Source organism: Modestobacter sp. VKM Ac-2978, from assembly GCF_026968025.1.
Lineage (GTDB): Bacteria > Actinomycetota > Actinomycetes > Mycobacteriales > Geodermatophilaceae > Modestobacter.
This window is the reverse complement of sequence record NZ_JAPVBP010000012.1, coordinates 1-56876: the sequence shown is the minus strand read 5'-3', so window position 1 is coordinate 56876 and position 56876 is coordinate 1. Positions and strand designations below refer to the sequence as shown.

The window sequence follows — 56876 nt, the reverse complement described above, 5'->3', positions numbered from 1 at the left end:
TCTCGTCGTAGGAGGGGACGCCCACCGCTGCGTCGCTGAACAGCTGACCCTGTGAACCGTTGTCCTGGTCGCTCACGGGCACTCCTCGCTGGCGTTCATCTGCCGCGGTCGCGGCGCTGCTGGGTTCGTGCCGTCGATCGCGGGCCCGCTCACTCCAGCGCCTCCTCGACTCCGGCACCCAGCACCTGGGCCGTCCCCGTGCTGTGGCTGGGAACGGTCACGGGCGCGACTCAGGGACTTCCACGCACGTGATTCGCTGACCGTAGGCCGGGGCCGGGACAGGGTCAACCGAGGGACGCGGCGTGTCGCTGGACTCACCCGTGCGGGTGGCCCCGGGGAGCCGGCGGCTCAGCTGCCGCCGGAGCCCGACCCGGCGCCGAAGTCCTCGGGACTGATGTTGTCCAGGAACTCGCGGAACTTCTCCACCTCGTCCTCCTGCTCGTCGGGGATCTCGATCCCGACCTCGTCGAGCAGGGCCTCGGCGCCGTAGATGGGCGCACCGGTGCGGACGGCGAGGGCGACGGCGTCGGACGGGCGGGCACTCACCGTGCGCTCGTCGCCGAACTGCAGCTCGGCGAGGTAGATGCCGTCACGCATCTCGGTGATGTGGACCGCCTCCAGGGTGGCGCCGAGGGCCGTGACCACCTCACGCAGCAGGTCGTGGGTCATCGGCCGGGCCGGCCGGACGCCCTGCTGTTCGAAGGCGATCGCCGCGGCCTCGGTCGCGCCGATCCAGATCGGCAGGTACCGCTCCCCCTGGGTCTCCTTGAGCAGCAGGATGGGCTGGTTGCCGGGCAGCTCCACCCGGACGCCGACGACTCTGAGCTCCTGCACGTCTGGCTCCCCTCCGCTGACTTCCCCGTGGTCACCCACCGCTCCCGGACCGTCCACCGCAGGGCGGCCGACCGGAGCACCGGGGTGCCCGCACCCCCGCAACGGTACGCCAGGGGTCAGCCGCCGAGGACCTCGCGCAGGCGCGACTCCAGCAGCCCGCCGTGCAGTTGTGCCGACAGCGCGGCCAGCTCCTGGAGCTGCTCACCGGCCCGGGCGCGCGCCTCCTCGGAGCGCGCCAGCAGCACCGGGGCCACCAGCTGCTCGAGCAGGGCGGCCTCCCGCTCCGCCGCCGTCCGGTACACCCGCAGGTGCCGCGGTTCGATGCCGTGCCGGGCCAGGCCGGCGACGGCCCGGCCCACGGGCAGGTCGGTGACGCGGTGCCGGCCCTGGGAGTCGGCGTTGAGCAGTCCGAACTGGACGCAGTCGGCCAGCTGGGCCTCCGTCAGGCCGGCGGCCGCCGCGAACTCCGGGCCCGGCAGGGGGGCGGTCCCGACCGGCTGGCCGGCCACGCCGCCGGCGGTCCCGCTGCCGGGCACCGGCTCGCCCCGGTCCAGGGCGTCCAGGTGCTCCTTGATGACCCGCAACGGCAGGTACTGGTCCCGCTGGGCGGCCAGCACGTACCGCAGTCGGGCGACGTCGGCGACGGAGAACTTCCGGTAGCCCGACGGCGTCCGCTGCGGGTGGACCAGCTCCTCGGACTCGAGGTAGCGGATCTTGCTGATCGTCACGTCCGGGAAGTCGCCGCGCAGGGCGGACAGCACCTCGCCGATGGTGAACCGGGGCCTGGTGTCGGCAGTGTCCCTGGCGTCCGCGGCGTCTCTGCTGTCAGCGGCGTCCCGGGCGTCGGCGGTGTCCCGGTCAGCGCTGGGGCTGGGCTGGGGCACCGCAGTCATGACCGGCGTCCGCTCTCGGCCCGCTCCGTGCACGACGTGGCGGTCATGCGCCGGCCGGCTCGCCCGTCCGCGGCCCGGTCAGGTAGACCAGGCGGAACTTGCCGATCTGGACCTCGTCGCCGCCGGCGAGGGAGGCCACGTCGACCGGCTCGCGGTTGACGTAGGTGCCGTTGAGGCTGCCCACGTCGTGGACGGTGAACCCGCCACCCTCGCGGTGGAACTCCACGTGCCGGCGGCTGACCGTCACGTCGTCGAGGAAGATGTCGCTGTCCGGGTGCCGACCGGCGGTGGTGACCTCCTGGTCGAGCAGGAAGCGGCTGCCCGCGTTGGGGCCCCGCTTCACCACCAGCAGCGCGGACCCGGCCGGCAGCGACTCGACGGCGCCGGCGTGCGCGTCCGCGGTCGACTCGGACACCTCGGCCTGCTCGCCGGAATCCTCACCGCCGACCTTGGGGATGATGCTGGTCGACTCGCCGACCCGCTCGGGGCTCAGCGCCGCCCCGCACTGCGCGCAGAAGCGGCTGCCCTCTGGGTTCTGGTGGCCACATCGAGTGCAGAGCACGTCTGTCTCCTCCGGTGCAGGCGGCACCGCCGCGGGCCTGGTGGTACGGGCCGCGGTCGGCCGGCGGACGACGGCCCGGTCGGCCCGTCGTAGGTCGGCCGACCGCAGGATCACGGTCGGGCCGGGGGTCATGGAACCAGCGGCCGACCCGAGGGTCAACCGCACGTACAGGGTGAGGGTCGGACGCCGTGGAGCACACGGCCGACCGTCGCAGTGATGATAGTGATCGCCGACCACCCCGACCGGACGGCGGGGGGCCAGCGGAGTGACGGGCCGATCCATCCGGCCCGGTCAGGGCGGGCTCAGGAGCCCTGGACGACCGCCTGGTACGCCGCTGCGTCCAGCAGCGACGCGGTCGGGTCGCCGTCCTGCCCGGTCACCTGGACCTCGACCAGCCAGCCGGCACCGTAGGGATCGCTGTTGACCGTCTCCGGCGCGTCGGTCAGGGCCTCGTTCACCGCCGAGACGACGCCGGCCACCGGCGAGTAGACGTCGGAGACGGACTTGGTGGACTCGACCTCACCGATCGGGTTGCCGGGGGCCACCTCCGCACCCACCTCGGGCAGCTGGACGAACACGATGTCCCCCAGCGCGTCCTGGGCGTGGTCGGTGATCCCGACCCGGACCACCGTCGCGGCACCCTCGGTGCCCTGGACCAGCGCCCACTCGTGCTGGTCGGTGTAACGGCGGTCATCGGGTGTGGTCATGCGGCATCTCCAGAGATCGGGGTCGGTTCGGTGGCTGCAGTGGTGGCCGCGGCCTCGGTGCAGGGGCCCGGACCGAGCGCCAGCGAGGTCTGGGGGGCACCGAGGTCCTTCCTCAGTCCCCCTCGGCCGGCTCAGCGTATTGAGGCGTGTCCAGTGGCCGCAACGCGTCCACCACGACGTCCTGGGAGGGGGTGATGGCCACGTCGCCCCGGCGCTGGTTGACCATCGCGGAGACCCCGCCCGGGATGCTGAGGGCGGTGGCCATGTCCTCGGGCGAGCCGATGACCCGGATCGTGTAGGGCGCCTCCACCGGCTCTCCGTCGATCTCCAGGGCACCGGGCTCGCCGGTGATGGCGCTGCTCACGCCGATCCGGACGCCGTCGATCTGCATCGTCTCCGCACCGGCGCCGCGCAGCTCCTGGACGGCGTTGAGCACGACGCCGGCGGTGACGCGGTCGGCGGGGTCGCGGATGACCACCTCGAGCCCGGGACCGCGGGCGGCGACGGTGCCGTTGAGGATGCCGAGCGCCTCGGCCCGCTCCTCGGCCTCCGCCAGCGCGGCGGCCGCGGCGCTGTCGGAGCTGCCCAGCTGGGCCAGCGCCGTCCGCTGGTCGTTGATCTCCTGGCGGAGCCGGTCCTCCCGGGAGGAGAGGTCGTCGAGGATGCGGACGAGGTCCTCCTCGCGCAGGCCGGCCAGCTGCGCGTCGGTGTCGGTGCTGCGCACCTGCACCGCGAAGGCGAAGCCCAGCAGCAGGGTGAGCACGCCGATGAGGACGGCCGCCAGCGGATCGCGACGCCGTCGTCCGGCCACCGGCGTGGCCCCGGCGCCGTCCGCCCCGTCCGACGGGCCGGCCGCCTCCTGCTCCCCCACGCCGTCGGCACCGGGGGTGCCCGCCTGGGGGGTGCCCGCCGCGGAGGAGCCCGTCCCGGGGTCGTCGGCCCCGGGAGGCCCGGCATCGGACCGGCGCTCGGCGGTCGGCTCCTCGCTCATGCGCGGAACAGGTGCCGACGGATGGCCGCGGCGTTGCCGAAGATGCGGATGCCGAGCACCACCACCACGGCGGTGGACAGTTGCGCGCCCACCCCGAGCTGGTCACCGAGGAAGACGATCAGCGCTGCGACGACGACGTTGGAGACGAAGGAGACGACGAAGACCTTGGCGTCGAAGATCCGGTCGAAGCGCGCCCGCACCCCGCCGAACACCGCGTCCAGCGCTGCGACCACCGCGATCGGCAGGTAGGGCTGCAGCCAGAGCGGGACGCTGGGGTCGAGCAACAGCCCCAGCACCACGCCGACTGCGAGTCCGAGGATCGGGATCACGCGTCAGCCTCCGTCGGTGGGCGGGTCGGGGGTGGCGGGCGCCGCTGCCTCACCCTGTTCCTCGGGTGCGGTGAGCGGCTCGGCGAACAGCAGCTCCGCGCTGCTGCCGGCCGGCAGCTCGAGGTCGTCGGCCCGGGCGAAGTCGAAGACCACACCGAAGTCCTTCGTCAGCGTGGCCAGGTCGTTGGCCTCGGGGGTGGCCAGGAAGGCGCGGGCCAGGTCGTCAGGGTCGCCGACCGCGGAGATCTCGTAGGGGTTCATCACCGGTCGGAAGTCGACCAGGATGGCGTCGCCGGCCTGACGGATGGCGGTGGTCGGGCCGACCCGCTGACCGTTGATGCTGATCGCCTCGGCACCGGAGGCCCACAGCGCGTTCACCGCCAGCTGGAGGTCGCCGTCCTGGACCCGGCCGGCCAGGGCGATCTGGTCGGACCCGCCGACCGGGTCGCTGTCCGCCGCCGGCGGGGCGTTGCCGACCGTCACGAGCAGCCCGGGCCCGGCGACCGCCACCGCGGCGGCCCCCTGTTGGGCCACCGCGAGCTGGCTCAGCGCGCGCTGCCCGACCACGCTGGTGTCCAGCGCCTGCTGCCGGGTCCGGGCGACCTCGGCGGTGAGCTCCTGCAGCTGGGCGGCCAGTTCGTCGCCGACCGCGGACTCCTGGACGATGTCGTCGCGCAACGCCTGCCGGGCCGCCTCACGCCCCTGCGCGCCGGCCGCCGCCTCCTGGTAGGTCACCGCGGCCAGCAGCCCTGCCAGCAGCAGCGCGGCGGCGACGAGCAGCTGCCCCCGGTTCCGCTGCAGCCACGACGGGCGGGAGGCCGGGCCGGGCTGCGCCGTCGATCCGGCCGCCTCCTCCGCGGCCCGGGCCGCCCGGGCCGCAGCGACCTGGGCGTAGGCCGGGTCCAGGGTGTCGGCCAGCACCTGGTCCAGCAGGGAGGCACCCAGCGAACGTGGCCGCCCGGGTGCGGGCGCGTTCACGCCTCCACTCCGGCCGGGTGGCGCCCGGACAGCAGCTGGACGGCCTGGACCACGTAGAAGACCCCCGCGAGCAGGTAGAGCGCCGCCCCCCACACGGTGAGCGCGTAGGCGACCGGCTGGACCACCGCGGCCACCGACCCCTCGCCGTCGGCCAGCAGCAGGAGGGGGAAGGCGTAGAGCAGCAGGAAGGTCGCGGCCTTGCCGAGGTAGTGCACCTGCAGCGGCGGCCAGCCCGCGTGCCGGAGCACCAGCAGGGTCGTGGCGAGCACGACCTCGCGCACCAGCAGCACGACGACCACCCACAGGGGCACGACGTCCCGGATGACGAAGGCGATCAGCGTCGCGACGATGTAGAGGCGGTCGGCGGCCGGGTCCAGGAGCGCGCCGAGCCGGCTGGCCTGTCCCAGCGCGCGGGCCAGCTTCCCGTCGAGCCAGTCGGTGGCGCCGGAGACCACGAGCACGACGATGGCCCAGCCGTCGGCGTGCGGGCCCAGCAGCAGCCACAGGAACAGGGGCACGCCCAGCAGCCGGACGACCGACAGCAGGTTGGGCAGCGTCCACACCCGGTCGCCCAGCTCGTCCCGGTTCCGCGGCACGACGCGCCGACGGTTGGCCGGACCGTCCGGAGGGACGTCGGCCGCCCGGTCGCCCGCCGTCGTCATCGCAGTTCCACCTCGCCGTCCACCGCGGGTCAGGCTAGTGCCCGACGTCCATGGTGCCCCCGCCGACCGGCCGGTCGCCCGGGGCACCCTCGGCACCCGGCCGGTCGGCACCCGCCCCTTGACGACCGGCGTCCCGGTGCCGTCAGGTTCTCCGATGACCACCGGACCCCTCGCCGGGCTGCACGTCGTCGAGCTCACCGGTCTCGGCCCCGCCCCGTTCGCGGCGATGCTCCTCGCCGACCTCGGCGCCGACGTGCTGCGGATCGACCGTCCCGGCGCCAGGCCGCCCACGCCGTCCGCCGAGCACGACCTGCTGGCCCGCGGGCGGCGGTCGGTGGCCGTCGACCTCAAGGACCCCGACGGCGCGGAGCTGGTCCGGCGCCTCGCCGAGCGCGCGGACGTGCTGCTCGAGGGCTTCCGGCCCGGGGTCACCGAACGGCTGGGCATCGGGCCGCAGGAGTGCTTGGCCCGCAACCCCCGCCTGGTGTACGGCCGGATGACCGGCTGGGGTCAGGACGGCCCACTGGCGGCGACGGCCGGGCACGACCTCGGCTACATCGCGGTCACCGGCGTCCTGCACGCCATCGGGCGGGCGGGCGGGCCGCCGCAGGTCCCGCTGAACCTGGTCGGCGACTTCGGCGGCGGGGCGATGTACCTGGTGGTGGGGGTGCTCGCCGCGCTGCTGGAGGCCCGCGGCAGTGGCCGGGGCCAGGTGGTGGACGCCGCCATCGTCGACGGCAGCGCGCACCTGGCGACCATGATCGCCGGCATGCTGGCCGGTGGGGTCTGGCAGGACACCCGCGGCGTCAACCTGCTGGACTCCGGCATCCCCTGGTACGACGTCTACGAGACCGCCGACGGCCGGCACCTCGCGGTCGGCGCCCTGGAGCCGCAGTTCTACGCCGAGCTCGTCGACCGGCTCGGCCTGGCCGGCCGCGTGCCGGAGCGGGCCGGGGCGGACCCGGAGGAGCTGCGCGGCCTGTTCGCCGACGCGATCGGCCGGCGGACCCGCGACGAATGGGCCGAGGTGTTCGCCGGCAGTGACGCGTGCGTGGCCCCGGTGCTCTCCTTCGCCGAGGCCCGCGACCACCCCCAGCTGGCGGCGCGGCAGACCTACGTCGAGCGGGACGGCGTCGTCCAGCCGGCGCCCGCGCCGCGGTTCTCCCGCACCCCGGCCACCCTCGACCGGCCGCCGTCCCGCGCCGGGGAGCACACCCGGGCGGCGCTGTCGGACTGGGGCATCACCGACGTCGACGCACTGCTGGCCGCCGGCACGGTGGTCCAGGCCCCGACGCCCCTCGACTGACCGTCCGTGGCCGGTCAGTCGTTGTGCAGCAGGTCACACATGACCTAGCGTTCCCTCTTAACGGACATGTCGTTCGCTTTCCGAATGGAACGAGGCAGCCTGTGGTCACGACGCCCCGCAGCCCCGCGGCCGAGCCGCTGGACGCCGAGGCAGCCCTCGGCACCTTCGAGGCGGCGGTGTCGTCCGCCTGCGCACCGGTGCGCGTCCGGCCGGTCGAGGGCGTCGCCTTCCACGGCCGGCTGCGCAGCGCCACTGCCGACGGGCTGCTCGTCACCGCGCTGCGCACCAGCCCCAACACGGTCTCCCGGACCGGGCGCCTGCTCAGCTCCACCGACCCGGAGTTCCTCAAGCTCATCTGGCAGCGCTCCGGCGTCAGCCGGCTGAGCCAGGACGGGCGTCGGGGGGAGGCCCGGCCCGGGGACCTGGTGGCCTACGAGACGACCCGGCCGTACCACCTGGACAGCGCGGGTACGAACTGGGAGGCGGTCGTCGTCGCGGTGCCGCGGGACCGGCTGCACCCGCACCTCCGACCGTTCAGCGAGCGGACCGCGGTCCCCGTCCCGGCGACGAGCAGCCCCGCTCGCGCGCTCTCCTCGATGCTGGAGGAACTGTCGAGGTGCGAGGACGCCGGTTCGGGCGACTCCCCCGCGGCCTGCCACCTCGGTGATGCCCTCGTGTCGATGGTGCTCGCCGTCTACGCCGGACTCCCCCAGGTGCCCGGGGGCGGCGGGCCGACCCTGGCCGACCGGGTGCGCACGTACGCGCTGGCCCACCTCGGGGACCCCGACCTCGGCGTCGAGTCGATCGCGGTGGCCCTCGGCGTCTCGGTGCGCCAGGTGCACAAAATGTGCGCCCAGGAGGGGTTCACCACCGCCGCGTGGATCCGGCGCCGCCGACTGGAGCGCATCCGGCGTGACCTGCTCGACCCGAGGCTCGCCGGCCGGAGCACGCCGTCGATCGCCGCCCGCTGGGGGATCCTCGACGTCACCCATCTCGCGCGACAGTTCCGCACGGCCTTCGGCGAGTCCCCGGCACAGCTCCGTCGGCAGAGCACCGCCGCCTGACCGGGTGCCGACCAGTCCCGTGCACGAGATGGCGACAGGCCGTGCACGGGATGGCTCAGCCCCTCCCCCGCGCTGCCGTGGACTCACCGGCGTCGGCGCAGCCCGTCGCCGGCCGGCCGGGCCCCGCTCGGCCGGCCGACCGCCCCGCCGGTGGCCCCGGGCACCGCGCGTCCCCCGCCCGCCCACGTCCACCCGGAGGCCCGATGTCCCCCACCCCGCTCGCCGCTGACCTCGTCGTGACCGGAGGACGCGTCTGGACGTCGGACCCGGCGCGCCCGTGGGCCGAGGCGCTGGCGGTCCGGGACGGGCTGCTGCTGGACGTCGGGACGGTCGACGAGGTCGCCCGGCACCGCGGCCCGGACACGGAGGTGCACGACCTGGCCGGCGCGCTGGTGCTCCCGGGGCTGGTCGACGGGCACGTGCACCTGAACCTGGCCGGCGCCCAGGCGGCGTTCGAGCTGCCCCTGCTGCCGAGCGACTCGCTGGACGACGTGCTGGCGAAGGTGCGGGCGTGGGCCGGCCGGCTGGAGCCGGACGCCTGGGTCGTCGGCGGCATCCTCGGCAGCACCCTCCTCGGTCAGCTGGCCGAGGAGCGCCACCGGTTGGCCCTCGACGAGGCCAGCGGCGGGCGGCCGGTGCTGCTGCGCGACGACACCATGCACAACCGCTGGGTCAGCTCGCGGGCGTTGGAGCTCATGGACGTGGGCCCGGACAGCCCGGACGTGGAGGGCGGCCGCTACGTCCGGGACGACGCCGGCCGGCTCACCGGCGTGCTGCACGAGCTGGCCTCCGCCCGGGCCGAGTCGGCCTTCGCGGCGTCGGTCGCCGATCCGCAGGCGCGCATGCGGGAAGCGGTGGCCACCGCGATCCGGGTGCTGAACTCCTACGGCATCACCAGCGTGCAGGAGGCCGCGACGATGGGCGGACCCCTGGCCGCGCTGCGCGAGCTCGAGGCGGAGGGTGAGCTGACGCTGCGGGTGGTCGCCTCCCTCCCGGTGCGCCCGTTCCTCGAGGACGGCGCGGTCGGCGGGGAGCTCATCGCCGAGGCCCGGGCCCAGCGCAGCGAGCTGGTGCGCCCGGACTTCGTGAAGGTCGTGCTGGACGGCGTCCCGATGACCCGCACGACGGCGCTGCTGGAGCCCTACCTGTGCCGGCACGGCGAGCCCGCCACGACCGGTGACCTGTACTACGACCTGCCCGACCTGGTCGCCGAGGTGGAGCGGTGCCACGACCTGGGCTTGGGCGCGAAGTTCCACGCGACCGGGGACGCCTCGGTGCGGCTCGTGCTCGATGCCGTGGAGCAGGTGCGCGCCCGCCGCGGGCCCGGGCCGCGCTTCCAGATCGCCCACGCCGAGTACGTGCACCCCGACGACCTGCCCCGGTTCGCCGCGCTCGACGTGGTCGCCGACGCCTCCCCCTACATCTGGTTCCCCGGCGTGATCCAGGACAGCATCGCCGCCCACGTGCCCACGGAGGTGGTCGCGGCGTCCTGGCCGTTCCGCGACTTCCTCGACTCGGGTGCGGTGGTCGCCGCCGGGTCGGACTGGCCGTGCGCCGCACCCACCCCCGACCCGTGGACCGGGCTGGAGGCCATGGTCACCCGCCGCAACCCCGACCCCGCGGTGCCCGGGACGCTCAACCCCGGGCAGGCGCTGACCGTGCAGGAGGCGGTCACCGCCTTCACCACGCACCCGGCCGAGGCGATGGGACTCGGCGACGTGACCGGACGGCTCACCCCCGGCCGGTCCGCGGACTTCATCGTCCTGGACCGTGACGTCTTCGCGGTGGACCCGACGCAGGTGCACGCCACCCAGGTGCTGCGCACCTGGTTCGCCGGCCGACTGGTGCACACCGCCGACGAGCCGACCACCCGCCCGTGACCCACTCGGCCGTGCCGAGACCGACCCGACCAGCACGACGACGAGGAGAACCGTGAGCGGCAGAGGCGAGTTCGCCTGGGACGCGCAGTCCTGGACCCCACTGAGTGAGATGGCCGAGGGCTTCGACGAGTTCCGCCCGCCGGTGTCCGGCGCCCTGGTCGGCCGGACCATCACGCTGACCGGCGCCCTGGCCGACGGCGGCGAGGCCTTCTCCCTCGAGCAGCGGTTCACCGAGGACCGCCGGCTCGACTGGGTGCTGCGCGTCGGCGACCGCCCGGAGCGCAGCGGCACCGCCACCTACCAGGCCTTCGAGCTCGCCGACGAGCTCTTCTACGTGCACCAGCTGTGGCAGGGCCTCCCCCGACCCGAGGCGGCGTCCTTCGCCCTGGACCTGGCCAACGGCACAGCGACCGGGGCCCTGGCCCAGCTCGGCCTGGAGCCGGACCCGCACCGCGCCCGGCAGCAGTGGTTCCAGGCGACGATCGACGGACGGCCGGCGGACCCGCACCCCCACCAGCCGACCACGGAGCTGGTCGGCCAGCGGATCCGTTACCGCTACAGCAGCGACGACGTCTACGACCACGTCTACCTCACCGACCGCCTCTTCACCTGGGTCTGCATGGGCGGTGCCGAGCAGGGCGAGGCGGACACCGAGCGGTGCGTGCACTGGAAGATCCGCGAGGGGGTGTACCTCTTCTCCTGGCTGGAGAAGCTGCTGGGCGTCGAGGGCATGGTGCTGGTCGACCTGACCCAGCTGCGCTCGGTGGGCATCCAGTTCGCGCTCGACCAGTTCAGCGGTGAGCTGGTCGACCTCACGATGGGCGCCTACGCACAGCCCCTGTCCGAGGCACCGCCGGTCAGCACGCCATGACCCCTCCCCGGGTCGCGTTGGTCACCGGCGGCGGCGCCGGCATCGGTGCGGCGACCGCCCGCACGCTGGCGCGCACCGGGACCCGGGTCGTCGTCTGCGGTCGCCGGCCGGAACCGCTGGAGCGGACGGCGCAGGAGACCGGCGGGCTCGCCGTGACCGGCGACGTGGCCGACCCGGCGGACGCCGCCCGGGTCGTGCAGCGCACCGTCGACCACTTCGGTCGCCTCGACGGCCTGGTGCTCAATGCCGGGGTGATGTACCCCGGCGCGCTGCTGGACGTCTCCCCCGAGGCGTTCGAGGCGACGCTGCGGGTCAACGTCGGCGGCCTATACCACGTGCTCCGGGCCGCGTTGCCGCACCTGCTGGCCTCCCGCGGCGCCGTGGTCACCGTCGCCTCGGTGGCCGGCCTGCGGGCCAGCGCGGAGATGTCGGTCTACGCCGCCTCGAAGGCGGCCGCCACCGCGCTCACCCAGTCCCTCGCCGTCGACTACGGCCCCCAGGGACTGCGGGCCAACGTGGTGTGCCCCGGGTGGACGGCGACCGAGATGGCCGACGCGGAGATGGCGGAGTTCGGCGGTCCGCGCGGCCTCTCCCCCAGCGCCGCCTACGGGCTGGTGACCTCGCTGGTCCCGGCGCGCCGGCCGGCCGGCGCCGACGAGGTCGCCGCGTGCATCGCCTGGCTGCTGTCGGACCAGGCCCGCTACGTCAACGCGGCGGTGATCCCGGTCGACGGCGGGCAGGTGGCCGTGGACGTGGGCACGGTGCCCTTCGACCCCCGGGTGTCGGTCGACGACCGCCCGGTCGACGACCGCTGAGGACAGGAGGACCGGACCATGGACCTGCAGCTGCGCGACCGGGTCGCGCTGATCACCGGTGGTGCTTCCGGCATCGGGCGGGCGTGTGCCGACGCGCTGGCCGAGGAGGGCGCGCAGATCGCCCTCCTCGACCGTGACCCGGCCGGCGAGGAGGTCGCCGCTCTGCTGCGCGACCGGGGCCACGACGCCCTGTTCGTCCGGGCCGACGTGACGGTCGAGGCCGACGTGCGCACGGCCGTCGCCGCCGTCCTCGACCGGTTCGGCCGGCTGGACACCGTCCTCGGGTGTGCGGGCATCTCCGGCCCGGCCGGGACACCGGCTGCGGAGGTGAGCGTCGCCGACTGGGACCAGGTCATGGCGGTGAACGTCCGCGGCAACTTCCTGCTGGCCAAGCACACCGTCCCCGCGCTGCGCTCCAGCCCGGTCGCCACCATCGTGCTGATCGCCTCGGACGCGGCACTCGTGGCGTTCGAGGGGATGAGCGCCTACAACACCTCCAAGGGCGCGGTGCTGATGCTCACCCGCTCGCTGTCGGTCGACCACCCCGAGGTGCGCGTCAACTGCCTGTGCCCGGGGGTCGTCGACACCCCGATGTCGCGGGCCGACCTGGGCCGCCCCGACGGGTTCGCCGGCAGCGACCTGCCGGTCATGCAGCCGGCGGACCTGGCCCGGCACGCCGCGTTCCTCGCCTCACCGGTGAGCTCCCCGATCAACGGCACCTCGGTCGTCTCCGACTTCGGCTACCTGGCCCGGCCCGCCGTCCCGCCGTACGAGTTCGCCGTCGACCCCACCCCGTAGCCCGGGCCCGGCCGAGGGCAGTCGCCCCCGGCCGGGTGCGCTTCAGCCGGTGGGAGCCGCGTCGTGGAGCCGGTGGGCCTCCTTGGCCCGCATCTTCTCGCGGACGACGTGGGTGGCTGCGGCGATGGCGATCGCCGCCACCAGCGCCAGGCCGCTGGCGACGTTCTGCCAGAAGGTGGTGACGCCCAGCAGGGTGAGGCCGTTGCGGAGCAGCCCCATGAACAGCACCCCGACCAGGACGTCGACCATGCTGCCCTCGCCGCCGGTGAGCGCGACGCCGCCGAGCAGCACCGCGGTGATCACCGCCAACTCGAAGCCGCCGCCGAGCTGGCCGGCCGGGGCGCTGTTGAGCCGGGCGACGGTGATCGCGCCGGCCAGCCCGGCCGCGGCGCCGCTGGTGACGAACAGCAGGAACGGGATCCGCCGAGTGTCCACCCCGGACAGGTAGGCGGCCTCCCGGTTCACCCCGATCGCGTAGACGTGCCGCCCGGCCGGCGTGCGGGTGAGGAACACCCCGGCGGTCAGGAGCACGGCGACGGCCAGCAGCGCCGGCAGCGGGATCCCGGCGATGTTGCCGATGCCCAGGAAGCCGAAGGCCTCGCCGAAGTTGCTCAGCGGCAGCGGGCTGACCAGCTGGGCGACGCCCCGGACGGCGGTGAGCATGCCCAGGGTCACGATGAAGGAGGACAGCCCGAACACCGTCGCCAGCACCGCGTTGACCACGCCGACTGCGGCGCCGGCGAGCAGCGCCGCCCCGACGGCGACCAGCGGGGACCCACCGGACTGCGCCACCTTGCCGGCCACCACCCCGCCCAGGGCCAGGGTCGACCCGACCGAGAGGTCGATGTAGCCGGCGATCACCAGCATCGCGACCGGGGCGGCGACGATCGCGATGACCGCCGCGTCCAGGAAGACGCCCCGCAGGTTGCCCCAGCCCAGTTGCGCCCCGGTGGCCAGCTGCACACCGGCCACCATCACCACGAGCAGCACCAGCAGCGGGTTCTGGACCAGCCAGCCCGCGGCGGCGGCCACCGGGGACGGTGCCGCGGCGGCGTGACCGGTGGACGGCGGGCGACGGTCGGCGCCGTCGACGGTGGGGGGTGGGGCGGTCGTCATCAGGAGGGCTCCAGCTCGCTGTGGATGAGGTCGAGCAGCTGCTCTTCGTCGGTGTCGCGCATGTCGAGGTCGTCGACCACCCGGCCCTGGCGCATCACCAGGCAGCGGTGTGCCAGCGCGACGACCTCGTCGGGGTCGTTGCTGGCGAACAGCACCGCCAGTCCCCGCTCGGCGGCGACCTGCCGCAGGACGTCGTAGATCTCGGCCCGGGCGCCGACGTCGACGCCCTGGGTCGGGTCGTCCAGCAGGAGGACCCGGGTACCGGCCCGGTCGTTGACCCAGCGGGCGATGAGCACCTTCTGCTGGTTGCCGCCGGACAGCCGGGAGACCGGCACCGCCGGGTCGGCCGGGCGCAGGCCGAACGCGGCGGCGGTGCTCCGGAAGACCTCCTGCTCCGCCCGGGGCCGACGCCACCCCGCACGTGCGGTGAGCGACATGACCCGCAGCACGGTGTTCTCCCCCGACGACAGGGAGCCGAAGAGCCCCTGCCGGAGCCGGTCACCGGGGACGAGTGCGAGGCCGGCGCGGAGGGCGTCGTCGGGACGGCGGACGCGCACCGGGCGCCCGTCCACGGCGACCGTCCCGGAGGCGGCCGGCCGGCGACCGAAGAGGGTCTCCAGCAGCCGCGAGCGGCCGGACCCCACCAACCCGTAGAGGCCGACGATCTCCCCGGGCTGCACCGCCAGGGAGATGTCGTGCAGGCCCGGTGCCCGCAGCCGGTCGACGGCCAGTGCCGGGGTCGCGTCGCCGTCCACCGGCCGGGGCGCCACCGCCGCGCCGTGCGCGCGGCCGCTCACCGCGGCCACCAGGTCGGCCTTGCCGACGCCGGTCATCGGCGCGGACCAGACGACCCGCCCGTCCCGCATCACCGTCGTGCGGTCGGCCAGCTCGACGACCTCGTTGAGCAGGTGCGTCACGTAGAGGACGGCGATCCCCTCGGCCTTGAGCAGTCGCACGAGCTCGGCCAGCCGTCGCGACTCCACCGGGGACAGCGCGGCGCTCGGCTCGTCCAGGACCAGCAGCCGCGCGTCCCGGCTCAGCGCCTTCGCGATCTCGACCAGCTGACGCTGGCCGATGGTGAGTTCCCGGACCGGGGTGTCCGGCGAGACGTCGAGCCCCACCCGCTCGAGCAGTCGCACCGCGCGTGACCGCTGGTCGGCGCGGCGCAGGAAGACCCCGGCCGCCGTCGTCTCCTGACCGAGGAAGAGGTTCTCGGTGACGTCGAGCCGGTCGATGAGGCTCAGGTGCTGGTAGATGACCGCGATCCCCGCGGCGATGGAGGACCTGGGGTCCAGGGCGTCGTACGTCGTCCCACCGATGGTGATCGACCCGGCGCTGGGTGCGGTGCCCCCGCCCAGGCACTTGATCACCGTGGACTTGCCGGCGCCGTTGTGCCCGAGCAGGGCGTGCACCTCGCCGGCGGCGATGTCCAGGTCGACGTCGTCGAGCGCCAGGGTCGGGCCGTACCTCTTGGTGAGGCCACGGACGGAGACGGTCATGTCAGCCGCCGAAGGCGGTGACGTACTCCTGCAGGTCGGGGCTGTCCGGGGTGACCAGGTACACCGGGACGTCGGTCTCCGGCTCCTCCCCGCGGCCCAGGGCGAGCGGGATGTCGATGGTCGCCTTCACGATGTCCTCGGACTTGACGGTCACCACGCCGCGCACGAAGTCGCCTTCCTGCATCGCCTGGAACAGGGAGAGGTTGCCGTCGAGCCCGCCGACGTAGGTCTCCGGGTCGTCCGCGGCCCGGCCGGAGGACAGCAGCGCCTGGTAGGCGCCCTGGGCGGCGTCACCGACGGCCGCCAGCACCATGTCGACGTCGGGGTTCGCGGCCAGCACCGAGTTGGTGACCGTCAGCGCCTCCTGCGGGGTCACCGCCTGCTGCTGGGCGACGATCTCGGCATCGGGAGCGGCGTTGCGCAGTCCCTCGAGGATCCCGTTGGTCCGCTCCTGCCCGATCTGGGTCAGCTGGTCCTCCAGCACCAGCACCGTGGGGGGCTCGCCGAGGTTCTCCTGCGCCCACCGGCCGGCGTCCTCCCCGAGCATCCGCCCGGACTCGGTGAAGCTGAACTGCAGCGTGCTGCTCTGGTTCTCCAGGTCGCCGCCGTAGGTGACCCAGTACTTGCCGGCGTCCAGGTACTGCTGGGCGATCGAGTCGATGCTGGCCGGGTCCATCGGGAAGGACACCACCGCGTCCACGTCGCTGTTGAGGTAGGTGGTCAAGTTCGACACCTGGGTCGACAGGTCGCTGTTGTCGTTGGTGAACTCGACGGTGACGCCCTGCTCCTCGGCGTAGTCCTGCATCTGCTGGCTGAGCACCGAGTAGATGGGCAGCGAGGTGAAGGGGAAGTCGAAGAGGATCTTGTCGACCTCGGTGTCGCCGCCCGCAGGGGTGGCCGCGGCGGTGCCGCTCTCACTCGTGGTGCTGCAACCGGTCAGCGCCAGGGTCACCGCGAGCGGCGCGACGACGGCGGCGGTGGCTCGATGACGGCGTGCGGACATGAGGGCCTCGTTCTCTGCAGAGGGGACGGCGTCAGGACCGGACGGAGCCCGGCCACCCCGGGACTGGTCCCGCGGGGGTGGTGACCGGAGCGAGCTCCGCTGACGGCATCACCCGGCGGCGGTGAGCTGTTCGGTAGACCCTCGGTCCGATCCGCGGTGGCCGACGACCACCGCGTGCACCCGATCTCGCCGTTTCGCGCACCCGCCCGGGCAGCCCGGCCTGGACCCCTCGGTCAGCAGGCCGATCTCAGTCGGAGCTGGTCGCGCGGCGCCGCACCCGCCGGTCGAACCGGTCGCGGCTGCTGCCCAGCGGCTGGCCGAGGTACCTGCCCAGCACGATGCCGGCGGCGAGGGCCAGGCCGATGGCCGCGGCCCCCACTAGCTCGTCCACCCCGCCCGGCACGTCCGCCTCCACGACGATCGCGAAGAGGCCGCGGTAGATCGTGAGCCCGGGCAGCAGCGGCACGATGCCGCAGACCGCGACGAGCAGGGGCGGGAACCGGAGCCGATCGGTCAGCGCCGCACCGCAGAAGCCGACGACCACAGCCGCCGTCCCGCTCGCCACCGCGGGGCCGGCCCCGAACGCCGCGGTCGCCGACGACGTCGTCCAGGCCAGCGCGCCGGCCACCGTGGCGACCCCGACGGCGTGCGGGCGGGCATGGGACGCGAGGGCCCAGGACCCCGCCATCCCGGCGGCTGCGGCCAGCGCCACGGCGAACGGCACGGTGTACATCGACGGGTCGGTCACGCGCAGCGGGACACCCGCCCGCTGCGCCAGGTCCAGCACGGCGGCGATGCCGACGACGATGCCGGTCGTCAAGGTGAGCACCTCGAAGGCGCGCGCCGCGGCGGTGACCGGGAAGCCGTTGATCGCGTCCTCGGCCGCACCCACGAAGGAGAGGCCGGCCAGGAGCACCACGATCCCTGCGGCGACCACCAGCGAGGTGCGGACCTCGACCTCGGAGACGATGAGGAGGACGGCCGCTCCGGTGGCCACCGCGGCGCCGAGTGCCTGCTGGAAGAACATCGGCAGCCCACGCCGGTCGAGGGCTCGCATCGTCTGCTCGATGGCGGCCGTGGTGAGCGCCGCGACCAGCGCCACCAGCCAGTCCCCGCCGAGCAGGAAGGCGACGCAACCGGCCACACCCGACCAGCCGAGCGCGTGGATCGAGCGGCGGTAGGGGTGCGGCGCCGACAGCACGTCGTCCAGCTGACGGTGCGCCTCCTCCAGGCCCAGGCCGGCTGTCTTGATCTCCGCCGCCAGGTCGGTGATGCCCTGGAGCCGGGTGTAGTCCAGCCCCCGCGGGCGCACGATCCGCATCAGCATGAGCGGTGGGACGTCGTCCGGGTCGTAGCTGATCGTCAGCGAGGTGAACGTGATGTCGACCTGGCAGTCGGTCAGCCCGTAGCCCGCGGCCACGCGCAGCACGGTGGCGGTCACGTCGGCCGCCGAGGCCCCGACCGCCAGCATCGACTCCCCGATGCGCAAGGCGAGGCCGAGCGCCGAGCGCGCGGTGTCCGCGTCGACCCGGCTGGGCTGGGCGCGCAGCGCCAGCGGTGCCGTCGGCGGCCCGGACCCGGAGATCGCCTTGCGCGCCCGGTCCGGCAGGCGGGGGAACCGCCGGCTGCGGTTCCGGGTCGTGGGGTTCATCCCCTGCAGGCTACGGAGCGTCGACGTGAAGTCACGGCTGCCGACCACGAGCGGGTCGTGGCCTTCCCCACTCTCGCGCGGACGGCGCCCCGGGCCCGCTGTCCGGCACTACGGCGGCGAGTCGGCCGGCGCGTCCCGCCACCGGACGGCGTGCCGCCGACGGCACGCCGATGGCGTGACGACCGTCACGAAGACAGCCCCATTGCGGGTACATAACGTTCCGGTCACGCCGACTTCGTGGGCGTGGCGCCGGTCCGCCCAACCCTGCCTGCCGGCCGCCATCCAGGACCTTCAGGGCAGGGGTGGGGAACCCACCGCACACGGCGCGCCGATCCATCGGATGGCGCGCCTCGGGGTGAAGCCGGCATCGCCGGCCGGGCACCGATCGCCCGAACCCGACAGCTAACCCCTCAGGCGGTGATCGGAGATCACCATGCCCAAGAACAGCTCGTCTCGCTTCGTCCGCACGCGGGACGTCCTCGTCGGCCTCCCCGTCGTGGCCGGCGTCTCCGTCGTCACGCTGGGCGTCCTCAGCTCCCCGGCGCAGGCCCACACCACCAGCCCGGCGCCCTCGGTCACCGCGACCCAGGAAGACCGGCACACCGCCGAGCAGGGCGACCCGTTCGCCGCGCTCGCGGGGGCCCACGGGCAGTCCTGGCGGGACCTCTACCAGCGCAACATCGGCGCCTTCGGCGAGGACCGCGCGGCGCTCACCCCGGGGCAGGTGCGGTTCCTCCTCGGCGCCGAGGACGCAGCACCGGCACCTGCTGCTGCTCCGGCGCCGGTCCCGGCGCCCGCCCCGGCACCCGCACCCGCCCCGGCACCGGCTCCCGCCCCGGCACCCGCACCCGCCCCGGCACCTGCCCCCGCACCGGCTCCCGCCCCGGCTCCCGCCCCGGCACCGGCTCCCGCACCGGCTCCCGCCCCGGCACCCGCCCCGGCACCGACTCCCGCCCCGACACCGGCTCCGGCTCCGGTGGTGGCCGTCGCCTCGCAGTCCACGGCGGCCGCCCACATCACCAACACCGCCGGGCCCGTGCAGCCGCGGGCCGCGGCCGCCGCGGACGCCGTCGTGCGCGACGTCCCCGGCGCCGCCGGCATCACCATCGGTGGGACGCGCGGCAGCGCGACCGACCCGAACGGCCACCCCTCCGGGCTGGCCCTGGACTACATGGTCATGTCCGACACCGCGCTCGGGAACGCGATCGTCGAGTACCACATCGCCAACTGGGACGCCCTCGGCGTGGACTACATCATCTGGCAGCAGCGCATCCTCATGTCGCCGACCGGCTCGTGGAGCCCCATGGCCGATCGCGGCAGCGCCACGGCCAACCACATGGACCACCCGCACGTGAACTACCAGGCGGGCTGACCCGCCCGGCCTCGCTCCACCAGGGCGGACACCGTGCCCCCCTGCCCGTACCGCGGGCAGGGGGGCACGGTGCGTCTCCGCCGCCGAGGGCCGCCGACGGTGTCCGACCGTCCGCGTGGGATGGTCGGGGCAGAGCCCACCGCCACGGATGGCCCGCCACGGTGCGGGCACAGTCGACGGCGACCGCGCGAGGCCCGTGATCCGATCCAGGTCCCACGACGTCGTCGCACGGCGGACGTCGCACGATCAGCACCCGGCGCCGGTCGGGTGTCGCTCCCCCGGTGGGCTCGGCGTGGCTCGACGTCGCGCCGGTGCCCGGATGACGACGAGGGATCATGTCCACGACCGACTTCTCAACACCACCCGGGTCCAGGCGTCGCCGCGTGCGGCGGACCGCCGCCCTGGCCGCCCGACCGGTGACGCGGAGGTCGGGCGGGTGGCCGCGGCGCCAGCGCAGCGCGCGGGCCGTGGCCCAGGCGTGGCTCGGCCGCATCGTGGAGCGACGGATCCGCAAGAAGGGCATCGACCTCACCGAGCTGACCTTCTTCCCGGAGAGCGCTCGACTGCCCCTGCTGCGGCGCGGGGTGGACCCGGTGCCGGAGCTCGCCGAGCTGCGCGCCCGCTGTCCGGTGGAGCGGCTCGACCTGCCCATGGGTCTCGCGGCGCACCTGGTCACCGGTTACGAGCAGGCCCGCGCCGTCCTCGCCGACCGCGACTCCTACAGCAACGACATCCGGCACCTGTTCGGCGACGCCGGACCGGGGTCGACAGCAGACGTCGGCGGCCTCGGTTTCACCGACCCGCCGCTGCACACCCGGCTGCGCAAGCTCGTGGCCCCGGAGTTCACCCGGCGCCGGCTGGACCGGCTGGAGCCCACGGTCGAGGCGATCGTCACCCGCCGGCTGGACGAGCTCGCCGCCGCCGGATCGCCGGCAGACCTGGCCGAGCACGTCTCCTGGCGGGTCCCGATGGACGTGATCTGCGGGCTGCTGGGGCTGGACGACGCCGACCACGAGGCCTTCGTCCGGCTGGGCACCCAGCGCTTCGACGCCACGGGGGGTGTGGCCGCGGCGCTCGGTGCGGTGTCGGAGCAGAAGCGGATCCTCCTCGACGTGGTGGCGCGGCAGCGGACGGCGCCCGGGGACGGCTTGATCGGGCGGATCCTCCTGGCCGAGGGCGACGGCATCTCCGACGACGACCTCGCGGGCCTCGTCGACGGGATCGTCACCGGCGGGTACGAGACCACCGCCAGCTCCATCTCCCTGGGCACCATGGTGCTGCTGCGCGACCCCGCCCATGCCGCCATCGTCCGAGGGGGCTCACCGGCCGAGATCGACGGCCTGGTGGAGGAGCTGCTGCGCTACCTGTCGGTGGTCCAGGTGGCCTTCCCGCGGTTCGCCAAGCAGGACCTGGAGCTGGCCGGCTGCCCGATCCAGCAGGGCGACCTCGTCGCCGTCTCCCTCAGCGGGGCCGACCGCGACCCGGCCTGGGCCGGCCCGCAGCCCGACCAGTTCCAGCCGACCCGGTCCCCCGCCGGCGGTCACCTGGCGTTCGGCCACGGGGTGCACCGCTGCGTCGGCGCTGAACTCGCGCGCCTGGAACTCCGCATCGCGCTCCCGGCGCTGTTCCGCCGCTTCCCGGACCTCGCGCTCGCCGTTCCCGAGGAGCAGCTCCCCTGGCGCGGGCTGTCCTTCGTCCACGGCGTCGAGGAGCTCCCGGTCTCCTTCTGACCGCAGCCGCCCGGCCGGGCACGTCGTCCCGGCCCGGCGGTCGGGTCAGCGCTGCTGCCGTCGCGCGACGAAGACCAGACCGGCCAGCACCACCGCGATGGGCGCCCAGGCCGGCAGCCCGAACGGACCCAGCAGCAGCGCCGCCACGAACAACAGCAGCTGGAAGGCCACGAAGAAGCCCGCCAGCATGACGACCCAGAAGACCACGGGCCGCTCGATCTGCAATCGGCGCAGGTGCTCCATGTCCACATCCCCTCATCGGTGTACGTCCCGCAGGGGACACCAGCCACATCGGCACGCGAGGCAGCAACTCCAGTCGACCACACCCAGCCCCCAGCCCGACGGCCCGGGAAGCACAAGAGCACGGGCAGTGGCGCGGGCTCAGGCCGGCTCGACGACGACCTTGCCCTCGATGGGCCGGCGGCGGCTTCGGCGTGCAGCGCGGGCAGTTCGGTCAGCGGGATGCGGCGGGTGACCTCGACCTGCAGGTCTCCGGTGGTGCTGACGACCTTGCCACCGTCGCGGACCAGGCTCACGAGCGTTGAGACGTCACCCGACGTCGCTGGTCCCGGCGCGATCAGCCCGGGCCGGACTGGCCCACCTTGATGACCGCCTGCCCATCGGCGGCACTGAGCACCTCCGCCAGTCGGGCCTCGTCACGCGAACCCGGCGCCGCGGTCAGCAGGACGGCCGACAGGTCGTCACCGGGGATGGCGATCAGGTTCCCGACGAGCGAGACGGAGTCCCCGTCGGACTGGGTGAACGTCGCGCTGCTCTCGTAGGCCTCCACCGGTCGCGGTGCCCGCCACAGCGTGTCGAACCGCCGGCTCCGGGTCCGCATCTCGTCGACCAGGTCCGCGAGCGACGCATCGCCGGGGTACCGCAACAGCGCGGCTCTCAGCTGGGCCGCCTGGATCCTCTCGTGACTGGTCGCGTCGGCGTCGGACTGCTGGAAGGCAGCGAACGGGTGGCAGAAGATGCGCCAGGCCACGTTCCACTCCCAGCGGTCCCCGGTGAGGTCCCAGTGCTCCAGGGCCAGGAACCCGCTGTTGACCGCGACGACGTTCATCGCTGCATCGGTGACGATCATCGGGGTGTCGGCGAACCGCTCCAGCAGTCGCGTCGCGCCCGGGCCGAGGTCGGTCGGCACCTGCCCGTCCGCGGCGGCGTACCCGGCCAGCGCCGAGAGCCGCTCGTAGTCCGCCCGTCCGGCGTGCAGGGCCCGGGCGATGGCCCGCACCACACCGGCCGAGGGATGACTCCGCCCCTGCTCCAGTCGGCGGACGTAGTCCGCGGACATGCCGGCGAGCTCACCGAGCTCCTCCCGCCGCAACCCGGGGACCCGCCGCCCGCCCACCGGCAGCCCGACAGCCACAGGGTCCGTGCTCTCCCGCAGGTGGCGCACTGCTGCACCGAACTCATGACGGTCCACAGCCGGAGTGTGCCCTCAAGACCTGAACCGATGGTGTCCGTCGGCTGCCGCCCCCGCAGGTCATCGGCGTTCGTACCGATGACCACGTCGGCGATCCCCAGCTCCGTGGCCGGCGACCGCGCAGCAGCAGCGGGTGCCAGGAGTTGCCTCCGTGCCACCCCGTCCCGGACCCGGCCTGGGCTGGACGGCGGATCGCCGTCCAGCCCGTCGTCCTCAGCGCGCCCCGGCGCCCTCGAGCCGGTCGGCATCGGTGCGGTCGGTCCCGTCCCGGTCGGTGTCCTCGTCCGCCGCCCCGGGAGGCGAGGGGCGGCCGTCCGGCCCGGGGACGCCGGTCCCGTCCTCCCGGCGCCGCAGCCACCGGTCCACGACCAGGTTGAGCAGCAGGCCGATGACGCCCCAGACGGCGATGACCAGGAGGTCCCGGCCGACCCCGGCACCGTCGAAGTAGACCAGCGACCTCGCCGCGTCCACCGCCGCGGGCAGCGGCAGCACCTCCGACAGGCCGCGGAAGACCTCGGGGACCATGTACAGCGACAGTCCGCCCCCCGAGGCCGGGACGCCGGCCAGCATCAGCACGACCATCACCGGCACGATCGCGGCCAGCCCCAGCGTCCGGGTGAAGACGCCGGTCACCACCGCCATGGCGAAGATGGTCGCCGCCCCGAAGCCGATCATCTGCCAGGCGTTCCCGTTGACCGCACCGATGACCACGTCGAAGAGCAGCCACAGCCAGAGGGCCATGCCGATCGACCAACCGGCGAGGTGCGGCACGAACTGGCGGAAGCGCTTCAGCTCGGGAGCACCACCGCGGAAGACGGCCATGATCAGGAAGCCGGCCATGATCCAGGCCATGCCGACGTACATGCTGTTGCTGCCCATGGTGTCGGAGTCGCGCAGCGGCGTCAGGTCGGTCTCGGTGAGCGGCACCTGCTGCCCGGCAGCGACCTGACCGAACACCGCGCGCACCACGCTCTGCTGGCTGACGCCGGCGCCCGCGGAGGTGTAGAGGGTGGCGTCCTCACCCGGGCCGGCGGGGAGCACGTAGGCGGCGACGACCTCCCCGTCGACGACGGCGTCGGCCGCGGCGTCCACCGACCTGGCCACCTGGACGTCGACCATCGACCCCAGGCTCGACTCGAGGCCGTCGGCCACCTGCGACGCCTGCTGCTCCGTCGACCCGACCACGGCCACCGGGAGCTCACGCACCGTCGGCTCGTGCATCGCGAAGCTCATCAGGCCGACCACCATGACCAGGATGGACAGCGGGAACGCCGCTGCGGTCACGTAGCGGAACCGCAGGGACCGCAGCGGGCCGCCGGCCAACGCCGGGAGCGGCGCGTCCGGGTCGGTGACCGGCGGGGCGCCGGGGACCGCCAGGCCGCTCGCGCGCTCCTTGAGCAGCGACAGCCCCAGCGCGACCACGACCCAGACGGTGAGCGTGAGCAGGTGCCTGCCGAGCCCGTCACCGTCGAAGTAGACGAGCGAGCGCAGCGCCTCCCCCGCGGCCGGGAGCGGCAGCACGCCGTGCAGGAAGGAGAAGAAGCCCGGCATGACGTCGACCGACAGCGCCAGGCCCGAGGCCGGCATGCCCAGCACGACGTAGAGCAGCATGCCGATCAGGACGGCGAGGGGGCCCATCAGCTTGGTGAACAGCAGCTGGGCCGCCCCGACCGCGCCGACGGCCAGCATGCCGACGCCGAAGAAGCCGAGGAAGTGCCCGTCCACGGCACCCACGATCGGCCCGAGGATGAGCCAGATGAGCGCGCTCGTCCCGGCCGCCCAGCCCAGGAGCACCGGCACGAACCGCCGGACCGCCAGCAGGTGCGGCAGGCCCAGCAGGACCACGCTGAGCGGGACGTACCCGGCCAGCATCATCCCCATGGCGGCGAAGAGCACCGCCGTGCCGGAGGAGTCTCCCGGGTTCAGCGGGGCGACGTCCTCGGACTCGATGGTCCAGCCCTGCTGGACGGCGACCGGCGCGAGCAGCTGCTGGACGGTCGCGGCCTGTGAGGGCCCGGCCGCGTTCGCGGTGTAGAGGGTCGCCGCGTCGGTGCCCGGCTGCGGCACCTCCAGCGCGCCGACGACCTCACGGCTCTCCAGCAGCTCGACGGCCTCCTCCGCCGAGCGGACCAGACGCGGGGCCACGGCGTCGTCCGGGACGGCGGCGAACGAGTCGACGACCGCTTCCGCCTGCGCGCCGACGCCCACCACCGCAACGGGCATGTCCCGCGGGTGCGGCGCGTGCATGGTCCCGACGTACGTCGCATACATCATCGTGACCATCAGGAAGGGGATGAGGAACAGGAAGACGTAGCGCGCGATGCGGGTCCGGCGGTCCTCGATCGGCGGGCCGACCACGGGAGGACCGGCAACGGACGATGCGGCAGTGAGGGGCTCCATGCGACTGCTCCTGACGAGGGCGGGCGAGCATCGGTGAGGTGACCGGCTCCGGCTGCGGCGGCGGAGCCGGGACGCGTGCGCCCGGGCTGAGACGATCTGAATGTAAGTCATGTGACTTACAAAGTCAGCAACCGGCTAGCTTGACGCGGGTCACAACAGAGGAAGTCAGCCGAGGAGGCACCCAGGTGGCACGGTCCGACGCTGCCCGCGCGGCTCTGCTGGACGCGGCCGAGCGCCTGTTCGCCGAGTCCGGCATCGCCCAGGTCTCCGACCGGAAGGTCGCCGAGAGCGCGGGCAACACCAACCACTCCGCCGTGCGGTACTACTTCGGCGGCCGCGAAGGGCTGCTCCAGGCGCTGATCACCCGCCACCTCGTCGCGCTGGAGCCCCCCCGGCGGGCGATGTTCGCCGGCTCCGACTCGGTCCTGGGGGACGTCCGCAGCCTGGTGGTCCCGTTCACCGACGCGTTGGGCGCGTTGCCGCAGCCCAGCAGCCGGGCCCGCTTCCTCGCCCAGGCGCTGCACGACCCGATGGCCGCGGGCCTGCTGGGCGATTCGACGGACCTGGCACCATCCGCCTCCGCGATCACCCGTTCCGTGGTGGCTCGTCTCGACCACCTGGACCAGGACGTCGTCGTGGGGCGAGCGAGGCTGATGACCCGGATCGTCTCGACGACGTGCGCGGACGTCGAGCGGCTGTCCGACCACGACGGGGCGGCCCCCTCCTGGCAGGCGGTGGGCGACTTCCTCGCCGACGCGATCGCCGGGATGCTGTCGGCTCCTGTCACCCACCGGCCCGGCGTCCCGCTGGACGTGACCGACCACCCGGCCGCCCTGGTGCTGTGACGCACCGGGGCCGCGCCGGGCCGGCGGCAGGCATGGCCGCCCATGGGCGTGCGAGCGGCCGCTGTCACCGCCGACGAGCTCGACGCGGCGAGCAGCGTCCGAGTCGACCTGACTACTCCCCCGCCGTCTGTGTGGCCCGCACGTGTGCACGCTGGCCCTGGCGGCCGATCAGGCTCAGGAACTCGACCGGGCCAGCACTGGTGGCCCCGAACCAATGGGGCGTGGTGGTGTCGAACTCCGCGGCCTCCCCGGGGTTCAGGCGGAAGTCGTGCTCGCCCAGCACCAGGCGCAGGGTGCCGTTGAGGACGTAGGCCCAGTCGTGACCCTCGTGCGTACGGAGTTCGGGCGCGGCGTCATCACGTCCGGTCGGGAGGACGAACTTGTAGGCCTGGATGCCGCCGGGCCGGCGCGTGAGCGGCAGCACCACCGCCCCGTCCCCGCACGGGATGGGCCGCAGGTTGATCCGCGGGTCACCGGTGGGCGGGGCGTCGACGAGCTCGTCGAGCGTGACCCCGTTGGCCCGGGCGAGCGGCAGCAGCTGCTCCAGGGTGGGGCGCCGCAGCCCGGCCTCGAGCCGGGAGAGGGTGCTGATCGAGATGCCGGTCTCCCCCGCGAGGTCGGTGAGCGTGACGTCCCGACGCTGGCGGAGTTGTCTGAGCCTCGGGCCCACGGCGTCGAGCGTGCTGCCCCACATGTCGTCCATGCCGCTCATTTTCCATTCGGCAAGAACCTTTGCGCAACCGCGAACTCGTGGTCCATCGTCAGGCCGTACACGGACGAGGGAGACCAGGACATGAGCGGACAGGCAACGAGACAGCGGGACGTCGTCGTCATCGGGGGCGGTGCCGCGGGCCTGAGCGCGGCGTTGACGTTGGCGCGCGCTCGCCGCCGGGTGACCGTGATCGACGGTGGCGCACCCCGGAACGCCCCCGCGGAGGGGGTGCACGGTCTGCTGGCGCTCGACGGCGTGCGCCCGGCGGACCTGGTCGCGCGAGGCCGCGCGGAGGTCGTCCGCTACGGCGGGGAGCTGCTCGACGGCGAGGTGAGCGAGGTGTCCGCCGTCCCCGACGGGTTCGTGGTGACCACACGGGACGGCGGGGTGCTGGAGTCCCGCCGGTTGTTGATCGCCACCGGCCTGGTCGATGAGCTGCCCGACGTCCCGGGGGTGCAGGAGCGGTGGGGGCGCGACGTCGTGCACTGCCCGTACTGCCACGGCTGGGAGGTGCGGGATCGCGCCATCGGCGTCCTGGCCTCCGGGCCCATGTCGGTGCACCAGGCACTGATGTTCCGGCAGCTGAGCGAGGGCGTGCGCTTCTTCTCCCGGGACCAGGAGCCCACCGCGGACGAGCGGGCCAGGTTCGACGCCCTCGGCATCACCGTGACAGCGGGCGCCGTCGCCCGGCTGGCGGTCAGCGGGGACCAGCTGACCGGCGTCCAGATGGCCGACGGCCGGCTGGTGCCCGTCGACGTCGTGGTGGTGGCGACACGGATGGTGGCCCGCGCCGAGGTGTTCGCCGACATCGGCATCACACCGACCCTGCATCCCGCGGGCTCGTTCATCCCCGCCGATGCCACCGGCCGCACTGCGGTGCCCGGTGTGTGGGCGGCCGGCAACGTCTCCAACCTGTCCGCGCAGGTGTCCGCCGCCGCGGCCGACGGCGCGCGCGCCGCTCAGCACATCAACGCCGACCTGGTCATGTCCGACGCCGACCGGGCCGTCGCCGGCCTCACCGTCGCCGGGAGCGACCGATGAGGCACGGGGGCGACCACGCGTTCGACAAGGCCTATTGGGAGCAGCACTGGCAGGGACGCACCGGCGCTCCCGGCGCCGTGGACAGCAACCCGCCCCACCCGTACCTGGCCGCCGAGCTCGGCGGCCTGCGGCCGGGCACGGCTCTGGACGCCGGGTGCGGCACGGGTGCCGAGGCACTGTGGCTGGCCGAGCACGGCTGGGAAGTCACCGCCGCCGACATCTCGGCCGAGGCGCTGGCCCAGGCCGCCGCCCGCGCCGCCTCGAGCGGGAGCGCCGACCACGTCCAGTGGGTCGAGGCCGACCTCAGCAGCTGGGACCCCGGGGTCCGCTTCGACCTCGTCACCACCTCCTACGCCCACCCGGCCATGCCGCAGCTGACGTTCTACGACCGCCTCGCCACCTGGGTCGCACCCGGCGGGACCCTGCTCGTCATCGGACACCTGCACACCGGCGAGCACGGCCACGACCACAGCCACGGCGACCAGCCCCCCGCCGAGGCGACCACCACTGCCCGAGCCGTCACCGCGCGGCTGGCCGAACCCGAGTGGGACGTCCAGACCGCCGACGAGGTGCACCGCACGGTGCTCGCACCGCACGGCGGGACCGTCGCACTGCAGGACTTCGTCGTACGCGCCACCCGGCGCAGCTGACCTCCGCCCCGCCACAGCACGACCACCAGCGCTCGGGCAACAGCCCCAGCGCCGCTGGCTGCTGCCCTCCCCCCCCCTGCTCGACCTCACCTGCCGAGAGGCGCCATGACCACCGAAGCGTCCGCATCCGAGCCGACCCTCGCCCCGACCATCTCCGATCCACGCCAGCGCCGCGCCGTCCTGATCGCGGTCTGCATCGCACTGATGGCCGTCATCGCGTCGGTGTCCGGGCTGAACGTCGCCCAGCCCGAGCTCGCGGTGGAGTTCGGCGCCTCACAGAGCGCCGTGCTGTGGATGATCAACAGCTACACGATCGTCCTGGCCGCACTGCTCCTCCCCCTGGGCGCACTGGCCGACCGGTGGGGCCGAAAGCCGATGCTGCTCGCCGGCCTGACCCTGTTCGCCGCCGCCAACGTGGCAGCCGGCCTGGCTCCCTCGACCGAGGTCATGGTCGCCGCCCGCGCCCTCAGCGGCGTCGGCGCGGCGATGATCATGCCGGTCACCCTCGCCGTCATCACCTCGACCTTCCCGGACGAGGAACGCGCCACGGGCATCGGCGTGTGGACCGCCGTCGCCGGCGGAGGCGGCATCCTGGGCATGTACCTGTCCGCCCTGCTGGTGGACGTGGCGAACTGGCGGTGGCTGTTCGTCCTACCCGTCGCGCTCGTCGCCGCCGCCGTCGTCCTGACGCTGAGGTCGGTGCCGAACTCACGCGAGAGCGCCACCCACCGCTTCGACCTCGTCGGCTCGCTGACCTCGGTGCTCGCCATCCTCGCGCTGATCCTCGTCCTCCACGAAGGTCCCGAGCAGGGGTGGACGGCACCGGCGACGCTGCTGAGCCTGCTCGGCGGCGCCGTGGCCGCCGCCGCGTTCATCGCATGGGAGCTGCGCCAGCCGGCCCCGCTCCTGGAGATCCGGCTCTTCCGCGAGCGCGGCCTGGCCAGTGGCTCCCTTGCACTGCTGGTCGTCTTCGGCGTGCAGGCCGGGATCTTCGTCGTCCTCTTCCCCTACCTGCAGGCGGTGCTGGGCTGGTCGGCGCTGCGCTCGACGCTGGCACTGATGCCGATGGCGCTGCTGATGATGGCCTCCTCCGGGCTGGCACCGAAGGTGGCCGCACGCATCGGTGCACGACTGACCATGGCCACCGGGATCCTGCTGGGCACCGTGGGCCTGGTGCTGATGGCCAGCTTCGTCTCCGTCGAGGGCGGTTACCGCTCGGTGCTGGCCGGGCTGCTGGCCATCGGGCTGGGCATGGGCCTGGCCATGACGCCCTCCACCGAGGCCATCACCCGCGCACTGCCTCGCGAACGGCAGGGTGTGGCCTCCGCCCTCAACGACGTCACCCGCGAGCTCGGCACCGCACTCGGCGTGGCACTGCTCGGTGCCGTCCTGGCCACCGGCTACCGCAGCGCCCTCGACCAGCAGCTCCCCGCCGGGGCTCCTGCAGACGCTGTCGCGGCAGCCCGCGAAGGCCTGGCCAACGGCCTCGCGGCCGCCGACGTGGCCGGCCCCCAGGCCAGCGCACTCGTCCGGGCGGCACAAGAGGCCTTCGTCGACGGCTGGCAGCAGGCCATGTGGGCCGGCACCGCCGTCATGGCCGTCCTGTTCGTCATCGTCCTCGCCCGTGGCCCCCGCGGGAGCGCCCCTGGCCCCGTCGTCGGGGAGACCGAAACCGAACACACCATCACCCGGTGACCCTGAACGGGCGGTTGACGCAGCCGACTGCGTCGACCGCCCGCTGGTGCACCGCGCGCGAGGCGCGGCCCTGGGTCGTCGGGCGGGAGAGGTGGAGCGCGGTGCCCGGACGGCACCGCGCCCCACCCGGTACAGATCAGCCACCCAGCTCGGTGAGCAGCTGCCGCATCTCCTCGATCTCCTGCGCCTGGACCTCGCTGATCGAGCGAGCCAGGTCGACGGCCTCGGCGTTGCGGCCGTCCTCGACCTCGGTCCGCGCCATCGCGACTGCGCCCTCGTGGTGCTCGATCATGGCGTCGAGCCACATGCGGTCGAAGTCCCGGCCGGCCGCAGGCATCTCCTCCATGCCCATGCCGCCGTCCATGCCCATGCCGCCCATGTCCCCGGACCCGTGGTCCATGCCGCCCATCGGACCGGACTCCTCGAGCGGCTGGCCCCACTCCTCCAGCCAGGCCGTCATGAGGTCGATCTCCGGGTCCTGACCTGCTTGGATCCGCTCGGCCAGGTCCACGACCCGGGGATCGGAGGCGCGGTCGATGGCGACCGCGGACATCATGAGCGCGCCCTCGTGGTGCGGGATCATCCCCTGCGCGAACGCGACGTCCGTGTCGTTGAACTCCGCGCCCTGCTCGGCGGAGCTGTCGTCGGCCGCGTTGCCACCGGTGGCGGAGGTCTGCTCGGTGTCCGAGCAGCCGGCGAGGACGACGACGGCGGCCATCAGCCCACCGGTGAGGCGGACGAGTCGGATGCTGGTGCGGGTCATGCTGGGTCTCCTGTCTGAGGGATGTGGGCATGCGTGCAGGACCCCGGGACAGCGGGAGCTGTCGGGGTGCAGCTGCTCGGCCTAGATCCGCAGGAGACAGAGAGCGGAGAGGGTGGGTGGTCGAGGCTGCCTCGACCACCCGGTGGGCCAGCGGGAAGGTGTGGGCGAGCCGCGGACGGGCGGGATCGCCACGCCTCGGCGGAGCACTACGGCCCTGAGAACCATCAGCCCCGCGAGCAGGACGGCGAGGCACACCGCCAGGACGTGGGCGTCGTGCCACGGGGCCGGCAGGCCGCTGGACCCGGTGGCACCGTCGGCGTCTGCCTCTGGTGTGGCGGCACCGTGCCCGTGGTCGGGCATCGCACCTGCGACGGGGCCCAGATGGACGGACGCTGCCGGTACACCAACCGCGGCAGCCGCACCGACCGATGTGGACCCGTGCCGCTGGGCCGAGCCCGCGGCCACGCACTGCACCCCGTGCATGGCGAAGACGGCGGCCAACAGCAACAGCGCCGCCCAGAGCCGTGCCACCGGGACCACCTCCCCACACGACGGTACGACGGCCTGGCTGGCGCGCCCGAGAGGGCTGTCGGCCCCTTGGTCGGAACGCTGGCCCCGATGCCGGTCCGCCCCCTGCTCGGTCGCATCTCGCGCCAGGGTTCCCGCGCGGGTCATCCCCCGAAGCCGACCCCGACGGACCCCAGGGGAAGTGACACCCGGGCGCTCCCCCACGCTGATCATGACCGCACCACGGCGCGAAGTGCCCCCTGCAGCGACTGCTCGGCGGCGCTGACCGCCCAGCGGGGTCACCGAACGAGGTTCGAGGCCTGTCGAGGTCAGCCGCAGCTTCCGCCCAACGGCAGGCCGCGGGCGGCCAGCCACGGAACCGGGTTGCTGCGGTTCTGGTAGAGCCCACCCAGATGCACTTCGAAGTGCAGGTGCGGGCCGGTGGACTGACCCGTGTTGCCCACCAGCGCGATCTGCTGCCCAGCGGACACCTGCTGTCCCGCGTCGACCGAGTAGCTGTCGATGTGCCCGTAGAGGGTGATCGAGCCGTCCTCATGCTCCAGGTAGACGGCCAGCCCGAAGCCGGATGCGGGGCCGGCCTGGAGCACCACGCCGGCTTCGGGCGCATAGATCGGTGTGCCGATCGGGGCGGCGATGTCCACGCCGTGGTGCATGGTCCCCCAGCGGGCGCCATAGCAGGAGGTCACCCGCCCCGACGTCGGGATCCCGGCGCCGGAAGTCGACCGCTCACCTCCCCGGGAAGCCGCACCGTCCAGCCGTTCCGCCAGTAGTGCATCGACATCGCCACTGCTCGGTTGCTCCGTCGGTACCGCAGTGACATCGCTGCCGGCCGGCTGTTCCATCGACCCCGCAGCAGCATCGCCGCCGAGCGTGACCACCCGCTCCCGCGCCTCCTGCAACTGCTGCTCCAACGCGGCCCTGTCCCCCACGGCGGCGTCGTAGGTCTGCTGCGCCGCGGCGAGCTCGTCGTTGGCGACCCGTTCAGCCTCCGCGGCGGATGCGGCGGCCGCATCGCGGGCAACCACGGCGGCCTTCGCCGCCTCGGTGGCCGCCTGCTGCTGGCGCTGGACGACCTCGAGCTCGTCCAGTCGCTCGCCCCGGTCATCACCCAGCAGCTCCAGCGTGGCGGCTCGTTGGAGGACTTCCTCGGGGCTGCCTGCGGCGAAGAAGGCCGAGGCACTGCCGTAGGCGTCAGCGCCCATGTAGCTCTGCCGGGCCAGTGCGACGACGTCGGCTCGGGCCTGCCCGACTGCTGCCTGCGCAGCCGTCAGCTCGGCCTCCCGGGCATCGGCCTCCTGCCGGGCTGTGAGCAGCGCAGCCTGGGCGACCAGGCTCCGATCGGCGACCGCCTCAGCCTCCACCGTCAGCCGCCGCAGGGTCTCCTCTGCCGCCACCACCGACGCCTCGACGCTGGCCAGCGCGGCCTCGGCCCCGGCGAGTCCGGGTTGGCCTGCCGGGGCCGGCGGGGGCTCAGGTGCGGCGTGGGCTGCCGGACCGGTGAGCACCAGCAGCAGGGCAGCACCGGCGGCCAGCGTCGGCGCAGTGACCGCGGCGCGCCATCGGGCGCGGCGGCGTGGGTGGACAGGGTGCTGCAAGACGGTGTCGTGCGACGTCGCCAACGCGGCGAGCTCCGTTCTCCCTCACCGTCTACCGAGTTAGCTGACGGGTTCGGGCCGGAGACAGCCCTACTCGCTGCGGCGCACTGGCCACGTGAGATTCACCCCAGGGAACGATGGGTCCCCGGTCTGCCACCGCGCGAGCGGTGGCAGTTCGACGGGGTCTGCGCGAGGACCTCTGGGCGAGATCGGGGCTCGGGCGGACCGGCCGAGACGCTACAACGAACCCCGATGAACGTCACAATCCAGTAACAGCAGCCAACCATCGCGGCCGGCCGCACCATCCGGGGCCAGTACATGTGCAGGCGCCACAGGCGGCCGATCACGCGGACGCCGCAACCACGGCATGCAGGTCTTCATGGAGAACGAGGGCGAACTGGCGCTGCGCCTGCTCACCACCCGCGCCGCCGACTTCCAGGCGCGGCTGCTGGGCCGGGTCCGTGCGCTCCTCGCCGAGGCCCTCGACGCCGGCAAGATGTGCAGCGACATCCCGCTCGACGACCTCGGCTACGTCGTCGTCCGCATCATGGAGTCCTACGTCTACCTGACCCTCATCACCGGCGAACAGCCCGATCCCGACCGCGCCGGCCGCGTCCTGCACGCACTCCTGCCGCTGCCTGACTGATCCGGTGGTCGAGCGTTGCACCTGCCGGGGTGGACCTGGACCCCGGCCGACCGGACGGACCCATGGCCTCGGCCATGCGCGCAGTCCAGATCACCGAATCGGTGGCCCGAGCTCCTGAACGTCGTCGGCCATCGTCTTCGATGCCGTCCTCGCCTGGAACCGCATGTGAGAGACATGCCCTAGCTGTCACCGACGTCCTGGCTGGGTACAGCTAGAACGGCGGTGGCGTGGCACTCAACATGCGTCACCGAGATCGCCGGCGACGACCCCGGTGCGTCGGTGCCGGTCGCGGAAGCGCCCGGGGGCTTCGTCGTGGGCACGGCTGAAGGCCCGGCTGAACGCGTGCACGGAGGCATAACCCACGGCTCGTGCGATGGACTGCTGCGGTTCGTCGGTATCGCGCAGGCGAGCGGCCGCCAGGTCCATCCGCCAGCGCAGCAGGTAGGCGGTGGGGCTCATGTCCAGGGCGGCGGTGAACCGCCGCGCCAGGGTCGCTCGGGACACTGCGATGCCGGTTGCCAGGTTCTCCGCCGTCCAGGCCCGCTCCGGTGCCTGGTGGATCAACGTCAGGGCGGCGCTCACGACCGGGTCACCCAGCCCAGCCAGCCAGGACCCCGGCTGGGTCGCCGTCTGCGCTGCTGCCCAGGCCCGCAGCGACTGCACGAGCAGCACGTCGATCATCCTGTCCAGCAGGACCGAGGAGGCCATCCCGGGCTCGGTGAGCTCACGGCCCAGGATGCGCACGGTGTCCTGAAGGTGGCCGGCCCCCGCACCCGCTCCCACGTGGACGACGTCGGGTAGCGCGGTGAGCACGCGAGTTCGTGCCCCGGGGTCCTGGAGGTAGTGGACCGTGACGATGCGGGTGTCCACCGGCCCGATCCCCAGCCGGACCACGTCCCCGACCTCGCGGGCTCGAGCAGCGGCGGCACGGTCGCACGATGCCGCGGAGGCCCACGGTCGGCTGGTCAGCTCGTGCACGGTCCCCGGAGGCAGCAGGACGACGTCCCCGGACTCCAGCCGCCGTGGCGGGCGCGAGGAGGTGGTCAGCCACGCGGATCCCTCGGTGACCGCGTGCACCGCCGCTCCGGGGTACCGGTCCAGGCGCACTCCCCAGCTGCCGGCGGCGCCGCTGGCCTCGATGCGGGTGCCGATCGAGCCGGTCACGCCGGCGACCCGCAACAGGTCGGCGAGCAGGTCCACGCAGCAACTGTACGTGCGCCGCGGCGGACGACCGGTGCTGTTCCGGGCCGGGTGAGTCAGACGGGCACGCTGTTGAGCTCGTGGGACAACGACGGCTGCCCTGCCCGTGCCTAGCGTCGACGGTGGTCGCGGAACACCCCGACTGATCGCCGACCATCGGAGCCACACGTGCAGCAGTTGGGGTCTGCGGGACCGACGAACAGGGTTCCGCTGTCCGTCCTGGACTTCGGGCAGCTGTCCGCCGGACAGACCAGCGCCGAGGCCCTGGCTGACACCACGCGGCTCGCCGAGCGCGCCGACGAGCTGGGGTACAAGCGGTTCTGGGTCTCCGAGCACCACGCCACCCCGTGGCTGGCCTCCACCTCCCCCTCGGTGCTCCTCGCCCACCTCGCCGCCCGGACAGCGCGGATCCGGGTCGGCTCCGGCGGTGTCATGCTGTCCAACCACCCACCGCTGGTGGTGGCTGAGCAGTTCGCGCTGTTGGAGGCGCTGCACCCCGGACGCGTGGACCTGGGCCTCGGACGGGCGCCCGGCGCGGACCCGGTGACCGCGGCAGCGCTCCGGCGTTCACCCGCAGGGCTCGGCGGCGAGGACTTCGCCCACCAGGTGGACGAGGTCCAGGCGATGCTCGGGGTGAGGGCACCCGCGCAGGCCGCCCCGTCGCGGGCGCACCACCCGATCAGTCCGACGCCACGCGCCGTCGGCGCACCCGTCATGTGGTTGTTGGGCTCCTCCGTGTACAGCGCCCAGTTGGCCGCTTCGCTGGGCCTGCCGTTCTGTTTCGCCGGACACAACGGCGTACCTGCCGCAGCGGTGGCCGGCGTCCTGGACCTGTACCGGAGCTCGTTCCGCGACGACGTGGACACCGGCGCCCACCCGCATGCCATGGTCAGCGTCAGCGTGCTGGCCGCGCGCACCCAGCACGAGGTCGTGCGACTCGCCCGGCCGGGCCGCCTGCAGCGCTTCGCCGAGCGGACCGGGCGCGCGGTGACACCGTTCCTCAGCCCCCATGACGCCGCCCGGGTCCGGCTGGACCCTGCTGAGGAGCAGGCCATGTTGGCGATGCCCGAAGGCGGTGTCGCCGGAACCCCTGACCGGGTGGTCGGCGTGCTCGAGGACCTCACAGCCGCGACCGGCGCCGACGAGCTCCTCCTCTGCTCCTTCGCGCACGGCGCGGCGACCCGGGTGCAGACCCTGGAGCTCCTCGCCGACGCCTGGGGACTGACGTCGGCACCCCTGCCGCAGGCCATCGCCGGCTGAGCCGGTCGTCACCACCACACGCACTCACCACGTCGACCGCCGGGCGATCCCGCCGCACCTCCCCGTCTCAGGGCGTCGCGGCTCGATCAGCCGTGCAGCGAAACCACCAGAACAGGAGCGCCACAGTGAGAGCAGTTCGGTTCCACGAGTTCGGCGGCCCCGAGGTACTGCGCCTCGAGGAGGTGGCCGAACCCCACGCCGGCCCGGGTCAGGTGCGCGTGCGCGTGCACGCCTGCGGCGTCAACCCCGCCGACTGGAAGATCCGCCAGGGCGATCTGGGCGGCGAGCTACCGCAAGGCGTCGGCCTGGAGGTGTCCGGGGTCATCGACGAACTCGGCGCCGGGGTGAGCGACGTGGGCCTGGGCGACCGGGTGTTCGGATCGACGTCCGGCGGCGCCGCCGACAACGCCCTGCTGTCCGACTACGCCCGGGTCCCCGACGGACTGGACCTCGTCCAGGCCGCGGCCCTGCCGGTCGCGGTCGAGACCGCAACCCGCGGCCTGGACCTGCTCGGTGTACGGGCCGGTCACACCCTCGTGATCAACGGTGCGGGTGGCGCCGTGGGCACGGTGGCGACCCAGCTGGCCATCGCCGGCGGAGCGACGGTGATCGCGACGACGAGCGAGGCGAACGCCGCGAGGCTGCGGGGATACGGCGCCGTGACCACGTCCTACGGGAACGGCCTCGTCGAACGCGTCGCCGAGCTCGCCCCCGGGGGTGTGGACCTCGGGTTCGACATGGGGCCGGCGGGGGCGCTGCCCGGGCTGGTGCAGCTGACCGGTGATCCCGGACGCGTGCTGACCATCTCCGACTTCGCGAACGCCGCCGCCAGCGGAGTGCGGACGACCGGGCCCGCCGGGACGACCTTCCGCTGGGACGTCCTGCCGCACGCAGCCAGCCTCGCGGCCCAGGGGGAGCTGGCACTGCCGGTGCAGCAGGTGCTGCCGCTGGAGCAGGTCGCCGAGGCCCAGCGCCTGAGCCAGACCGGCCACCGCAGCGGCAAGCTCGTCCTCCTCGTGGACTGAACCCGCGGCCGGCGACCCGGACGCGGAATTCGCGAAGACCCTCGTCGCCGGCGCTCCACCACCTCCCCTCGCTGTACGCCACCCGTCTCCGACCACGAAGGACCGAACATGACGAACGACTCCCTGACGCACGACTCCCTGACGACGACCTTCCCAGCCATCGACCTCACCGGGGTCAGGTTCCTGGTCACCGGTGGCACCAAGGGGATCGGGGCTGCCATCGCGCTGCACGCCGCGGAGGCCGGTGCGGACGTCGTGGCCGCCGCCCGGTCCGCGGCACCGGGCCTGCTCGGCGTCCGCTTCGTCCAGGCCGACGTCTCCACGCCTGCCGGTGTGGCGGGCCTGATGGCGGAGTCGGCGCAACTCCTGGGCGGCATCGACGTGCTCGTCAACAACGTGGGCAACCCCACGCACACCCCAGCTGCTGCCTGGGAGATGGCGGACGAGGACTGGCTCGGCGATCTGAACATGAACCTGATGACGGCGGTCCGGCTGGACCGCGCCGTCATCCCCTCGATGATCGACCGGGGCAGCGGCGTGATCATCCACATGAGTTCGGTGGTGTCCCGCTTCCCCCCGGCGGGCCTGCTGCCCTACGCCACCGCGAAGGCAGCGCTGAACAACTACAGCAAGGGCTTGTCCAACGAGGTCGCCCGACACGGGATCCGGGTCAACTCCGTGCTGCCCGGCCTGATCGAGACGGACACGATGACCGACCACCTCGCCTTCCTCGCCGAGGCAGACGGCACGGACATCGACACCGCCCGCCAGGCGTTCACGGACGGCTTCTCGGTCCCGATGGGACGGATGGGCCACGCTGACGACGTCGCACGACTCGTGATCTTCCTGACCTCCGCGCATGCCCGGTACCTCACGGGCGGCCGTTACGCCGTCGATGGCGGGATGAACCCGGCAAGCTGACCCAGGGCCGTCACCGACGACCCGACCGAGGGCCGCGGGATCGGCGGCATGCCGATCCTGCTGTAGCGGTTGGCGTGGCCGTACGTGGCCGGGTCGGTGCACACCCCCACGGCGCTCACGCCGTTCCAACTGTTGCCGAGGTAGACCGCCGACTCCTCGCACGCCACGTGGCTCCCGGCGGTCAGGTCCGCACCGTCGTGGGCCAGCTGGCTGATGCGGGAGAGCTGCCCGCCGTCTGCGGCGTCCAGCACCCGCCGCCCGGCCTCGGTCAGCTGCGCGAGCAGCGCGGCGGCCCGCTCGGCTTCCTCGCGGGCGCGCTTGGCGCGGGTGAGGGCGTGAGCGGACTGCCCCGGCCCCGGGGTGGCCGCTTCCATCAGGGCGGCGGTCGTGTCGGGGTCCTCGGCGTAGACGGCGACGACCTGGTCGAGCGTGAGGTTGGCGGCCGTGACGGCGGCGGCGGTGGCCTCGTCCAGCCGGGCGACCCCGGCGGCCTTGGCGACCCGCTTGCGGCCCAGCCCGGTGGACGTGGCCACTCGGGCGATGGACTCGCCCAGGGCATGTCTCTCACGTTCTGGTCAGGAGAGGACGGCGGCCAGGACGGCGGCTCCGCGGTAGATGAGTGCGTGCTCGTCGTATCGGGTGGCCAGTCCGCACCACTGCTCGAGCAGGGCGAATGAGCCTTCCACGACGTTGCGCTTCTTGTGGAACCCGCGGTCGTAGCTGATCGGGCGTCCGCCCTCATCGCCGCGGCGTGGGCGGTGAGCTTGTTGGTCGCGGGGTTCGGGGATGACCGCCGCGATCCCGCGGGATCGGAGATAGGCGCGGATGGCCTTGGAGCAGTAGGCCCGATCGCCCAGTACCGCCGTCGGGCGGATGCGGGGCCGACCCGGTCCAAGCCGGACCACTCGGATGCCCACACCGTCTGTCACGGCCCCAACCGCTCAGGCAGAAGCAACCGCATCGTCGGCTACGCGATCGACGAGCGGATGACCGCCCAGCTGGCCGTCACCGCGCTACGTACGGCGGTTGCACGGCGCCAGCCGCGGGGCCTGGTGGTGGTGCACAGCGACCGCGGATCCCAGTTCCGAGCAAGATCCTTCCGCGCCGTTTTGACTGTCGCCGGCCTGCAGGGATCGATGCGACGCGTCGCCTCCGCGGGTGACAACGCCGCGATGGAGTCCTGGCATGCGCTGCTGCAGAAGAACGTTCTGGACCGCCGGCGCTGGCGCACGCGCGACGAGCTCCACGCCGCGATCGTGTTCTGGATCGAGCACACCTACAACCGCCGCCGGCGCCAGCGTGCCCTCGGCAAGCCGACCCCAGTCGAGTTCGAACTCGCCTTCACCACTCAGGCCGCTATCGCGGCATGATCAGTCCCAACCACCGTCAACCGAAGCTGCAGCAGTCCCTGCTTTGGTGAGAAGACAGCTAATCCTGGCCTCAGGCTCATCGGGGACGGTGAGCGGCACGAGCATCGACTGGAAGGGGGCGGGCCGGCGTGCGGATCATGATCGCGGATGATGACGCGGCGATCCGTGAGTCGCTGGAGCGGGTGCTCCAGGTCGAGGGTTACGACATCAGCACCGTGCCCAACGGTCTCGCGGTGCTCGACGGGGTCGGTGGGGCCGGCGGTGACACGCTGGATCTGCTGATCCTCGACGTGATGATGCCCCGCCTCGGCGGGTTGGAGACCTGCCGGCGGTTGCGGGCCGCGGGTCGGGAGCTGCCGGTGCTGATGCTGACCGCTCGTGACCAGGTCTCCGACCGGGTCGCGGGGCTGGACGCGGGCGCCGACGACTACCTGCCCAAGCCGTTCGCCACCGAGGAGTTGCTGGCCCGGGTGCGGGCCCTGCTGCGCCGGCGCACGCCGACCGACGAGGAGTCGCAGATCCTGTCGTTCGCCGACGTCCGGCTCGATCCCGACAGGTTCGAGGCGTGGAGGGGCGGGCGGCCGCTGCACCTGACCCGGACCGAGTTCTCCCTCCTGCAGGTCCTCATGGGCAACGCGACCCGGGTCCTGACCCGCGACATGCTGTTCGAGGCGATCTGGGGCTTCGACATGAGCGCCACCGCCAACAACCTCCAGGTGTACGTGAGCTACCTGCGCCGCAAGATGGAGGCCGAGGGTGAGCCGCGATTGATCTACACGCTGCGCGGCATGGGGTACACGTTGCGGAAGACTCCTCCGTGAGCGGGCCCGCCGGCCGGGAACCGCGACGGCTGACCCGATGGTGGCGCAGGTGGTCCCTGCGGACCAGGCTGACGGTGATCGCGGCGGCGGCCATCGCGGTCAGCGTGTTCGTGGCGTTCCTGGGGGGCGTCGGGCTGCTGTACTGGGAGCTGCAGGACACCGCCGAGAATGAGCTACGCGCCGAGTCCCGCGTGCTGGCGACGAATGCGGAGCGCGCCGGTCTGGCGCAGGTCGAGCTACCGCCGTACGCCGGATCCGGTCGGCTGGTGCGGGTCATCCTGCCCGACGGCTCCACCCGGACGCCGGCCGGCCAACCCGCGCTGCCCCCGGTCAGCGAGCACGCCGGGCGCGTGGCGCGTGGCGCATCGGACGACCTGATGGAGGACAACGACGGCGGCGACGACGACTACTTCACCTACACGGTGCGGGCGGGCGACGGCGCGGTCCAGGTGGCCCGCGTCGCCGACGAGAGCCCGCTCACCCGGTTCGGGTTGGCCATGCTGCTGACCGGGCTGCTCTGCGTGGTCGGGGGGGCCCTTGTCGGGCGGACCGTGGCGCGGATCGGGCTGGCGCCGATCGACCGGCTGGCCGCCGCCGCGGTGCGTGTCGCGCACACCCGCGATCTCGACGCCGACATCCCGGATGAGGGCGGAGGGGAGATCCGGCGGCTGATCCAGTCGATCAACGACATGCTCGCCGCGCTCCGGGACTCCCGGCAGGCCCAGCGGCTGCTCGCCGAGGACGCCGCCCACGAGCTCAAGACCCCGCTCACCAGCGTGCGCCTCAACGTCGAGCTGCTGATCCGGCTCGATCGGCGCGGCACCCTGGACAGCGCACTGCCTGCGCAGGGCCGGACCCGCCTGCTCAACGATCTCGGCGCCCAGGTGGCCGAGTTGAGCACCCTTGCCGCCGAGCTGACCGACCTCGCGCGCGGTGACGTCAGCGACGAGAGCGCCGAGCTGCTCGACCTCGCCGACGTGGTGGCGGCCGCCGCGACCCGGGGGCGTTCCCGCAAGCCCGACATCGAGGTCGCGCTCGACGTGACCTCCGTGTGGGTGAGCGGGCGTCCCGCTGCGCTCCAGCGGGCGGTGCTCAACCTCATCGACAACGCCGGCACGTGGTCCCCCGCGGACCAACCGGTCCAGGTCCGGCTCCGTGCCGAGGGCACGTCGGCGGTGCTCGAGGTCGACGACGCCGGGCCGGGCATCGACGCCGCCGACGTACCGCGGGTGTTCGACCGGTTCTACCGTGCCGACAGCGCCCGGGCGTTGCCGGGATCCGGACTGGGGCTGTCGATCGTGCAGCGGGTCGTCGATGCCCACGGCGGCCGGGCCACCGTCGCCCGCTCCGCACGCGGTGGCGCGCTGCTTCGGGTCGACCTTCCGGCCGCGGCCCCGCCCGCTCCGATCGCGCGGCTCACCGCCGGGGAGGACACCGCGGTGCGCTGACCCGCCCCGGCGGCGCGGCGCAGGACGAGCGACGGCGGCCCTCGAGCATGGCCCGCGCGGCTCACCGTCGGGGCAGGACACAGTGCGCCGACCCCAGCCGCCTCGAGCGGGCAGCTCGTCGGCGATGAACCGGTAGCCGAACTCCGGGTCGTCGTGGTGGATGTCGATCGCGGCGTTGATCAGATGCGCGTCGTCCCAGTCCTGGTCGGTGACCGGCCGCAACCCAGGCGTAGTACGCCTGCTTGGAGAACCCGAGCACCCGGCAGGTCACCGCGACGGGGATACCGTCCGCGGCCAGGTCAGCGACCAGCGGGTACATCATCTCGGGAGGACGTCCCGGGCGAAGTAGGCCGTCGCCGGCGCAGGATCTCGTTCTCCTGCTCGACCTGCTTGAGCCGTCGACGCAGCTCACGGATCTCATCATCACCGCCGGGCGCCGGGCGCCGGATCAGGCTCACGGCGGCTCGAGGCGCGCGCGTCCCCCCGGTCCGCGATCGCCAACCACCTGCCCAGGCAGGACTCGGAGATCCCGAAGCTGCGGGCGACCTGCGCCCGGGACTGCTGGCCACGACGGGCGACAGCGATCACGTCACGCCGGAACCCCGGCGGGTATGCACCAGGCACGATCCTGATCCTTCCAGCGAGGACCACGTCCTCACAGGCCAGGAGTCAACCGAACCCGGAGCAGTCCCGAGCGTCGCTCTAATGGGTGTCTAAGTTTCGCTCGGTAGGAAGCAGGCCTCAGGTAAGCGGTGCAATCCGCATTAGGAGGCTAGTAATGGCAGTCAACGCAGCGCCGTCCGGTTCAAGGTGGAAGGTCGGGGCGCCCATCATGGCGCTGGCGACGGTGTTCGCTGTCGCCGCCTGCAGTTCGGGTGCGGACAATCCTGCGGCGCCCGCCGCGGCCGACTCGCACAGCGCGCACGGGGACGGGTCGTCGGCTCCACCGCAGCCGCTGCGCGCCGGCGAACGGTTCGTCGAGCTGGAGATGGCCGAGGCCTACACGCCCGCGCCGCCGGAGGGCGCCGTGGACGAGTACCGGTGCCAGGTGCTCGATCCGGGCCTGACCGAGGAGGCGTTCCTGACCGGGACCCAGGTCATTCCGGAGAACGTCGACATCGCGCACCACGGCATCGTGTACGCGGTGCCGGCGGGCGACGCTGCCGCGGTGCGCGAGCACGACGCGAAGACTCCCGGCCTCGGCTGGCAGTGCTTCGGCGGGACCGGCGTGGAGGGCGCCGACGTGGAGGACGACGAGGAGAGCCCCGACCCGGGCGCGGCGTGGGTGGACACCTGGGCGCCGGGCGCCACGGAGACGCTGCTCGACCAGGACGCCGGCTTCAAGCTGGAGCCGGGCAGCCTGATCGTCTTCCAGATGCACTACAACCTGCTCGCGACCGACGGCGAGCCGGCCGGGTCGGACCGCTCGGCGGTGCGGCTGCGGCTGACGGACGGCACGCCGCAGACCCGGGAGCTCGAGACGTGGTCGCTCGACGCGCCGATCGACCTGCCCTGTGCCGCCGACGAGTCGGGTCCGCTCTGTGACCGGGCGGCCTCGATCGCGGACGTGACCGAGCGTTTCGGGCCGGAGGTCGGCGAATTCGCGGACGAGCAGGTGGAGGAGTGCAACGAGAGCGGCGTGCCGGAGCCCGGTGACACCCAGACCTGTGACCACGAGGTGGAGGAGCCGGTGACGGTGTTCGCCGGTTTCGGTCACATGCACATGCACGGGCGGTCCATGAAGGTCGAACTCAACCCGGGCACGCCGGAGGCCAAGGTCCTGCTGGACGTGCCGCAGTTCGACTTCGACAACCAGCGGATGCTGAAGCTGCCGGAGCCGGTGGAGGTCGATCCGGGGGACACGCTGCGGGTGACGTGTACGCACGACGCGGGGTTGCGCAAGCAGGTGCCGCAGCTGAGCACGTTGCCGCCGCGCTACGTCGTGTGGGGCGACGGCACCGCCGACGAGATGTGCATTGGGATCATGACGGTCTCCCCCCGCGAGTCCTGACGCCGCGTCGGACGTGTGTGGGCTCACTGAGGTCAACAAGCCGAAGATCAGCTCTGAGCTCACACACGTCCGCACCGAACTCCACGATCTCGCGTCGTGGCAAACAGGCCGAAGTTGCGGTGGACTTCCGCGACCTCCGCCTCGTGACAACTGGTGACCGCTCGTCCCGACTCGCGCACGGAGGTGCAGATGTCCTCGCTGCTGGATGCCCCGAACACACTGGACCCGAACAACCACAAGCACGCATCGAACTGCGTCGGCTGTCTCGATCGCCGGCAGATGCTGAAGCGGGCCGGACTGGTCACCGCCGGCGTTGCCGCAGCCGGCGTGCTCGCCGCGTGCGGTAGTGGTGGTGGTTCGACGAACGACGACACCCCGAGCGAGAACACCGGCGGCGGGTCCGGAGCGCTCGCCAAGGTCTCTGACGTCCCCGAGGGCGGCGCGCTCTCCGTCAAGGACGCCGACGGGAAGGAGCTCCTCCTGACGCAGGCGTCCGCAGGGACGATCGTCGCGCTCTCGGCGATCTGCACGCACCAGGGCTGCACGGTCAAGGGTGACGGCGGCGAGCTCGTCTGCCCGTGCCACGGCTCGGTGTTCGACCTGTCCGGCGCGAACGTCTCGGGCCCTGCTCCGAAACCGCTGTCCGAGGTGGACGTGCACGTCGTCAATGGTGAAGTCCTCGCAGGGAAGACCTGAACCAGTGGAGCTACATCGCGGGCGGCAGGCGACGTCCGACGTGCTGCGCGCCCTCTTGTGCGCGTGCCTCATGCTGTCCGCCGTCGTCCACCTCGACCTGTGGGCGACCGGCATGAGGTCGGTCGACATCGTCGGTCCGGCGTTCCTGCTCAACGGTATCGGCGGGATCGTGCTCGGCGTGCTCGTGCTGGTGTGGCGGCACTGGCTGCCGCTGCTCGGGGCGATCGGGTTCGGCGTCGCGACGCTGGGTGCGTTCATCCTCGCGACGACGCCCAGCGGGTTCTTCGAGGTCCACTCGCGGTGGTCGGGCATCCCGGAGTGGCTGGCGGCGATCTCGGAGATCGGGGTGATCGCACTCGGCATCGTCACGATCGTCGTCGAACGGCGCCCGGCGAGGGCCTAGAAGTCAGTCGTCGCCGAGCAGCCGGCGCTCGTTCGCCGCGGCCACCTGCGCCGGCGTCCAGTCCTCGGTGCCGACGGCCTGCGACCGACCGACAAGCCAGGCCCGTGTGGGCGCATGCGGACTTCATCGCGCCTGCTAGGGGCAGACTCACCTCGCTGGACTCTGAGGCACAGCCCCCGTTCTCCCGCCGAGTCATCGACGTAGCCGGCCGAGTCTTCATCGCTGCGGGCGAGACTGACCGGAACAACCTGTTAACGGACTGACCACTACCCGGCCTTCACAGGCCGCGGTCGGGAAGAGCGACAGCGGAAAACGGTCGTGTCGCTCTGCGTGACCAGAAAGGGGTTCCGCAATTGCGGCCCACAACCACCCTTTAACGGACGGCCCGATACCCAACCTTTCCCGGACTTCGCTGAGCCAGTTCCCGGACATGCTCAAGACGGGCGCCCGCCTTGCCATGTGAACGTCACTGGTCCTCTGCGACCAACCGGCCAGCGAACCACACGGCCATGTGCAGCTACCGGGACCAGACAGGCCGCCCTTCCTCCTAGCCCCCACCGTTGCTGCAAGTCGCCCGTGTATCGCCGTGAGCAGACGCAGGTGATGTTCCAGGAGCGATGGTCGGTGACCATCTGCTCGGGCAGCTGCCGAACCTGACTGTGTCACCCAAAGAACATCACCGTCGTCCGTGGCAAGCAACACCTCGTGCGCGCCGGGGTCGGGACTGCCCCCGCTCCCGTTGACTCGGTTCGGTAGGGGCGATCAGGCCGCGTGAGCGGCCTGGGTCAGTGTCTCGAACTCGATGGGTGTAAGTCGTCCGAGGCGGCGTTGCCGGCGGCGTCGGTGATAGGTCTTCTCGATCCAGGTGATGATCGCCAGCCGCAGGTCCTCGCGGGTGGTCCAGCGCTGGCGGTCCAGGACGTTGCGCTGGAGCAGGGCGAAGAAGGACTCCATTGCGGCGTTGTCTCCGCAGGCGCCGACCCTGCCCATCGAGCCGGTCAGGTTGTTGTTCTTCAGCGCGGTGACGAAGGCGGTGGAGCGGAACTGGCTGCCTCGGTCTGAGTGCACGATCGTGCCGGCTGGCCCGCGCAGGGCGATGGCGTTGCGCAGTGCGGTGACCGCCAGGGCGGCGGTCACCGGGCGTCCATGGAGTAGCCGACGATCCGGCCGGAGTGCAGGTCCTTGATCGCGCAGAGGTAGAGCTTGCCCTCGGCGGTGGGGTGCTCGGTGATGTCGGTCAGCCAGAACGTGTTCGGCCTCGCGGCGGTGAACTGGCGGTGGACCAGGTCGTCGTGCACCGGTGGGCCGCCTTGCGGTTTAGTCCGCGCTTCTTGGCGAACACCGGCCAGATGCGCTGTTGGGAGCACAGCCGGGCGACCCGGTTCTCACCCGCTGCCAGGCCGCGTTCGTCCAGCTGGTCGGCGATGAACCGGTAGCCAAAGGCCGGGTCGTCATAGTGGATGTCGACCGCGGCGTTGATCGGGTGCGCGTCGTCCCAATCCCGCTGACTGACCGGGTTGGCGCACCGCTTGTAGAAGACCTGCTTGGAGAAGCCCAGCACCCGGCAGGTCACCGCGACGGGGATCTTGTCGGCGGCGAGTTCACGGACCAGCGGGTAGATCATTTTGGGAGGACGTCGCGGGCGAAGTAGGCCGTCGCCCGGCGCAGGATCTCGTTCTCCTGCTCGAGCAGCTTGTTGCGCCGGCGCAGCTCCCGCAGCTCCGTGGAGTCGTCCTTCGACCCGCCACCACGGTCACCCGAGGCCGACGCTGCGAGGCCGTCCTCGCGGTCGGCGATCTTCAGCCAGCGCTGCAGGCAGGTCTCGGAGATCCCGAAGTCTTTGGCCACCTGGGCGACCGACGCCTCGCTCTCGCGGGCCACCGCGATCACGTCACGACGGAACTCCGCCGGATACGGCTTGGGCACGATGCTGATCCTTCCAGCGAGGCCGCAGCCTCACAGCCAAGGAGTCAACCGAACCGGGGGCAGTCCCCGACCGACCGGCTAGACCCGGATGCAGTCTCGACCAAGTTCTGCCGCCCGGCTGGGCCGCCTTGCCCGCCTGTCTGAGTGACCAGTTGTGCAGCCTGGTGGGTTGAAGCTCGCCTCCTGCCGTGGTCGCTCCAACGCACCGCCCGCTCAACTAGTCACCGGGCGCCCTACTCGACGCGACCATGCTCATGTACCCCAGCGGCAGGTGCGGCTGATCGGTGCGCCGAAACAGGGTCGGCATGCTTCAGCATCGCGCAGCAGCTGGTGGGCCAATGCTGGACTCAAGATCGGGGAGCGCTAGAACGGCGGACTCATCGTCCTGGCGCGACTGTTCAGCCTGCCGCTGAGAGGACGTGCACGTGACCGTGGTCCGCGGCGACGTTGTCCAGCAGATGCGAGTTCCTGGCTGGTGATGACCCCGTGGCTGCTGTTCTGCGCGTAGCTGCTTCTGGCCGGGACCCGAGACGCACCAGCAGTTCCTCGGCCACCGCAGACTTTGGCTGGCCACCAGCTTCCCTCACCGACGCTGATGCGGGCAGCACAACGAGCCAGCTCCTGTTCTGGCGACCGCAGACAACGGGCCAGCGACCGGTCAACGCCGCCAGGCCCCACTAGCCGCAGCCCGGACTGCATACTCCTCGAAGGAGCGGGGCGACCGACCGAGCACTGCGCTGACGTCCTCGGTTGTTTGAGCGATGACCCCGCGGGCCATCATCACGAACATCTCTGAGACGTGGTGTGCCACTTCTAGAGGCAGTCCCCCTTGAGTCAGGGCGTCGGTGTACTCCTGCGGAGAGATTTGTCGGTAGGTCATCGGTAGCCCCGATGCCACTGATACGACCTCGACGGCTTCAGCGAACGTCAACGCCCGCGGCCCGGTGAGTTCGTAGATGCGCCCGTCATGCCGCCCGGGTTCCATCAGCACGGCGGTCGCCACGTCGGCGACGTCTTCTAGGTCGATGAACGGCTCTGGTACTGAACCGGCTGGCAGCGCCAGCTCCCCTTGCACTAGGGGTGCGTGCCAGAGTTCCTCGTCGAAGTTCTGGTTGAAGTTCGCCGCACGTAGGACGGTCCATTCGAGGTTCGATGCCCGCACGGCGTCTTCGGCCGAGAGCATGTCCCTCCCGAAAGCGGTGTCGCCCCAGACGTCGGCGCCGTGCCCGGACTGCAATACCAAGCGCTGCACGCCTGTCGCGATGGCTCGGGCAACCAACTGGTGCACTGGGCCGGGCACAGCTGGAGGCACGACGTAGACCGCGTCGGCACCGCGTAGCGCGGCATCCCAACCGCCCGGGTTGGACCAGTCGAAGGGGGTGGGGCTGGTCCGCGAGGCGGCGCGAACGGTCAGTCCCCGCATCCGCAACCGCGGAGTGATACGTCTGCCGGCCTTGCCTGTCGCGCCCAGGACCAAAACGGTGGTATCGCTCATGCTTCTAGTCAACAACCAGGCGCCGGATACGGCCAGGAGTCCGAATACGGCTTGGAGTAAGGCTGCGTTGCTGGCTGGGCAAGCTAGCGCCTCCGGGTGCTGGCCCTCGGCAGTTCGGTGCCTGCGGCGGATCGCTCCCCGCGAGGGGCGCCCAGGCTGATTCGCTGCCCGGGGGTTAGCTTTGGTCGCTTCGAGTTCGGCTCGAAGAGCCCAACCTTCACAATGACCTTCGGGCCGCCGTCATCTGGGCGGACGACGTCCATCATCTTGCCTCTGTTATAGCGAAACACATCGCCAGTGCGCTTGCCGCCGGAGTTCGGCAGCTCAGCAGTCTGTCGGTAGTGGAACTCGAGGGCGGCGATCTCGTCAGCGCTGAGGATCTCGCCCGGATGGACGACGACAGCATCAGTTTCGACATTTTGTTCATCGGGGACCGCGTCTGCCGCAGGTCCTCGGTCCCAGACAGGTACTGCGAGTTGCATGGCAAGCTTCATCTCAAGCTCGGCGCGAGCATGGGCGTCTCGCCAGCGCTTCGTCTCACCTGGCAGACGGAACGGGCCTCACCCTGAGACACGGAGGTTTGGTTGGTCCGCTCACGAGACCTCCTACGAGCTGCCGTTGAGCATCGAGTATGCCGCTGCGACACCAGTGAGCACTGCTGCTGCCAGTTGCAGCCACAGGACGACGCCACAGTGACCCGGTCTTCATGAGGCGCCACCCGCGACGCTGAAGAGCTCACCGGCATGGGATGACGCGCACTACCTGTCCAACCACCAGATCGCCGAACGGCTGTTCGTCAGCCCCCTGACGGTCCGCGCACACACACCGAGCGATGACGAAACAAGGAGCGCGACCGGACCCGCCTCGTCGTCTTCATCTGGTCATGACGGCTGGACGAAGCTCGCTTCCCCGCCCGGTGGCTATTGCGACTGAGCAGCAACTGATCGGGCCGGGCCGAGTGCACCGCCGCGGAGATGCAGTCAGCAAGATCTCGGGTCACAGGCGCGGTTCAGCGCGCCGACGAGTAGGACGCCAGACCGTCCGCCATCTTCTGCATCACCGCGCGCATGATGCGACGCATCAGCCACCGGGTGCCCCAGCGAGCGGTGTAGCTGCCTGACCACCGGATGACCGTTCCCCCGGAGGACGTCTCGTCCAGTTCGATCACCGCGGCGTAGTCGGAGATGAAGGCATTGCGCGCTCCCTCGTAGGCGAAACGCCGGGGAGGGTCGAGAGCGGTGATGCGCTCGATGGTGACGACCTTGCCGGTGCGGAAGGCTCGGGTGGCGCCGACGCCGTCCCGGCCATCGGGTGCCAGCCCCTCGGACTCGTCGAGGACCAGCTCATCGACGGTCGACCATGCGGGCCAGCTGGCCGAGGCGAGCAACAGCGACCACAACTCAGGGCGCGGGGCCGACGACACTGCTCGTGCGGCATAGGCAAGCATCACGATGCTCCTTACAGGGGCATAGGCGACTACGAGAAGGCTCATCAGTCACGGACCTGACCCTGACCCCCATCTCGCCAGGATCCTATGTTGAGAGGTATCGAGCTCGGATGGACTTCGGCTCCTCGCAGGAGGTGATGACGCCTGAAGGCGGCGCACGCGAGGCCTCTTGCAGGCCGGTCAACAGGTGACCGGCCCACGACCTTCGACCGGGATCCACGGCCCGGATCGACGAGCATCTGACGTGGACCCGCCGCCGATCTCGTCACTTCGGTTTGCTGCGCACCCCCCAGAACGTGGCTCGGCGCTTGGTCGGCGAATCTCCACCTGGCCTGCACGTGTATGGGTCGACGGGCGCTGCGATCAGCAGCTGGGGGCCGCAGACTCACCCGACTGAACGGCGACCTCCTGCGCGTCTCGCGCCAGGCGGGCCATCACACTCCGCAACACGTCGGCCTCTTCCGCTGTGAGGTTGGCCAGGAGCTCCGACTCGGCGTCCTGGACCTGCTCACGCGCTCGTTGCAACGCCCGGAAACCATTCGCCGTGATGGTCACCTGACGGGCTCGTCGGTCCAGCGGATCGGGCCGGCGGACCACCATGCCGGCCTTCTCGAGGTCGTCGACCAGGTACGTCATGACGGTCTTGTCGATGCCGAGACGCCGCGCCAGCGCCAGCTGTGACCGAGGCGGACCATCAGCCACCGCGCAGAGGAGGTGGTAGCCGCGCGGCCCGGCGGGCAACTGCTCGACGGCGGCCATGGCGAGCCGACGGTAGCTGCGGGACACGACACCGATCGCCCAGCCCAGGTCACGATCCAGCGCATCGACGTCACTCGACTCGACGTTTGACGACGGCTGCCCGATGTCCATGCGGCGAGATTACTCCTGCACACCAATGATCTGCGTCACGATTGCTTGCCACTAGGGATCGTCTACGGTGCAGACTATCTGCATGGATGAGGAAGACGAGTGTCTTGAGCCCGGCCCCGGCACGTCCGCTGGTCGGGTGGTGGGTGTCGAGGAGCACGCCTGGACTCCCGAGTTGCGCGATGCCCTCCTCCGGTTCGGCGGCGACGACACCGTCAACCTGATGAGCAGCCGGGGAGACATCAACCGGGCTCTGCTCGACGTCGGCGAGGAGCGGTTGGCCCGCATGGACGCCGCGGGTGTGGCGATGGAGGTCCTGTCCGTCACGACCCCTGGGACGCAGCCCCTGCCCGCCGTCGAGGCGGCACCCTTGGCCCGGGAGGCGAACGACTTCCTCGCCGACGCGGTGCGCCGGCACCCCGACCGATTCGCCGCCTTCGCCACCTTGCCCACCCCCGACGCGACCGCGGCCGCCGACGAGCTGCGTCGGGCCGTCACCGAACTCGGCCATGTAAGCGCGATGCTCTTCCCCCGGACCGGCGACGTCTTCCTCGACGACGACCGGTTCCGGCCGATCTTCGAGGCGGCAGCGGAACTGCGCGTGCCGCTCTACATCCACCCAGCGTTGCCGCCCCGCCAGTTGCGCACCATCGCCTACGGCGGCTTCGACCAATGGACGTCCATGATCCTGGGCACCGGCGGCTGGGGCTGGCACGCCGAAGCCGGGCTGGCCACCCTGCGCCTGATCCTGTCCGGCACGTTCGACCGGCACCCGGACCTGCAGGTCGTCCTCGGCCACTGGGGCGAGATGCTCGTCCCCTTCGCTGACCGCGCCGACCTCCTCAGCGGTGCCGCGCGGCACTTGGAACGGCGGGTCCTGGACTACATCACCGGCAACGTGCACGTCACCGCCGGCGGCGTCTTCAGCCACCGAATGCTCCGACAGGCAGTCGACGTGCTCGGCGCTGACCGGGTGATGTTCGGCCAGGACGACCCCTACGGCCGCACCACCGGCACGGCAGGCGAGGACTCCCGCGGCCGCTTCAGCGGCAGCAACGGAGCTCGGATCTTCGTCCAGACCGCGCCGCTGAGCCCCGAGGACCGCACCAAGCTCGCGCACGCCAACGCCGAGCGGCTGTTCCGGCTGCCGACCGCCTGAACCTTCCCCGACCACCCCTCACACCGTCCCCCAGCCCCTGGAGAGAAGGAAGCTGTCATGACCAGCACCAACCGCGACGCCCTCGACGGCGGCGTTCCCGTCGTCTCGGTGAAGCCCGTCGCGCTGCCCGCCCCCGGTCGCGGTGCAGACCTGGAGGTGCGGATCTCCGCACCCGTCACCGGCAGCGACCTGCCGGTGGTCCTCTTCTCCCACGGGTTCGGTTCGTCCTTGGACGGCTACGGCCCGCTGACCGACTACTGGGCCGCCCACGGCTTCGTCGTCGTCCAGGCCACCTACCTGGACTCCCGGCGCATCGGCGTCCCCGCGGACGACCCGCGCGCCGCTGAGCTCTGGCGCCACCGCATCCAGGACGCCAAGCGCATCCTCGACCACCTCCCGACGCTCGAGGCCGCCGTCCCCGGCCTGCCCGGGCGGATGGACTCGACCCGCATCGCAGCCGCCGGCCACTCCTTCGGCGGCCAGACCACCGCCGCACTCCTCGGGTTGCGCGTCCTGGCCCCAGCCGGCGACGGCGAGGACATGTCCGACGCCCGGGTCTCGGCCGGCATCCTGCTCGGCACCGCCGGGGTCGGGGGCGAGCACCTCAAGCCGGGCATCATCGACACGCTGCCCTGGCTGAACGTCACCTTCGAGCACATGACCGCGCCAGCACTCGTCGTCGCCGGCGACCGCGACCAGTCGTTCCTCACCGTCCGGGGCCCCGACTGGTCAGCAGACCCCTACACCCTCAGCCCCGGCCCCAAGGCCCTGCTCACCCTCACCGACGCGGAGCACTCCCTCGGGGGTATCCCCGGCTACGACGCGAAGGAGACCACCGACGAGCACCCGGCGCGGGTCGCACTGCTCCAGCGCATCACCCTCGCCTACCTCCGCGACACCCTCGGCGTAGACACCACGCAGTGGCCAACGGCCATCGCCTCCCTCTCCGGCGAAGGCGCGGCGCTCGCCAGGATCCAGCAGAAGTAGCCCCGACTGAGTCACGGCCTGTGCCCGTTGATCTGACGACGGGCACAGGCCCTGGTGCAGGCGGCTGAGGGTCACGGTGTGCAGGGCACGGTTGAGTTGGCGGTCCCCGGAGCGGTTGAGCCGGTAGCGGACGGTCTTGCCCGAGGACGCCGGGATGGGGGCGGTGCCGGCGAGCATGGCGAACGCCGCGTCGTTGCGGCAGCGGCCGGGGTGGGACCAGGCTGTGAGCACGGTGGCGGCCACGATCGGTCCAACTCCGGTCAACTCGAGCAGGTCTGACCGCCAGGAGCGGACGATGGTGCGGATGGCCTTCTCGTGGCCGAGTGCCTCGGCCTCGAGGAAGCGGATGCGGTCGGCCAGGTCGTGGAGCACGGTCAGCGCGGTGATCACCTCGATGTCGTCGGTGCTGGCGCCGGGGCGCAGTCTGGCGGCGGTGGTGATCATCGCGCGGGTGTTCTGGCCGCGGAAGCGGGCGCGCACCTGCTCAGGGGCGGTGATGACCATCGCCAGCAGTTGCCGCTGGCTGGTGCTGGTGGCCTCCACGGCGGCGCGGCGGGCGGTCAGGCGCATCTGCAGTGCCGCGCGCTCGGCGCCGGTCTTGGGTTGGGCCAGCCGGGTCCGGGCCAGCGCGTCGCGGGCGGCGCGCTCGGCGTCGATCGGATCGGACTTGGCCCCGGCCCGCCGTGCCGGTCGCTTGGGCCGGTCCAGCTCGACCACCATCTCGCTACCGGCGGCCAGATGGCGGGCCAGGCCGGCGCCGTAGCCACCGGCGCCTGCCATCGCCCAGGCCCGAAGCCCGGAGTGCTGCTCGGCCAGGGCGACCAACTCCGCATAGCCGTCCGGGTCGGCGGTGACCGTCGCCCTGGCCAGCACGCCACCGGTGCGGGCGTCGAGGACTGCGGCGGTGTGGGTCTGGCTGTGGGTGTCGACGCCGATGACGACCTCGACCAGCTCTGCCAGCATGGACATGCGTTCTCTCCTCACCAGATGGGACGCAGCAGGTCCCGGTCCGGTGCGGAGATGGCAGGACTGTGATGAGACACGTCAGCAGCCACTGGCGGTCAAGCTCCTGATCAGGCCAACGTCTCCGGCCGGGCCGGGCCGGTGCCGGCAGCAGCAGACGGACAAGTCGGGCGAAAGGCACGAAGCCAATCAGACGAAGGGTCACACCCGCTGCTGCCAGCCGTCAGCCCATCACCGATGGACCGACCCGGCCAGCCTCACAGTCAGCCGAAGCGCCTGGCGTCGACGACCGGAGCCGAGCCGAATTCGCGCTTGTAGTCCCGACTGAACTGCGACGGGCTGACATACCCGACCGCGGCTGATATTCGCACCAGGTTGTCTGACCTCGCGACTATGAGCCGTCGCGCTTCGTGTAACCGCAGCATCTTGTGATAACGACCGGGGGACGTTCCGGTCACGGACTTGAAGCCGCGGTGGAACGACGTGACGCTCATTGCGGCTCGACTGGCCAGTTCATCGATTCTGATGGGTTCTTCCAGGTGATCACGCATCCACTCGGTGACCTGGCCGATCCGGGCGAGTAAGGAATCGGCTTGGATGAGCTGGGTCAAGCTGGCTCCTCCCGGGCTTGACAACACCCGGTAGAGAATCTCTCTCTTGACCGCGTCCGCCAGCACGCGCGCATCGGTCGGAACGTCCATCAGCTGCAGCAGCCTCAGCGCTGGCTCGAGCACCGCGGCAGGCAGGGGCCCGACGGTCAGGGCTTCCGCGTCATCACGTGAGCCGGATGGCATCTCCGCGGCGAGGGCGGCGAGCACCTGTCGATCCAGAGCGATCTCCATGGACAGGTACGGCTCGTCCTCGGATGCCCTCGTCACCTGCACCAGGGCGGGCAGGTCCAAACCCATCAGAACGAGCTCACCACCACCGTAGGTGATCTCCCGGTCACCGAGCATCAATCGCTTGGCTCCCTGCACGACGAGGTACAGCGTCGGCTGGAAGAGCACACGAGCCGGGACGCTGGGCGTGCGGACCGCGTGAAGAGTCACCCCGGGGATTGCGGCCCTGCCCTCCGGATCATCGGCCGCCGCTGCGATGCGTCGGCGCATCTCTGCATACAGCCCTGCCATCCCTCTCCCGCTCTCTTCTCCCACCTCAGTCGAGCACACCTCGACTGGCGACTCCTCCCGGGATCGCCCGGAGGAGGCGCCGTGACAGGGACCATGCAGGCCTTGCACCTGCGAAGCCACTACTTCATGAACGTGTCGAACCACTCGAGGACACGTTCTGGGTGCCGCTGGAACCACTTGTACCCGTCCCACCGCCGGGGGGTGTCCTCGATCCAGAACATGTCCTTCTCCGTCGCCCCCAGGGCGGCGTAGGCGTCTTCCAGATCGGCGGGACGAGTGATCGTGTCGCCATGAACCCCGTAGGTCAACGTCGGCATGGTGACCGACGGCGCCCACCTGCTCACGGTTCCACCGACCAGCCGCTCGCCGGTGATCAGGTGGAACCGCCGATCGACCTCGTCTGCGTGCTCGCCGAGACCGGAGGCGTCCAGCACTGTCTCCAGGAAGGCGAGCGGCGACAGCAGGAGCGGGGCCACGAGACACTTCACGTCCCTGAAGGCGTGCGGGTCTTCGTCGATGGCCCGGAACGTCGCATTGGCGCCCATGCACCGGGCGAGGATGCCGAGCGTCATACCTGCCAGGTCCGGGCGCATACGGATGTAGTTCAACGTACCGATGACGTCACGCGCTTCGAATCGGTTGTTCGATGCGAGGTTCCCGTTCGCCGCACTGGTGAGGCCGTGATTGCGGAAGTCAAAGGTGAGCACGTTGTAGCCGGCGTCGTGCAGGATCTTGTAGTCCTGGATGAAGTCCACCTCAGTGTCGTTGCCGGGTCCGAAGGCCGACTTCCACGGCTCAATGTGCGCCGGAAATCCATAACGGTTCATACCGAAGGCGTGCAGGGAGACGATCAACTTCGTTGATCCCTCACACGGGATGAACCAGGCTTCCAGCGGAGTCCCGTCAGAAGACGGGTAGGAGATGTCCTGATAGGCGATCCCTGCATCCGCCGGGTTCCGTAGCACCGGAGACCGCGAGGAGTGTGCGAGACCAGTCACGAAAGGGTCGAGGACGGTTGCGAGGTCCTGAACGTCAACAACGGTCTGATCGGTCACGATTGAACTTCCTCATCATTCGTTCGACAGAGCGATCATTGGATCGAGACGAACGTATGCGGGAAGGACAGCTGAGTGGATACCACTCAGAGCCATGTACTTGCCAGATCCTGCCAGACGTCGGGGACGACCACCGGCTCTCCTCCGGAGACATCCGCCTGACGAGGCAGGCATCCGGTGATGCATCACCGTCAGCGTGCCGCCAATCCAACGAGCTCTCCTCGAGCAAGGCTGGCTCCGTCTCTGTCGATGGTGGCTGACTGGGCGGCGGCACCGGTTCACCAGGTGACGACGCCGTGCCGGTGAGGTGCTGCGCCGGGCGGCTGCCCATCTGTCCCAGGCGAACCTGCCGGGACATGACCTACCGGCTCGTTCGTGAGCTCCCCGTCGACGGGGTCCTCGTGACGGTGACGTGCCGGGTTCCCAAGCTCGCTCGCCAGCCCTGCTAGCGATGGCTGCCGCACGGGTCACCGCCCGGGACCGCGTGCCTACCTACCGGGCCGACGCGCTGTTCGACGCCCACCGGGACGAGCCGGAGTTCGGCTACCGACTGCTCACCACAGAGGCCGCCGCGAACGGGCAGCCGGTGACCGCTCGGGCGGCCTGGCGATCTGTGCGGCAAACCGGTGGTGGAGCGCTTTCGCCAAGCCCCGACGAGGCAAGGGCGGCCGGCCGGACCGCCGGTGCACGACAACCGGGTCAACCAGGTGCTCACCGCCGAGGCGTCCAACGCCTTGTAGTTGACCGACATCACCGAACACCGCACCGCCGAGGGCAAGCTCTACCTGTGCGCGATCACGACGCGCATTCCAACCGAATCGCCGGCTACTCCATCGACAAGTGCCGCAGGCGGAAGTCCGTTCACGCCCTGAATCAGCATCAGCTCACCGGCTCGATGGGCCGAGTCGGCGCGGCCGGCGACGACGCTGCCATGGAGTCGTTCTTCGCCCTGCTGCAGAAGAGCGTGCTCGACCGCCGACAGTCGCGGACCCGACAAGCGCTGGGGATCGCGATCGCCAGCTGGATCGAACGGGCCCATCACCGGCGGCGCGGTCAAGACGCCTCGGTCGACTCACGCCCATCCAGTACGGACGCTCGTGCCCATACTGCCCGCTTGACTCCGCGAAGCAGTCCCGACGTTGAGTTCTTGCCTACTGCGATCACCGTAGATGAAGCCTGCGTCTGCACGACGACGGGACCCCTGCCTGGAGGGAACGCTCCCTGTGACATCCACGAGAACTGGGAGCACCGACATGGCAGGTCTGCTTGATCGTCTTGGGCGTTTCGCCTTCCGCCGGCGGTGGTCGGTCGCTGTGGTCTGGCT

At 72.0% G+C, this 56876-nt stretch carries 52 protein-coding genes, 5 pseudogenes and 2 riboswitches (1 of these 59 running past the window's edge); of the genes and pseudogenes, 26 read left to right on the top strand and 31 right to left on the bottom strand.

The window, feature by feature from the left end; translation table 11 throughout:
- The 9 genes from O2W53_RS23100 to O2W53_RS23060 form a co-directional block, all read right to left on the bottom strand.
- A protein-coding gene (locus tag O2W53_RS23100) for a MerR family transcriptional regulator (protein ID WP_442928876.1) crosses the window boundary here: on the bottom strand, nt 1-76 show its beginning. Its footprint begins 497 nt before the window's first position; only the first 76 of its 573 coding nucleotides appear in the window; its start codon is at nt 74-76; its stop codon lies off the left edge, out of view.
- Between the two features lie 272 nt (nt 77-348).
- Nucleotides 349-834, bottom strand: a complete 486-nt coding sequence (locus tag O2W53_RS23095; protein WP_036332790.1) for a bifunctional nuclease family protein — start codon at nt 832-834, stop codon at nt 349-351.
- Between the two features lie 116 nt (nt 835-950).
- Nucleotides 951-1727, bottom strand: a complete 777-nt coding sequence (ftsR, locus tag O2W53_RS23090; protein WP_269165396.1) for a transcriptional regulator FtsR — start codon at nt 1725-1727, stop codon at nt 951-953.
- Nucleotides 1728-1770: 43 nt separating this feature from the next.
- Nucleotides 1771-2289 (bottom strand): oxoglutarate dehydrogenase inhibitor Odhl, encoded by a 519-nt coding sequence (odhI, locus tag O2W53_RS23085; protein ID WP_166757210.1) that lies wholly within the window; start codon nt 2287-2289, stop codon nt 1771-1773.
- A 302-nt stretch (nt 2290-2591) separates the two neighbouring features.
- Complete coding sequence (gene gcvH, locus O2W53_RS23080) at nt 2592-2996, bottom strand: glycine cleavage system protein GcvH (RefSeq protein WP_036332586.1); 405 nt, start codon at nt 2994-2996, stop codon at nt 2592-2594.
- 112 nt (nt 2997-3108) lie between these two features.
- Nucleotides 3109-3987, bottom strand: coding sequence for a DUF881 domain-containing protein (locus tag O2W53_RS23075; protein WP_269165395.1), 879 nt, complete (start codon nt 3985-3987; stop codon nt 3109-3111).
- Nucleotides 3984-4316 (bottom strand): small basic family protein, encoded by a 333-nt coding sequence (locus O2W53_RS23070; RefSeq protein ID WP_036332584.1) that lies wholly within the window; start codon nt 4314-4316, stop codon nt 3984-3986. The genes O2W53_RS23075 and O2W53_RS23070 overlap by 4 nt, the downstream gene beginning before the upstream one ends.
- Nucleotides 4317-4319: 3 nt before the next feature.
- Nucleotides 4320-5294, bottom strand: coding sequence for a DUF881 domain-containing protein (locus O2W53_RS23065; RefSeq protein ID WP_269165394.1), 975 nt, complete (start codon nt 5292-5294; stop codon nt 4320-4322).
- On the bottom strand, nt 5291-5956 hold the full coding sequence (locus O2W53_RS23060; protein WP_269165393.1) for a CDP-alcohol phosphatidyltransferase family protein: 666 nt from the start codon (nt 5954-5956) through the stop codon (nt 5291-5293). Before O2W53_RS23060 ends, O2W53_RS23065 begins: the two co-directional genes overlap by 4 nt.
- A 154-nt stretch (nt 5957-6110) precedes the next feature.
- Between O2W53_RS23060 and O2W53_RS23055 the strand changes: the two genes are divergently transcribed.
- The 6 genes from O2W53_RS23055 to O2W53_RS23030 all read left to right on the top strand — a co-directional run bounded on the left by O2W53_RS23055 (nt 6111) and on the right by O2W53_RS23030 (nt 12690).
- Entirely contained in the window at nt 6111-7262 is a 1152-nt protein-coding gene (locus tag O2W53_RS23055) for a CaiB/BaiF CoA transferase family protein (RefSeq protein WP_269165392.1), read from the top strand.
- A 101-nt stretch (nt 7263-7363) separates the two neighbouring features.
- Nucleotides 7364-8326, top strand: a complete 963-nt coding sequence (locus tag O2W53_RS23050; RefSeq protein ID WP_269165390.1) for a helix-turn-helix domain-containing protein — start codon at nt 7364-7366, stop codon at nt 8324-8326.
- Nucleotides 8327-8529: 203 nt separating this feature from the next.
- Complete coding sequence (locus tag O2W53_RS23045) at nt 8530-10206, top strand: amidohydrolase (protein WP_269165389.1); 1677 nt, start codon at nt 8530-8532, stop codon at nt 10204-10206.
- Nucleotides 10207-10258: 52 nt separating this feature from the next.
- Complete coding sequence (locus tag O2W53_RS23040) at nt 10259-11077, top strand: MoaF C-terminal domain-containing protein (protein ID WP_269165387.1); 819 nt, start codon at nt 10259-10261, stop codon at nt 11075-11077.
- A complete protein-coding gene (locus O2W53_RS23035; protein WP_269165385.1) occupies nt 11074-11892 on the top strand; it encodes an SDR family NAD(P)-dependent oxidoreductase in 819 nt (272 codons plus the stop codon). The genes O2W53_RS23040 and O2W53_RS23035 overlap by 4 nt, the downstream gene beginning before the upstream one ends.
- Before the next feature lie 18 nt (nt 11893-11910).
- Nucleotides 11911-12690: an SDR family NAD(P)-dependent oxidoreductase gene (locus O2W53_RS23030; protein ID WP_269165384.1), complete on the top strand. Its 780-nt coding sequence runs from the start codon at nt 11911-11913 to the stop codon at nt 12688-12690.
- A gap of 42 nt (nt 12691-12732) precedes the next feature.
- Here the strand turns inward: O2W53_RS23030 and O2W53_RS23025 are convergent, their stop codons facing one another.
- The 4 genes from O2W53_RS23025 to O2W53_RS23010 form a co-directional block, all read right to left on the bottom strand.
- Nucleotides 12733-13806, bottom strand: coding sequence for an ABC transporter permease (locus O2W53_RS23025; protein ID WP_269165383.1), 1074 nt, complete (start codon nt 13804-13806; stop codon nt 12733-12735).
- On the bottom strand, nt 13806-15305 hold the full coding sequence (locus O2W53_RS23020; protein ID WP_269165382.1) for a sugar ABC transporter ATP-binding protein: 1500 nt from the start codon (nt 15303-15305) through the stop codon (nt 13806-13808). Before O2W53_RS23020 ends, O2W53_RS23025 begins: the two co-directional genes overlap by 1 nt.
- A 1-nt stretch (nt 15306) precedes the next feature.
- Entirely contained in the window at nt 15307-16308 is a 1002-nt protein-coding gene (locus O2W53_RS23015; RefSeq protein WP_269165381.1) for a sugar ABC transporter substrate-binding protein, read from the bottom strand.
- Between the two features lie 247 nt (nt 16309-16555).
- Entirely contained in the window at nt 16556-17959 is a 1404-nt protein-coding gene (locus O2W53_RS23010; RefSeq protein ID WP_269165380.1) for a threonine/serine ThrE exporter family protein, read from the bottom strand.
- Nucleotides 17960-18275: 316 nt separating this feature from the next.
- Nucleotides 18276-18391: riboswitch (cyclic di-AMP (ydaO/yuaA leader) on the top strand.
- 1 nt (nt 18392) lies between these two features.
- Between O2W53_RS23010 and O2W53_RS23005 the strand changes: the two genes are divergently transcribed.
- Entirely contained in the window at nt 18393-19331 is a 939-nt protein-coding gene (locus O2W53_RS23005; protein ID WP_269165379.1) for a hypothetical protein, read from the top strand.
- 467 nt (nt 19332-19798) lie between these two features.
- Nucleotides 19799-21061 (top strand): cytochrome P450, encoded by a 1263-nt coding sequence (locus tag O2W53_RS23000; RefSeq protein ID WP_269165378.1) that lies wholly within the window; start codon nt 19799-19801, stop codon nt 21059-21061.
- A gap of 45 nt (nt 21062-21106) precedes the next feature.
- Here O2W53_RS23000 and O2W53_RS22995 read toward each other — a convergent pair whose 3' ends face one another.
- The 3 genes from O2W53_RS22995 to O2W53_RS22985 all read right to left on the bottom strand — a co-directional run bounded on the left by O2W53_RS22995 (nt 21107) and on the right by O2W53_RS22985 (nt 24893).
- Entirely contained in the window at nt 21107-21304 is a 198-nt protein-coding gene (locus O2W53_RS22995; RefSeq protein ID WP_269165377.1) for a hypothetical protein, read from the bottom strand.
- 334 nt (nt 21305-21638) lie between these two features.
- The gene (locus O2W53_RS22990) at nt 21639-22493 is read right to left on the bottom strand and encodes a helix-turn-helix domain-containing protein (protein ID WP_269165376.1); all 855 of its coding nucleotides are present in this window, start codon (nt 22491-22493) and stop codon (nt 21639-21641) included.
- A gap of 213 nt (nt 22494-22706) precedes the next feature.
- Entirely contained in the window at nt 22707-24893 is a 2187-nt protein-coding gene (locus O2W53_RS22985; protein WP_269165375.1) for a DUF3533 domain-containing protein, read from the bottom strand.
- A 185-nt stretch (nt 24894-25078) separates the two neighbouring features.
- Here O2W53_RS22985 and O2W53_RS22980 point away from each other — a divergent pair, with 185 nt between their 5' ends.
- A complete protein-coding gene (locus O2W53_RS22980) occupies nt 25079-25738 on the top strand; it encodes a helix-turn-helix domain containing protein (protein ID WP_269165374.1) in 660 nt (219 codons plus the stop codon).
- Nucleotides 25739-25850: 112 nt separating this feature from the next.
- Here O2W53_RS22980 and O2W53_RS22975 read toward each other — a convergent pair whose 3' ends face one another.
- Nucleotides 25851-26441 (bottom strand): helix-turn-helix domain-containing protein, encoded by a 591-nt coding sequence (locus O2W53_RS22975; protein WP_269165373.1) that lies wholly within the window; start codon nt 26439-26441, stop codon nt 25851-25853.
- Between the two features lie 90 nt (nt 26442-26531).
- Between O2W53_RS22975 and O2W53_RS22970 the strand changes: the two genes are divergently transcribed.
- From O2W53_RS22970 to O2W53_RS22960, 3 genes are all read left to right on the top strand, one after another.
- Nucleotides 26532-27491 (top strand): NAD(P)/FAD-dependent oxidoreductase, encoded by a 960-nt coding sequence (locus O2W53_RS22970; RefSeq protein WP_269165372.1) that lies wholly within the window; start codon nt 26532-26534, stop codon nt 27489-27491.
- Nucleotides 27488-28141, top strand: coding sequence for a class I SAM-dependent methyltransferase (locus O2W53_RS22965; protein ID WP_269165371.1), 654 nt, complete (start codon nt 27488-27490; stop codon nt 28139-28141). Before O2W53_RS22970 ends, O2W53_RS22965 begins: the two co-directional genes overlap by 4 nt.
- Before the next feature lie 105 nt (nt 28142-28246).
- A complete protein-coding gene (locus O2W53_RS22960; RefSeq protein ID WP_269165370.1) occupies nt 28247-29836 on the top strand; it encodes an MFS transporter in 1590 nt (529 codons plus the stop codon).
- Nucleotides 29837-29972: 136 nt separating this feature from the next.
- Here the strand turns inward: O2W53_RS22960 and O2W53_RS22955 are convergent, their stop codons facing one another.
- The 3 genes from O2W53_RS22955 to O2W53_RS22950 form a co-directional block, all read right to left on the bottom strand.
- The gene (locus O2W53_RS22955; protein WP_269165369.1) at nt 29973-30599 is read right to left on the bottom strand and encodes a DUF305 domain-containing protein; all 627 of its coding nucleotides are present in this window, start codon (nt 30597-30599) and stop codon (nt 29973-29975) included.
- Between the two features lie 81 nt (nt 30600-30680).
- Nucleotides 30681-31274, bottom strand: a complete 594-nt coding sequence (locus tag O2W53_RS24015; protein ID WP_442929297.1) for a DUF6153 family protein — start codon at nt 31272-31274, stop codon at nt 30681-30683.
- A gap of 161 nt (nt 31275-31435) precedes the next feature.
- On the bottom strand, nt 31436-32632 hold the full coding sequence (locus O2W53_RS22950; RefSeq protein ID WP_269165368.1) for a peptidoglycan DD-metalloendopeptidase family protein: 1197 nt from the start codon (nt 32630-32632) through the stop codon (nt 31436-31438).
- 125 nt (nt 32633-32757) lie between these two features.
- A riboswitch (cyclic di-AMP (ydaO/yuaA leader) is annotated at nt 32758-32913 on the bottom strand.
- Between the two features lie 176 nt (nt 32914-33089).
- Here O2W53_RS22950 and O2W53_RS22945 point away from each other — a divergent pair.
- Nucleotides 33090-33368 carry a QsdR family transcriptional regulator gene (locus O2W53_RS22945; protein WP_269165367.1) on the top strand — a complete coding sequence of 93 codons (279 nt, stop codon included), beginning with the start codon at nt 33090-33092 and terminating at the stop codon, nt 33366-33368.
- 234 nt (nt 33369-33602) lie between these two features.
- On the opposite strand, the gene O2W53_RS22940 is transcribed toward O2W53_RS22945, so the two are convergent.
- The gene (locus O2W53_RS22940) at nt 33603-34568 is read right to left on the bottom strand and encodes an AraC family transcriptional regulator (RefSeq protein WP_269165366.1); all 966 of its coding nucleotides are present in this window, start codon (nt 34566-34568) and stop codon (nt 33603-33605) included.
- 168 nt (nt 34569-34736) lie between these two features.
- Here O2W53_RS22940 and O2W53_RS22935 point away from each other — a divergent pair, with 168 nt between their 5' ends.
- The 3 genes from O2W53_RS22935 to O2W53_RS22925 all read left to right on the top strand — a co-directional run bounded on the left by O2W53_RS22935 (nt 34737) and on the right by O2W53_RS22925 (nt 37774).
- A complete protein-coding gene (locus O2W53_RS22935; protein WP_269165365.1) occupies nt 34737-35828 on the top strand; it encodes an LLM class flavin-dependent oxidoreductase in 1092 nt (363 codons plus the stop codon).
- 125 nt (nt 35829-35953) lie between these two features.
- On the top strand, nt 35954-36853 hold the full coding sequence (locus O2W53_RS22930) for an NADP-dependent oxidoreductase (protein ID WP_269165364.1): 900 nt from the start codon (nt 35954-35956) through the stop codon (nt 36851-36853).
- Nucleotides 36854-36961: 108 nt separating this feature from the next.
- Nucleotides 36962-37774, top strand: a complete 813-nt coding sequence (locus O2W53_RS22925) for an oxidoreductase (RefSeq protein ID WP_269165363.1) — start codon at nt 36962-36964, stop codon at nt 37772-37774.
- Here O2W53_RS22925 and O2W53_RS22920 read toward each other — a convergent pair.
- Both O2W53_RS22920 and O2W53_RS22915 read right to left on the bottom strand, forming a co-directional pair.
- Nucleotides 37738-38307, bottom strand: coding sequence for a hypothetical protein (locus O2W53_RS22920; protein ID WP_269165362.1), 570 nt, complete (start codon nt 38305-38307; stop codon nt 37738-37740). The genes O2W53_RS22925 and O2W53_RS22920 overlap by 37 nt on opposite strands.
- A gap of 42 nt (nt 38308-38349) precedes the next feature.
- Nucleotides 38350-38679 (bottom strand): transposase, encoded by a 330-nt coding sequence (locus tag O2W53_RS22915; protein ID WP_269165361.1) that lies wholly within the window; start codon nt 38677-38679, stop codon nt 38350-38352.
- 45 nt (nt 38680-38724) lie between these two features.
- Here O2W53_RS22915 and O2W53_RS22910 point away from each other — a divergent pair.
- From O2W53_RS22910 to O2W53_RS22900, 3 genes and pseudogenes are all read left to right on the top strand, one after another.
- Nucleotides 38725-39144: pseudogene (locus tag O2W53_RS22910) on the top strand (transposase); the annotation flags it as partial.
- A gap of 137 nt (nt 39145-39281) precedes the next feature.
- The gene (locus O2W53_RS22905) at nt 39282-39965 is read left to right on the top strand and encodes a response regulator transcription factor (protein ID WP_269165360.1); all 684 of its coding nucleotides are present in this window, start codon (nt 39282-39284) and stop codon (nt 39963-39965) included.
- Nucleotides 39966-40039: 74 nt separating this feature from the next.
- Nucleotides 40040-41413: a HAMP domain-containing sensor histidine kinase gene (locus tag O2W53_RS22900; protein ID WP_269165359.1), complete on the top strand. Its 1374-nt coding sequence runs from the start codon at nt 40040-40042 to the stop codon at nt 41411-41413.
- Nucleotides 41414-41512: 99 nt separating this feature from the next.
- Here the strand turns inward: O2W53_RS22900 and O2W53_RS22895 are convergent.
- A pseudogene (locus O2W53_RS22895) lies at nt 41513-42037 on the bottom strand (transposase); the annotation flags it as partial.
- Between the two features lie 154 nt (nt 42038-42191).
- Here O2W53_RS22895 and O2W53_RS22890 point away from each other — a divergent pair.
- From O2W53_RS22890 to O2W53_RS22880, 3 genes are all read left to right on the top strand, one after another.
- Nucleotides 42192-43424 carry a monooxygenase gene (locus O2W53_RS22890; protein ID WP_269165358.1) on the top strand — a complete coding sequence of 411 codons (1233 nt, stop codon included), beginning with the start codon at nt 42192-42194 and terminating at the stop codon, nt 43422-43424.
- Between the two features lie 189 nt (nt 43425-43613).
- On the top strand, nt 43614-44120 hold the full coding sequence (locus O2W53_RS22885; RefSeq protein WP_269165357.1) for a QcrA and Rieske domain-containing protein: 507 nt from the start codon (nt 43614-43616) through the stop codon (nt 44118-44120).
- Between the two features lie 4 nt (nt 44121-44124).
- Nucleotides 44125-44523 (top strand): hypothetical protein, encoded by a 399-nt coding sequence (locus tag O2W53_RS22880; RefSeq protein WP_269165356.1) that lies wholly within the window; start codon nt 44125-44127, stop codon nt 44521-44523.
- A 762-nt stretch (nt 44524-45285) separates the two neighbouring features.
- On the opposite strand, the pseudogene O2W53_RS22875 reads toward O2W53_RS22880, so the two are convergent.
- Nucleotides 45286-46449 (bottom strand): annotated as a pseudogene (locus O2W53_RS22875) (IS3 family transposase).
- A gap of 658 nt (nt 46450-47107) precedes the next feature.
- A complete protein-coding gene (locus O2W53_RS22870; RefSeq protein WP_269165355.1) occupies nt 47108-47944 on the bottom strand; it encodes an NmrA family NAD(P)-binding protein in 837 nt (278 codons plus the stop codon).
- 341 nt (nt 47945-48285) lie between these two features.
- Here O2W53_RS22870 and O2W53_RS22865 point away from each other — a divergent pair, with 341 nt between their 5' ends.
- Nucleotides 48286-48513, top strand: coding sequence for a hypothetical protein (locus tag O2W53_RS22865; RefSeq protein ID WP_269165354.1), 228 nt, complete (start codon nt 48286-48288; stop codon nt 48511-48513).
- A gap of 440 nt (nt 48514-48953) precedes the next feature.
- On the opposite strand, the gene O2W53_RS22860 is transcribed toward O2W53_RS22865, so the two are convergent.
- Both O2W53_RS22860 and O2W53_RS22855 read right to left on the bottom strand, forming a co-directional pair.
- Nucleotides 48954-49391, bottom strand: a complete 438-nt coding sequence (locus O2W53_RS22860) for an SRPBCC family protein (RefSeq protein ID WP_269165353.1) — start codon at nt 49389-49391, stop codon at nt 48954-48956.
- A gap of 363 nt (nt 49392-49754) precedes the next feature.
- Nucleotides 49755-50261: a MarR family winged helix-turn-helix transcriptional regulator gene (locus O2W53_RS22855; RefSeq protein ID WP_269165352.1), complete on the bottom strand. Its 507-nt coding sequence runs from the start codon at nt 50259-50261 to the stop codon at nt 49755-49757.
- An 82-nt stretch (nt 50262-50343) separates the two neighbouring features.
- Between O2W53_RS22855 and O2W53_RS22850 the strand changes: the two genes are divergently transcribed.
- Both O2W53_RS22850 and O2W53_RS22845 read left to right on the top strand, forming a co-directional pair.
- On the top strand, nt 50344-51417 hold the full coding sequence (locus O2W53_RS22850) for an amidohydrolase family protein (RefSeq protein WP_269165351.1): 1074 nt from the start codon (nt 50344-50346) through the stop codon (nt 51415-51417).
- A 57-nt stretch (nt 51418-51474) separates the two neighbouring features.
- Nucleotides 51475-51903 (top strand): annotated as a pseudogene (locus O2W53_RS22845) (alpha/beta hydrolase family protein); the annotation flags it as partial.
- Between the two features lie 243 nt (nt 51904-52146).
- On the opposite strand, the gene O2W53_RS22840 reads toward O2W53_RS22845, so the two are convergent.
- The 3 genes from O2W53_RS22840 to O2W53_RS22830 form a co-directional block, all read right to left on the bottom strand.
- Nucleotides 52147-53373 (bottom strand): transposase, encoded by a 1227-nt coding sequence (locus O2W53_RS22840; RefSeq protein ID WP_269165350.1) that lies wholly within the window; start codon nt 53371-53373, stop codon nt 52147-52149.
- Nucleotides 53374-53630: 257 nt separating this feature from the next.
- Nucleotides 53631-54497, bottom strand: coding sequence for an AraC family transcriptional regulator (locus O2W53_RS22835; protein ID WP_269165349.1), 867 nt, complete (start codon nt 54495-54497; stop codon nt 53631-53633).
- A gap of 119 nt (nt 54498-54616) precedes the next feature.
- Nucleotides 54617-55552, bottom strand: coding sequence for an alpha/beta hydrolase family protein (locus O2W53_RS22830; protein WP_269165348.1), 936 nt, complete (start codon nt 55550-55552; stop codon nt 54617-54619).
- Nucleotides 55553-56217: 665 nt separating this feature from the next.
- Between O2W53_RS22830 and O2W53_RS24010 the strand changes: the two are divergent.
- A pseudogene (locus O2W53_RS24010) lies at nt 56218-56695 on the top strand (hypothetical protein); the annotation flags it as partial.
- Between the last annotated feature and the right edge of the window lie 181 nt (nt 56696-56876).

Bases quoted from the DNA above. Each gene is read 5' to 3' on its own strand.
- O2W53_RS23005 (WP_269165379.1), top strand. From the start codon at position 18,393: ATGCCCAAGAACAGCTCGTCTCGCTTCGTCCGCACGCGGGACGTCCTC.
- O2W53_RS22965 (WP_269165371.1), top strand. From the start codon at position 27,488: ATGAGGCACGGGGGCGACCACGCGTTCGACAAGGCCTATTGGGAGCAG.
- O2W53_RS22850 (WP_269165351.1), top strand. From the start codon at position 50,344: ATGGATGAGGAAGACGAGTGTCTTGAGCCCGGCCCCGGCACGTCCGCT.
- O2W53_RS23060 (WP_269165393.1), bottom strand. From the start codon at position 5,956: ATGACGACGGCGGGCGACCGGGCGGCCGACGTCCCTCCGGACGGTCCG.
- O2W53_RS22995 (WP_269165377.1), bottom strand. From the start codon at position 21,304: ATGGAGCACCTGCGCCGATTGCAGATCGAGCGGCCCGTGGTCTTCTGG.
- O2W53_RS22840 (WP_269165350.1), bottom strand. From the start codon at position 53,373: ATGTCCATGCTGGCAGAGCTGGTCGAGGTCGTCATCGGCGTCGACACC.
- O2W53_RS22960 (WP_269165370.1), top strand. From the start codon at position 28,247: ATGACCACCGAAGCGTCCGCATCCGAGCCGACCCTCGCCCCGACCATC.
- O2W53_RS23015 (WP_269165381.1), bottom strand. From the start codon at position 16,308: ATGTCCGCACGCCGTCATCGAGCCACCGCCGCCGTCGTCGCGCCGCTC.
- O2W53_RS23010 (WP_269165380.1), bottom strand. From the start codon at position 17,959: ATGAACCCCACGACCCGGAACCGCAGCCGGCGGTTCCCCCGCCTGCCG.
- O2W53_RS22970 (WP_269165372.1), top strand. From the start codon at position 26,532: ATGAGCGGACAGGCAACGAGACAGCGGGACGTCGTCGTCATCGGGGGC.
- ftsR (WP_269165396.1), bottom strand. From the start codon at position 1,727: ATGACTGCGGTGCCCCAGCCCAGCCCCAGCGCTGACCGGGACACCGCC.
- O2W53_RS22860 (WP_269165353.1), bottom strand. From the start codon at position 49,391: ATGCTTGCCTATGCCGCACGAGCAGTGTCGTCGGCCCCGCGCCCTGAG.
- O2W53_RS22885 (WP_269165357.1), top strand. From the start codon at position 43,614: ATGTCCTCGCTGCTGGATGCCCCGAACACACTGGACCCGAACAACCAC.
- O2W53_RS22855 (WP_269165352.1), bottom strand. From the start codon at position 50,261: ATGGACATCGGGCAGCCGTCGTCAAACGTCGAGTCGAGTGACGTCGAT.
- O2W53_RS22835 (WP_269165349.1), bottom strand. From the start codon at position 54,497: ATGGCAGGGCTGTATGCAGAGATGCGCCGACGCATCGCAGCGGCGGCC.
- O2W53_RS24015 (WP_442929297.1), bottom strand. From the start codon at position 31,274: ATGACCCGCGCGGGAACCCTGGCGCGAGATGCGACCGAGCAGGGGGCG.
- O2W53_RS23055 (WP_269165392.1), top strand. From the start codon at position 6,111: ATGACCACCGGACCCCTCGCCGGGCTGCACGTCGTCGAGCTCACCGGT.
- O2W53_RS23020 (WP_269165382.1), bottom strand. From the start codon at position 15,305: ATGACCGTCTCCGTCCGTGGCCTCACCAAGAGGTACGGCCCGACCCTG.
- gcvH (WP_036332586.1), bottom strand. From the start codon at position 2,996: ATGACCACACCCGATGACCGCCGTTACACCGACCAGCACGAGTGGGCG.
- O2W53_RS23045 (WP_269165389.1), top strand. From the start codon at position 8,530: ATGTCCCCCACCCCGCTCGCCGCTGACCTCGTCGTGACCGGAGGACGC.
- O2W53_RS22945 (WP_269165367.1), top strand. From the start codon at position 33,090: ATGCAGGTCTTCATGGAGAACGAGGGCGAACTGGCGCTGCGCCTGCTC.
- O2W53_RS22905 (WP_269165360.1), top strand. From the start codon at position 39,282: ATGATCGCGGATGATGACGCGGCGATCCGTGAGTCGCTGGAGCGGGTG.
- O2W53_RS23075 (WP_269165395.1), bottom strand. From the start codon at position 3,987: ATGAGCGAGGAGCCGACCGCCGAGCGCCGGTCCGATGCCGGGCCTCCC.
- O2W53_RS22985 (WP_269165375.1), bottom strand. From the start codon at position 24,893: ATGGAGCCCCTCACTGCCGCATCGTCCGTTGCCGGTCCTCCCGTGGTC.
- O2W53_RS22975 (WP_269165373.1), bottom strand. From the start codon at position 26,441: ATGGACGACATGTGGGGCAGCACGCTCGACGCCGTGGGCCCGAGGCTC.
- O2W53_RS23025 (WP_269165383.1), bottom strand. From the start codon at position 13,806: ATGACGACCGCCCCACCCCCCACCGTCGACGGCGCCGACCGTCGCCCG.
- O2W53_RS22955 (WP_269165369.1), bottom strand. From the start codon at position 30,599: ATGACCCGCACCAGCATCCGACTCGTCCGCCTCACCGGTGGGCTGATG.
- O2W53_RS23030 (WP_269165384.1), top strand. From the start codon at position 11,911: ATGGACCTGCAGCTGCGCGACCGGGTCGCGCTGATCACCGGTGGTGCT.
- O2W53_RS22870 (WP_269165355.1), bottom strand. From the start codon at position 47,944: ATGAGCGATACCACCGTTTTGGTCCTGGGCGCGACAGGCAAGGCCGGC.
- O2W53_RS23035 (WP_269165385.1), top strand. From the start codon at position 11,074: ATGACCCCTCCCCGGGTCGCGTTGGTCACCGGCGGCGGCGCCGGCATC.
- O2W53_RS22890 (WP_269165358.1), top strand. From the start codon at position 42,192: ATGGCAGTCAACGCAGCGCCGTCCGGTTCAAGGTGGAAGGTCGGGGCG.
- O2W53_RS22925 (WP_269165363.1), top strand. From the start codon at position 36,962: ATGACGAACGACTCCCTGACGCACGACTCCCTGACGACGACCTTCCCA.